Origin of the sequence: Pseudomonas sp. WS 5412, assembly GCF_012985615.1 — a bacterium.
Classification (GTDB): Bacteria; Pseudomonadota; Gammaproteobacteria; order Pseudomonadales; family Pseudomonadaceae; genus Aquipseudomonas; species Aquipseudomonas shahriarae.
In genome coordinates this window covers 114,118-171,788 of the sequence record NZ_JAARMB010000012.1, presented here as the reverse complement: position 1 = coordinate 171,788, position 57,671 = coordinate 114,118, and the positions used below count along the sequence as shown (strand labels likewise).

General features: G+C 63.5%; 34 protein-coding genes (2 of these 34 only partly in view). 11 read left to right on the top strand and 23 right to left on the bottom strand.

The features are described 5' to 3' along the window. A protein-coding gene (locus HBR94_RS17285; protein WP_170045265.1) for a TonB-dependent siderophore receptor crosses the window boundary here: on the top strand, positions 1-1,466 show its 3' portion. The gene continues 955 nt to the left of window position 1, outside the view; 1,466 of the gene's 2,421 nt are visible here — the last part of the coding sequence; the start codon falls outside the window, past its left edge; its stop codon occupies positions 1,464-1,466. Positions 1,467-1,948: 482 nt separating this feature from the next. On the opposite strand, the gene HBR94_RS17280 is transcribed toward HBR94_RS17285, so the two are convergent. The 15 genes from HBR94_RS17280 to HBR94_RS17210 form a co-directional block, all read right to left on the bottom strand. Beyond that, complete coding sequence (locus HBR94_RS17280; RefSeq protein WP_170045264.1) at positions 1,949-3,355, bottom strand: lipid II flippase MurJ; 1,407 nt, start codon at positions 3,353-3,355, stop codon at positions 1,949-1,951. Continuing rightward, complete coding sequence (locus tag HBR94_RS17275; protein ID WP_057959055.1) at positions 3,355-4,176, bottom strand: acyltransferase; 822 nt, start codon at positions 4,174-4,176, stop codon at positions 3,355-3,357. The genes HBR94_RS17280 and HBR94_RS17275 overlap by 1 nt, the downstream gene beginning before the upstream one ends. Next, on the bottom strand, positions 4,173-5,570 hold the full coding sequence (locus HBR94_RS17270; RefSeq protein ID WP_170045263.1) for an O-antigen ligase family protein: 1,398 nt from the start codon (positions 5,568-5,570) through the stop codon (positions 4,173-4,175). Before HBR94_RS17270 ends, HBR94_RS17275 begins: the two co-directional genes overlap by 4 nt. Next, on the bottom strand, positions 5,570-6,673 hold the full coding sequence (locus tag HBR94_RS17265) for a glycosyltransferase family 1 protein (RefSeq protein WP_057959057.1): 1,104 nt from the start codon (positions 6,671-6,673) through the stop codon (positions 5,570-5,572). Before HBR94_RS17265 ends, HBR94_RS17270 begins: the two co-directional genes overlap by 1 nt. Further along, the gene (locus HBR94_RS17260) at positions 6,664-7,878 is read right to left on the bottom strand and encodes a glycosyltransferase family 4 protein (protein WP_170045262.1); all 1,215 of its coding nucleotides are present in this window, start codon (positions 7,876-7,878) and stop codon (positions 6,664-6,666) included. The genes HBR94_RS17265 and HBR94_RS17260 overlap by 10 nt, the downstream gene beginning before the upstream one ends. A gap of 25 nt (positions 7,879-7,903) precedes the next feature. After that, positions 7,904-9,244 carry a beta-xylosidase gene (locus HBR94_RS17255; protein ID WP_170045261.1) on the bottom strand — a complete coding sequence of 447 codons (1,341 nt, stop codon included), beginning with the start codon at positions 9,242-9,244 and terminating at the stop codon, positions 7,904-7,906. Further along, on the bottom strand, positions 9,244-10,422 hold the full coding sequence (locus HBR94_RS17250) for a glycosyltransferase (protein ID WP_170045260.1): 1,179 nt from the start codon (positions 10,420-10,422) through the stop codon (positions 9,244-9,246). Before HBR94_RS17250 ends, HBR94_RS17255 begins: the two co-directional genes overlap by 1 nt. Then, positions 10,422-12,401 carry an exopolysaccharide transport family protein gene (locus HBR94_RS17245; protein ID WP_057439115.1) on the bottom strand — a complete coding sequence of 660 codons (1,980 nt, stop codon included), beginning with the start codon at positions 12,399-12,401 and terminating at the stop codon, positions 10,422-10,424. Before HBR94_RS17245 ends, HBR94_RS17250 begins: the two co-directional genes overlap by 1 nt. Before the next feature lie 76 nt (positions 12,402-12,477). After that, positions 12,478-13,299, bottom strand: a complete 822-nt coding sequence (locus HBR94_RS17240) for a polysaccharide biosynthesis/export family protein (protein WP_057439114.1) — start codon at positions 13,297-13,299, stop codon at positions 12,478-12,480. 6 nt (positions 13,300-13,305) lie between these two features. Then, the gene (locus HBR94_RS17235) at positions 13,306-14,217 is read right to left on the bottom strand and encodes a glycosyltransferase (RefSeq protein WP_170045259.1); all 912 of its coding nucleotides are present in this window, start codon (positions 14,215-14,217) and stop codon (positions 13,306-13,308) included. Next, the gene (locus tag HBR94_RS17230; protein WP_170045258.1) at positions 14,217-15,680 is read right to left on the bottom strand and encodes a mannose-1-phosphate guanylyltransferase/mannose-6-phosphate isomerase; all 1,464 of its coding nucleotides are present in this window, start codon (positions 15,678-15,680) and stop codon (positions 14,217-14,219) included. Before HBR94_RS17230 ends, HBR94_RS17235 begins: the two co-directional genes overlap by 1 nt. Beyond that, complete coding sequence (locus HBR94_RS17225) at positions 15,680-17,119, bottom strand: undecaprenyl-phosphate glucose phosphotransferase (RefSeq protein ID WP_170045257.1); 1,440 nt, start codon at positions 17,117-17,119, stop codon at positions 15,680-15,682. The genes HBR94_RS17230 and HBR94_RS17225 overlap by 1 nt, the downstream gene beginning before the upstream one ends. Positions 17,120-17,516: 397 nt before the next feature. Beyond that, a complete protein-coding gene (locus HBR94_RS17220) occupies positions 17,517-20,000 on the bottom strand; it encodes a TonB-dependent receptor (protein ID WP_057959061.1) in 2,484 nt (827 codons plus the stop codon). A gap of 98 nt (positions 20,001-20,098) precedes the next feature. Next, positions 20,099-21,067 carry a FecR domain-containing protein gene (locus HBR94_RS17215; RefSeq protein WP_057959062.1) on the bottom strand — a complete coding sequence of 323 codons (969 nt, stop codon included), beginning with the start codon at positions 21,065-21,067 and terminating at the stop codon, positions 20,099-20,101. Beyond that, positions 21,054-21,569, bottom strand: a complete 516-nt coding sequence (locus HBR94_RS17210) for a sigma-70 family RNA polymerase sigma factor (protein WP_057959063.1) — start codon at positions 21,567-21,569, stop codon at positions 21,054-21,056. The genes HBR94_RS17215 and HBR94_RS17210 overlap by 14 nt, the downstream gene beginning before the upstream one ends. Positions 21,570-21,728: 159 nt before the next feature. On the opposite strand from HBR94_RS17210, the gene HBR94_RS17205 reads away from it, so the two are divergent. Next, on the top strand, positions 21,729-22,358 hold the full coding sequence (locus HBR94_RS17205; protein ID WP_057959064.1) for a LysE family translocator: 630 nt from the start codon (positions 21,729-21,731) through the stop codon (positions 22,356-22,358). A gap of 263 nt (positions 22,359-22,621) precedes the next feature. On the opposite strand, the gene inhA is transcribed toward HBR94_RS17205, so the two are convergent. Then, the gene (gene inhA / locus HBR94_RS17200) at positions 22,622-23,302 is read right to left on the bottom strand and encodes an isonitrile hydratase (protein WP_170045256.1); all 681 of its coding nucleotides are present in this window, start codon (positions 23,300-23,302) and stop codon (positions 22,622-22,624) included. Between the two features lie 90 nt (positions 23,303-23,392). Between inhA and HBR94_RS17195 the strand changes: the two genes are divergently transcribed. Continuing rightward, positions 23,393-24,361, top strand: coding sequence for a DJ-1/PfpI family protein (locus HBR94_RS17195; protein WP_115127916.1), 969 nt, complete (start codon positions 23,393-23,395; stop codon positions 24,359-24,361). On the opposite strand, the gene HBR94_RS17190 is transcribed toward HBR94_RS17195, so the two are convergent. From HBR94_RS17190 to HBR94_RS17175, 4 genes are all read right to left on the bottom strand, one after another. Then, positions 24,331-25,263: an alpha/beta hydrolase gene (locus HBR94_RS17190; RefSeq protein WP_170045255.1), complete on the bottom strand. Its 933-nt coding sequence runs from the start codon at positions 25,261-25,263 to the stop codon at positions 24,331-24,333. The two genes, HBR94_RS17195 and HBR94_RS17190, sit on opposite strands and share 31 nt — an antisense overlap. A 37-nt stretch (positions 25,264-25,300) precedes the next feature. After that, positions 25,301-25,873 carry a GNAT family protein gene (locus tag HBR94_RS17185; protein WP_178112876.1) on the bottom strand — a complete coding sequence of 191 codons (573 nt, stop codon included), beginning with the start codon at positions 25,871-25,873 and terminating at the stop codon, positions 25,301-25,303. A gap of 207 nt (positions 25,874-26,080) precedes the next feature. Continuing rightward, entirely contained in the window at positions 26,081-27,907 is a 1,827-nt protein-coding gene (locus HBR94_RS17180) for a glycoside hydrolase family 15 protein (RefSeq protein ID WP_170045254.1), read from the bottom strand. Continuing rightward, a complete protein-coding gene (locus HBR94_RS17175) occupies positions 27,900-28,700 on the bottom strand; it encodes a glucose 1-dehydrogenase (protein WP_057439105.1) in 801 nt (266 codons plus the stop codon). Before HBR94_RS17175 ends, HBR94_RS17180 begins: the two co-directional genes overlap by 8 nt. A gap of 162 nt (positions 28,701-28,862) precedes the next feature. Between HBR94_RS17175 and HBR94_RS17170 the strand changes: the two genes are divergently transcribed. The 4 genes from HBR94_RS17170 (at position 28,863) to HBR94_RS17155 (ending at position 33,860) form a co-directional block, all read left to right on the top strand. Further along, positions 28,863-29,609 carry a helix-turn-helix transcriptional regulator gene (locus tag HBR94_RS17170; RefSeq protein ID WP_057439104.1) on the top strand — a complete coding sequence of 249 codons (747 nt, stop codon included), beginning with the start codon at positions 28,863-28,865 and terminating at the stop codon, positions 29,607-29,609. A 114-nt stretch (positions 29,610-29,723) separates the two neighbouring features. Continuing rightward, complete coding sequence (locus HBR94_RS17165) at positions 29,724-31,202, top strand: TolC family protein (protein ID WP_170045253.1); 1,479 nt, start codon at positions 29,724-29,726, stop codon at positions 31,200-31,202. Then, positions 31,199-32,350: an HlyD family secretion protein gene (locus HBR94_RS17160; RefSeq protein WP_170045252.1), complete on the top strand. Its 1,152-nt coding sequence runs from the start codon at positions 31,199-31,201 to the stop codon at positions 32,348-32,350. The genes HBR94_RS17165 and HBR94_RS17160 overlap by 4 nt, the downstream gene beginning before the upstream one ends. Continuing rightward, positions 32,340-33,860, top strand: a complete 1,521-nt coding sequence (locus HBR94_RS17155) for an MDR family MFS transporter (protein ID WP_170045251.1) — start codon at positions 32,340-32,342, stop codon at positions 33,858-33,860. Before HBR94_RS17160 ends, HBR94_RS17155 begins: the two co-directional genes overlap by 11 nt. Positions 33,861-33,893: 33 nt before the next feature. Here the strand turns inward: HBR94_RS17155 and HBR94_RS17150 are convergent, their stop codons facing one another. Continuing rightward, positions 33,894-34,478: a TetR/AcrR family transcriptional regulator gene (locus tag HBR94_RS17150; protein ID WP_170045250.1), complete on the bottom strand. Its 585-nt coding sequence runs from the start codon at positions 34,476-34,478 to the stop codon at positions 33,894-33,896. Positions 34,479-34,620: 142 nt separating this feature from the next. Here HBR94_RS17150 and HBR94_RS17145 point away from each other — a divergent pair, with 142 nt between their 5' ends. Then, on the top strand, positions 34,621-35,793 hold the full coding sequence (locus tag HBR94_RS17145) for an MFS transporter (RefSeq protein ID WP_115127923.1): 1,173 nt from the start codon (positions 34,621-34,623) through the stop codon (positions 35,791-35,793). Position 35,794: 1 nt separating this feature from the next. Here the strand turns inward: HBR94_RS17145 and HBR94_RS17140 are convergent, their stop codons facing one another. Further along, entirely contained in the window at positions 35,795-36,160 is a 366-nt protein-coding gene (locus HBR94_RS17140) for a type II toxin-antitoxin system HicB family antitoxin (RefSeq protein ID WP_057439100.1), read from the bottom strand. Beyond that, positions 36,157-36,408 carry a type II toxin-antitoxin system HicA family toxin gene (locus HBR94_RS17135; protein ID WP_057439099.1) on the bottom strand — a complete coding sequence of 84 codons (252 nt, stop codon included), beginning with the start codon at positions 36,406-36,408 and terminating at the stop codon, positions 36,157-36,159. Before HBR94_RS17135 ends, HBR94_RS17140 begins: the two co-directional genes overlap by 4 nt. A gap of 196 nt (positions 36,409-36,604) precedes the next feature. Between HBR94_RS17135 and HBR94_RS17130 the strand changes: the two genes are divergently transcribed. The 3 genes in view from HBR94_RS17130 to HBR94_RS17120 are tightly spaced (each overlapping or abutting the next) and all read left to right on the top strand, a layout consistent with a single transcriptional unit that may run on beyond the window. Beyond that, positions 36,605-48,898 carry a non-ribosomal peptide synthase/polyketide synthase gene (locus HBR94_RS17130; RefSeq protein WP_170045249.1) on the top strand — a complete coding sequence of 4,098 codons (12,294 nt, stop codon included), beginning with the start codon at positions 36,605-36,607 and terminating at the stop codon, positions 48,896-48,898. After that, complete coding sequence (locus HBR94_RS17125; RefSeq protein WP_262383401.1) at positions 48,891-54,641, top strand: non-ribosomal peptide synthetase; 5,751 nt, start codon at positions 48,891-48,893, stop codon at positions 54,639-54,641. Before HBR94_RS17130 ends, HBR94_RS17125 begins: the two co-directional genes overlap by 8 nt. After that, on the top strand, positions 54,638-57,671 hold the 5' portion of the coding sequence (locus HBR94_RS17120) for an amino acid adenylation domain-containing protein (RefSeq protein WP_170045247.1). 137 nt of this gene lie beyond the right edge of the window; 3,034 of the gene's 3,171 nt are visible here — the first part of the coding sequence; its start codon is at positions 54,638-54,640; its stop codon lies beyond the right edge, outside the window. The genes HBR94_RS17125 and HBR94_RS17120 overlap by 4 nt, the downstream gene beginning before the upstream one ends.

Genomic DNA, 57,671 nt, shown 5'->3' with positions numbered 1-57,671 from the left:
ACCGCTACAAGCAGCAGACCCAATTGCTGTACGGCATCACTGAATTCGACCTGACCGAAGACACCTTGTTGACCCTGGGCTTCAGCTACCTGCGTACCGACGTCGATGCCCCGGCGCGCTCCGGTTTGCCTACGCGCTTTACCGACGGTTCGCGCAGCAACCTCAGCCGCTCCCTGAATACCGCGCCGGCCTGGTCCTATAACGACCATGAGCAGACCAGCTTCTTTACCTCCATCGAGCAGAAGTTCGACAGCGGCTGGAGCGCCAAGGCCGAGTTCACCCATTCGCAAAACAAGTTCGATGAGGTGTTCAACTACGTCAACGGCAGCCTCAACAGCGATGGCAGCGGCACCACGCAGTTGCCGGTGCGCTTCTCCGGTACGCCGCGCCAGGACAACCTCGACCTGTACGCCACCGGGCCGTTCGACCTGCTGGGCCGCGAGCACGAGTTGATCGCCGGCGTGACTCTGTCCAAATACAAGGAAAACCTGCCCAGCCATGGGGGCTGGAACTACGCGTATTCCGGCTCCCCGGCGGGCGCCATCGACAACCTGTTCAACTGGGACGGGCACTCGGCCAAGCCGGACTTCCCGGTGACCGGCAAATCCTCGGTGGATGAAAGCCAATACGCCGCTTACCTGAGTACCCGCCTGCGCATGACCGACGACCTGAGCGTGATCCTCGGCAGCCGTGTCATCGACTGGAAGCGCGAAACCGCAGACAGCCCCTACGGCGGCGTCGCCACCCGCACCGATGAGTCGGAAACCGGCGTGTACATTCCCTATGCCGGCGTGGTCTATGACCTGACCGACAACTGGTCGGCCTATGCCAGCTACACCAAGATCTTCAATCCCCAGGCCAGTTGGGTGCGCGATATCAACAACAAGGCCCTGGAACCCATGGAAGGCAAGGGCTACGAGTTGGGATTGAAGGGCAGTTTCTTCGACGAAAAACTCAACACCAGCCTGGCGCTGTTCAAGCTGGAACAGGACAACCTCGCGATCTGGATCGACACCCCGGGCGGCAATACTTATCGCAACGAGAAGGGCACCACTACCGAGGGCGTCGAGCTGGAACTCAACGGTGAGTTGGCTGAAGGCTGGCAAGCCTCCGCGGGCTACGCCTATGCGGTCAGTACCGATGCCGACGACAAACGCATCGTCACCACCTTGCCGCGCCAGAGCCTGAAAACCTTCACCACTTACCGTCTGCCGGGGGCCTTGAACAAAGTGACGGTTGGCGGCGGGGTGAACTGGCAGAGCAAGGTTGGCGAAGACCTGCACACATTCAGCCAGGGCAGCTACGCCATCACCAACCTGCTGCTGCGCTACGACGTGACGCCGCAGTTGAGTACGTCGGTCAACCTCAACAACCTGTTTGACCGTGAGTATTTCAGCTATGCCGGTAACCATGGGATGTATGGTGCGCCGCGCAACCTGATGACCAGCGTCAAGTACGACTTCTAGACCTGCCCACTATCCCCGGTGGGAGCAAGCCAGCTCCCACATTCGCATTGTGGTATGGCCAAAACTCTATGCCCGGCAGAGCCCCTCCCTGTGGGAGCGGGCTTGCCCGCGATAGCGGTAGTTCAGGCACCATTTCTGCTAGCTCACACACCGCCATCGCAGGCAAGCCAGCTCCCACATTTGCATTGTGGTGCGGCCAAAACTCTATGCCCGGCAGAGCCCCCCCTGTGGGAGCGGGCTTGCCCGCGATAGCGGTAGTTCAGGCACCATTTCTGCTAGCTGACACACCACCATCGCAGTCAAGCCAGCTCCCACATTTGAACGGTGGTGTGGCCAAAACTCTATGCCCGGCAGAACCCCCCTGTGGGAGCGGGCTTGCCCGCGATAGCGGTGGTCCAGGCACTGTTTCTGCTAGCTGACACACCACCATCGCAGTCAGCACCTCCGCGCGCTGGCTTTTGCTATGCCTTTGCTTTCGCAGCTCAAGCCTTCCACGGCTTGAACCACAGCCCCAATCCCACCAGTACCCCGGCGCCCGCCAAGGTACTTAAGCCCAGCTGCCAGCCATCGTTATGCAGCGGGTGCAGCACCAGCGCCGCCATGCCCAGCAACACCACACTCAAGCCCCACTGCAACGGCCAGCCCAGTTGCCCGAGCAGGTGTTGGCGTTGCATCAGCAGCAGGTTGGTGACGATCACCCCACCCAGGGCCGCCAAGGCAATGCCTGGCAGGCCGAAGAAGTACGGCAGCAATACCAACAGGCCGGCGTTGACCAGGCTGCCCAGCAGTTCACATTTGAGTGGCAGGCGTGTGTCGCCGCTGGCGTAGGCATAGCGTGCGAGCATGGCGTTCCAGGCGCCGAACACCAGGGGTGTGGCGAACCAGGCGAGCAGGGCGGGCAGCGGGCCGTCGGCGCTTTGCGCGGGCATCAGCAGGTGAATCAGCACCGGGCTGGCGCCAATCAGGCCGAGGGCGGCGGGCAGGCTCAGCAGGGTGGCGGCGTCCAGGCCACGGCGCAGCAAGGCCAGGCGTTGTTGGCCTTGTTCACCGCTCATCATCCCCAGCAATACCTGGTTGAGGCTCATCAGCGCAATCAGCGGCAGGTTGATCAGCTTGCGCGCCAGGTTGACCCAGGTCACCGCACCTTCGCCCAGGTAGCTGGCGATCAGCCGTTCGAGCAAGGCCAGGCCCTGGCTGGCGAGATTGCTCGCCAACAGCGGGCCGATACGTCCCAGCAGTTCGCGGCCGGCCAGGGCATCACCCTTGACCTGCCAGGGGCGCCAGCCGAACGACCAGACCGGTGCCAGCAAGGGCAGGCACATCAACACACTGCCGGCAAAAAAACACATTGCCAGTTCCGCGCTGTCGCTGGCCGTGCCGCGGATAAACAGGTACAGCACCGGCGGCAGGTTGAACAGCAGCGAGCCCAGCCCCGGCAGCACAAAGCGCTGGCGCGCCTGCAACGGAATACTGAACAGGCCATGCATCACCAGCCCCGGCGCACAGGCGGCCAGCCAGCGCAGATTGGCGGCGGCCTGGTCGTGGGCGGCGGCGTCCAGCCCCGGGCCGATCAGGCGTACCCACAGCGGCGCGCCCAGGGCCAGCAGGGCGAACAGGCCCAGGCCGACGCCGAGCAGGCGCGGCGACAGGCTGGCCAACCAGGCTTGCTGGCGTTGCGCATCCCGTTGTTGATAGAGGGGCAGGGCCGCAGCGGCGAGCAAACCGGCGGCCAGGGTCATGCGCAGCGCCTCGGGTAAAAACACCGCCACCAGAAACCCGTCGCTACGGCTGCCCGCGCCCCAGGCTGCGACCAGCAGCCATTCCCGGGCAAAGCCGGCCACCAGCCCGGCGAGGGTCGCCAGGGTCAGCCACAGGGTGCTGCCAAACATCAGTGGAACAGGGTGAACAGGCCCTTGCCACCCACCTTGTAGTTGAGCCCCCGAACGCGTTCGCCCATGACTTTGGCACCGGTGCCGCCGACAATTTTGTACGGCGCGACGGTTTTCGCCACCACGGTATTGGCAGTCACCACCGAGCCTTCGCACAGGTGGGTGCCGAAACCGATCAGCGCACGGCTGCCGATCCACACATAGTCGTCGATATAAATCGCCCCGGAAATCGACCAGAACTCCGGCGCCTGCAAGTCGTGGCTGCCGGCGATGATCAGCACATGGGAGGCAATCGCCACATGGTTGCCGATTACCAGCCCAGAGCGTGCATCCACCTGGCAATGCCAGCCGATCACCGTGTCGTCGCCGACCCTCAGGTTGTGGATGCCCAGCACCTCAGTGTTGCGCCACAGGCTCGACCCCTTGCCGATCTTCGCGCCGCCCAGGCGCAGCCAGCCGATGCGTATGTGGTGGCTGGGGATCTTGTTGATCAGGATGTTGTAGGCCATGTCCCAGGCACTGCGCCAGCGGTCCTTGAGGGTTGCCCAGTTCTTGCCATAAATCGGCAGGAACTGCGCCGGGACATCCTGTTTCATGCGATGGAACAGCCGACGTGCCACCGGATGCTCGATAGTCGGTTCCACATCGAAAGAGGTCATCCAGAAGCGCTTGTTCTCGCCTTCGCCCTCTTCAAAAACCACCTCGTTGGCCAGGCACCAGGCCAGGCCGTCCTGCAAGTCTTCCAGGCTTGCACCAAGTTCGCTGGCCAGGGCGGGCAGGCGGTCACGCAGGTCGGGGGAGTGAATAGTGCGATGTTTCATGGTCGGTCATCCTTTGGCACGGAAACAGGAGCAGTAATGGTCGGGCTCAGGCGCACCTGTTGCAGGCTGATGCCCATCAACAGCCAGAACAGCGCGATCAATACAAAGGTGAAGCTGAAGTAGTGGTCGAAAATCCCGGTCAGCAGCGCCGCCAGCACGCCGCACACGCAACCCAGCCACAGGGCGTTGTCGGCGGTGACCTTGCGCACCATGCCCAGCGGTCGCACTTCACGCCACCACAATACGGTGATGGCGATGAACAACAGCATCCCCGGAATACCAATCTTGTAGATGAAGTTCAGCCACAGGTTGGAAATTCCCAACAAGTTGCTGCCCGGCACCGGTGGGTCGATCTTGAAACCGATCCCCAACGGGTACTTGGCCATTACATCGGGGAACCCGGCGTACTCGTCGAAACGGATCTCGGTACTGGCGTTGGTGGTCGAGAACATCGTCATCAAACGGTCCTGCAGCGGCGGATAGAACAGCACCAGGGCGATCACAAAAGCCGCGCCGATACCGATGATCCGCCCGCTGTGAGGCACGCGCTTGTAGGTCAGCCAGATCAGGATCAGCGCCAGTGCCACAATCGCGCCCCGGGAGATACTCAGCAGCAGGCCGGCGCAACCCAGTACCGCCACCGCCAGGCCCAGGGCGCGGCGCCAGCCGGTGCGGGTCCAGCCGTAGAACAGCGCCAGCGGGATAAACAGCACCAGCACGCCACCGGTCAGGTTCGGGTGAACCCAGGGCGAGGCCATGCGCTTGTAGTTGGCCGAGAAGATGTCCTTCACCGCCTCCGGGTGGGCGTACTTGAGGTCGGTGAGAATGTCGATCATCGACATCGCGTTGCGCGTCTTGAGGAACATGAAAATCGACAGCAACAGCATCGCCAGGTTGCCCAGCAGCAGGGCGACCACCACCTTGTCGCGGTCGGCATCGGTGCGCAGCAGCAACGGCACGATAAACAGCAGCGACAGGTTCATCAGCCAGCGCACCCAGTTCACCGGGCCGTTGCCCTCGGCGTGGATGATGATCATGCCCCAGATAAACGGGATGGTGCTGAACAGCATCAGCCACATTAACGCCCGTTCCGTGGGGCGCCAGACCATGAAACCGCGGGTCTTGCCGATAAACGATTGCCAGAACACCCCGGCCCAGGTCAGGCCCAGCACCGCCTCGCTGATGGTGGTGCGGATCCCCAGTTGCAAGGTGGTGTAGGGAATGCTGGTGGCCAAGACGGCAAAAATCAGCAAGCCCCACAGCGGTTTGCGGATCAGGGTCAGCGCCACGCCCAGGCCGACCACGATCATAAAGACCTTCATCGGCGGCAGTGCCAACAGCAGGCCGCCGAAGACCAGGCCCAGGAGCAGACTAACGAGTTTTCCTGGCAGCATTAGCGGTTCAATTCCTTGAGCAGTTTATCCAGGCGCAGGCGATAGGCCGGTTCGGCAAATTGCCGGGCCCATGTGCGTTGCAGTTCGGGGTCGACCGTGCCCCCCGGTGCAGCCAGTGACACCATCAACGTTTGCAGTTGACCGGCGTCGTCGGGGGCAAAACGCTGTGCGGTGGGCGGCGCCACTTCATCCAGGGCCGAGCCACGGGCAACCGCGACCGGCGTGCCGACACTCAGCGCTTCCACCACCGGCAAACCAAACCCCTCGGCATAGGACGGCTGCCACAGGTACGCGGCATGCCGGTACAGCGCCTGCAACTGGCCGTCGGACAAGCCACTGCGCCAATGCAGGCCGGGCAACTCGCCCAGGGACGCCGGCACATCGCTGGCGTGGCCGACCAGTACCAGGTCGGGCACGTTCGGGTCCTGGGCGCGGCTGGCCTGCCATTGCGCCAGGAAAAACGCCATGTTTTTGCGCGGCTCACGGGTACCCACCACCAGCCAGTAGCGCGGCGGAATGCCTTCGGGCAACGGCTCGGGGGCCTCGGTGAACTCCGGCACCAGGTTATTCAACACGCGGAACTTGGCCCGCGCCCAGGGAAACAGGCGCGCAGCCTCATCGCACGAGAACTGCGACGGGCACCACACCCGGTCGGCTTGCCACACCGACCAGGCAATCGACGCGCCGTCGATCAGGCGGTAGGCCAGGGCCTTGAGGCGGGAGCGATGGAAGTTGCGGTGGGTTAGTTGAAACAGATCATGCAGCACCAGCACATAGCGGGTGCCGGCGGGTTTGCGGCACAAGGGCAGGCCCATGTTGGCCGTGGCGATGTACAGGTCGATCTGCTGTTGGTGGATTTCCCGGGGCAGGAAGCCGCGCTCGAAGCGCCAGCGCACCTGAGGCCGTTGCAGGCCCTCCAGGGGGCTGGCCCAGGCCGGGCAAACCGCCGTGTCGCGCTGGGGATGATCAAGCGGCGCTTCGGTAAACAGCACCACTTCAGTGTTGTCCCGGGCGCGCAAGGCGTGTTCCAGGGCCAGCACCTGGCGGGCGATGCCCGACGAAGGCGCGACCGTGGCCGGGCGGTAATCCAGGGCTACGCGCATGCTTGAGGCTCCTGTTGGGTGGGCAAGGTGCGGTAGATCTGCTCCAGTTCATTACCGGCCACCGCCCAGTCGTGATGGTTGCGCGCATAGTCGCGCGCAGCCTGCGCCAGTTGCCGGGCCAGCGTCGGTTCGTCCAGCAGGCGCACAATCCCATCGGCCAGGGCCTCGGCGCTTTCGCCGGCCAGGTAATGCACCTGCGGCTCAACCGCCAGCCCGGACACACCCTGGGCGGTGCTCACCAGCGGCAGGCCGGCGGCCATTGCCTCCAGCACTTTGAGTTTGGAGCCGCCGCCATGGCGCAGCGCGGCGACAAACCCTGCACAGCGGCGCTGCAACGCGGTGAGGTCGGGAACAAAACCCTGCCATTCAATACGATCGTCCGCCCAGCGCTCGCGCCAGTGTGCGGGCAAGCCGAAGCCGGCCACCGCCAGGCGGGCGCTGGGGCATTGCAACCAGACCCGCGGGAAGATGTCGTCGAGCAGCCACTGCACCGCGTCCAGGTTCGGCGCGTATTCGTAGTTGCCGACAAACAACAGGCGCTGGCTCTGCGGGTCGGCGCTGACGTCGCTGAAGGCCCGGCTGTCGACCCCATTGACCACCACGCTCACCGGGGTCGTGGTCAGTTGCCCGATAGCCTGGGCATCGGCCTGGGTCACGGCAACCACATGGCACGCCGCGTCAAACGCCTTGCGCTCCCACTGCTGGCAGCGCCACTGGTCGTAGCGCACGAACGGCGCGGCCCATTTTGGAAAGCGGTCATAGGTGGCGCCGCCCAGGCTCGATTCCAGGTTGTGCTCGGTGAGCACGAAATCCCGCGCTTGCTGCTGCAAGAGGGTGAAGTACGGTTGCAGGCTGTAGCTGTGCTCGACCTGGATCACATCCCAGGTTTCCTTCAGCAGTTCGCTAAAGCGCGCCTGCAACACCGGCGACAGGCCGTTGACCGTGGTCAGCAGCGGCCAGGGCGCAAACACCCCGGCGAGCAGGGTCATGGGGTGTTTCAGGGCCCGGCGCGGCACCACGATCAGGCGCTCGAGCAAGGGCTCCAGGGCCGCGTGCACAGCCGCATCGGCCGGCGTCTTCGATTGCACCAGCAAGGTGATGCGATGCCCGCGCTCACTCAAGGTACGCAGCAAATGGTACTGCCGGGTCTTGCCGCCGCTGGTCATCGGCCACGGCAGATAGGGCACAATCCACAGGATTCTCACGTGCAGCTCTCCATGCCTGGGCGTGCTACCACACCAATATCTGCAACGACGGTTTCACCGCGGGGCGAATGCCGTTGTAATCGTTAAGGGTCTGCCTGGCGCCCGTCAGCGGGTCCAGCAGTTCGGCGTGCTGCACTTTGGGCAAGGTGATGCGGGTGCCTTCCGCGCTCCAGTACATCAACAGGTGTTTGCCGTCTTCGCGGGTCCAGGCCACGCTGTAAAAAGTCTTGGGTACGTCCTCGAGCACGGGGGTGACCCCCGGCTTGAGCGTCGGCCCGGTGATCTCCAGGAAGCGGGCGAGGGCGCTGTAGACCGGCTTCGGTTCACCGTTGAGGTCCAGCAGGCCATAGTGCTGGTCACGTACGGAGGCGCGTTCATCCAGGTCGGACAGGGCAAACAGGAAAATCTTCTGGTAATCCTGGGACGCCATCAGCGCCAGGCGGCGCAAGGTGAAATCGGCCTGGCCGTCGACGCCGATCAGGTCCTGCATCTCCTTGGGCCCGGCATAGCTGGACCAGCCCCACTCGGTGGCCCACACATCCTTGACTCCGGCACCGTGCAGCACGGCGTTGAGTTGGTCGCCGCGCAGCAGCACTTCATTCTTGCCCGGTTCGTCGGTTTCCGGGGTCATCGAGTACGGGTGATACGCCGCGACCATGCCCAGGGTTTGCACGCCCAGCGCGCCGAGGGCTTCAAACATCAGGGTTTTGCCGCGCGGGGGCATCTGGCTGTAGTAGGCCATGCCGCCCATCACCTGGATCTTGTCTGGTGCGGCGATATTCAGTGCCTGGTGACTGGCCAGCAGCAAGCGCGCGTATTCCTCGGCATTCACTTGCGGGCGCCAGTTGTTCGGCAGGTTCTGCTCGTTCCACACCTGCCAGGCGTTGATATTCGGGTAGCGCTTGGCCAACAGGGCCAGACGCAGGGCGTACACACTGGCGTCTCGCGGGCGGTATTGGTCCTGGAATTCTGCGCCTTTGGGGGCGGTGGTGATAAACGGCGCCGAACCCACCAGGTAGAACACCGAGCGGATTTTCTCGGCAGTCAGGGTGCGGTCCAATTCATCGAAGGTGCTCAGTTGATAATCTTCTTCCTTGGGCTCCAGGCGGTCCCAGTGCAGGTCGACGCGCACCCAGTCCAGCCCCAGTTTCTGGTATTGGCGGATCTGCTTCTGGTACTGCTCGGGCTTGAACCACAGAAAATGCGCGTTCACCCCGAGGAACTCGCGCCACTCCACAGTGCGCTGGGGCGCCAGGTTCACGGGCTCCGCGTCGACGTTTTCACTGAGCAGCAGTGCGCCGCCCACGGCCATTGCAATGACCAGTGGCAGGTAGCGCCACATCCGGCGAGTTGACGAAACATTCATCACAAAGGCTCCTTGACTGCGGCCTGGAACAACTCGGCAAAGCGTTGGGCGGTGCTGGACCACTGGCGCTGCCGGCCGATGTCGGCGGCGTGGTCGGCCCATTGGCGGGCCTGTTGCGGGTCGAGGATCAGGCGGTTCAGGGCATCGCTCAACGAGGCGATATCCCCCTGTTGATAGGTGATGCCATTGCCACCGGCGACTTCTTCGGCGAAGGCGCGGGCATTGGAGGTAATCACCCCGCGCCCGCAGGCGTTGGCCCAGGACAGTGCGCCACTGGTGCCGCGCATCTGGCCGAGGAAACCGAGTTTTTTCGATTCACGATACGGCAGCACCATCACATGGTGGGCCTGGATGGTATGGGGAATGTCGGCTGAAGGCAGGTCCAGTTGCCAGTCCACCACATCGCCCAGGTGCAGGGTGGTGATCAGTTGGCGCAGGCCCTCAAGGTAATTGCCGGCGGGGTCGAAGGTCATCTCCGGCGCGGTGCCACCGGCCAGGGTCAGGCGCACCTGGCCACGGCATTGCGGGTGGGCGCTCAGGGAGCGGGCCAGGGCCTGCAGCAGATCTTCGATGCCCTTGCCGCGGTAGATAAAGCCGAAATACAGCAGGCGCAACGGTTGCAACGGCGGCAAGGCCACAGGGGCAATGGGCAGGTTGCCGTGGGCAATCACCGCCACTTGCTCAGGTTTTAGCCCCATGCGCTGGCGCAAGCAATCGCCACCCAGGCGGGTGAGGGTGATCAGGCGGCGCATGCTTTTGGCCAGGCGCCGTTCTTCGTAAAGGGTCAATGGATCGGCGAGCAACGCCGCCGCCTGGGGCAGCGGGTGGGGCAGGTGTTCGAGCAGGGTCAGCGGGAAAAACAGCTTGGCCCGGCGCCAGATCAGGCGCTCCGGATCATGCACAGTGGCGGTCAGCGGCAATTGCGGCTGGGCCCGGCGCAAGTAGTCCAGGGCCTGGAACTCGGCAAAGCGTCCGCCGCCCAGTTCGGCATGCACCAGGTCCACACTGCGCCAGTCAAAGGCCTGCAGGCGCCGCAATTGTTCAGCCAGGTCCAGGCAACCTTCCAGAGGCGTCAGCACCTCCAGGCCCCGTTCGCGCAACGCGCTGCGCAAGTGCGCAGCGTAGTCGGCGATCCCGGTCTGCTCCGGTGGCAGTGGCGCCAGCAACGCAATGCGCATCAGGCCGCACCGCGCCAGCTGTTGAGCCGTGCCAGAACATTGGCCGGCACTTCAAAACGGCGGCGGTTGAGGATCATCCCATCCACTTTGCCGAACGCAGTGGTCAGCAGCGACAGGGCGTTCTCGATGGTCGGCACGGTGCTGGTGCGGGCTTCGATCACCAGCACAATCTGCTCGGCGCGGCGCAGGGTGAGGAACGCCTGCGGGTTGGACGACAAGGCCGAGGCGTCCAGCAGCAACACTTCACCCGGCTTTGCCGCTTCAGTGCCGTTGACCGAGACCCGGTGGCCACGCTCTTCGAGCAGGCGCTTGAGTTGCTCGATGATAAAACTCACGCCTTCGCCGTGCCGTGCCGAGGTCAGGCCCAGGGCAAAGCCCTCGCTGGCGATGCGCTCGGCGGGTAGCAGGCTGTACAAGCGATAGATGCTGGCGGTGAGGGCGGCCGGTGTCGCGTGCTGCACATCGGGGATGCTGCTCCACAGCGGTACACCGAACACTTCCTGCAAGCGCGCGCCGTCGTGGATGCGCTGGTCCAGCAGGTACAGCACGTAGATGGTCAGCAAACCGACGGCCAGGCCGGCAGGAATGGTGAACAGCAGAATCAGCAGGCTCTTGGGAAACACGCGCGCCGGGTTGAGGGTGGCGTGTTCGATCAGGGCGATGTTGCTGATCTGGCTGCTGTCCAGTGCGTGGTCGATGCGCGCCTGTTCGAGGTTTTCCGAGTACAACGCGTAGCTTTTCTCTGCGGTGCGCAGTTGCTGGGTCAGCTTGTTCAGCTCAGGTTCATCGGTCATCGCCTGGTCACGCTGGGCGCGCAGTTCGGCGAGGGTCTTGTCGTAGTTCTCGATTTCCCCGGCCAGTTTGCGCTCCTGCAACTGGGCGTCGATGATCTGCTGCTTGACGTTGATCACCAGGCTGTTGGGCGCGGTGTTTTGCGAGCGTTCCAGGCGTGTCGCTTCCTGGGCGCTGAGGGCTTCCATGTCGCGGATGTTCTGCTCGATCTGATTGACCTGCGGTGTGTTCGGCAGATAGGTGCGCAGCAGGCGCGCCCGTTCTACTTGCAGGGCATTGAGCTGGCGCTTGAGGTCCAACTGGGTCGGGTTGAGGCTGGTTTCCCGGCCAGTGACCACTTCGGCCGGCTGGTTCTTGATCTGCTGGCTGGCGTTGGCCAGGAAGCTGCGGATCCCCGCGATCTGGTTTTGCGCGGTGACTTTGGCGTCGGTGACACGGTCGATCTGGTTGGTCAGGTTTTTCAGGCGCGCGTCCACGCTGATCGAGTCGATCTGCTTCAAGCGGCCCTGCAGTTCATCCTTGAGCCCCTGGATGTTGGTCGCGACCTTGCTGCGTTCGGTTTCATAGAAGGTATGCAGGCTCTTGCGCCCGAGAATCCGCGCGCGTTCTTCCAGGTAGGCATCGACCCAGGTCTCGACGACTTTCTGCGCGATGGCCGGATCGTCCCAGGTGAAGGAAATTTCGATCACCGAGGAGCCCGGTTCGTGGCCGGCTTCGAAGTTCTTCTCCAGCTTGGTCGCCAGGCGTTCCAGCGGGCTTTGCTTCTCGGCCAGGCCGACGAATTGCAGGACGCTGCGCACCGCATCCAGTACTTCACCGGCGGCTTTCTTGACGTAGAACTTGGTGACTTTCCAGAAGCCCTGTGGCGGCTCGGACGTCATTGCCAGGTAGCGCTCGGCAACGATGTGCACGATGGGCCGGCCGGTGAGCATCTTCTCCTCATCGACGATCGGGTCGTGCTGGGTGCTAGGCGCAATCAGCGTCTGGCGGTTGGCGGCTTCGATCGGCAACGTGGTGTTGTCCCGTCCCGGCTTGACCAGCAAGCGCGCGTCGGACTCGTAGCGAGCCGGCAACAGGAAGGCACCCAACACGGCCACCACAATCGTGGTGATCACGGCCAGTTTGAACTCGCGGCGGAAGATGAAAAACAACCGCAAGAGGTCGCGTAGAGAGCGGATTTCGATCACAGGATCACTCCATTGAATATGTGGTGTACGCCAGACGGGAACAGTCGGTTCGAGTGATACGAAGCCTGGTCCATAATCATTGGCCTGCGTTGATGACTGGGTTGTTGTAGATGGTGTTGCCGCTGTTCTTCACGCCACTGTCGTTGAGGTCGTAGTTCAGGCCCACACCAATGCCCTTGTTGATCGGGAACAGGCGGGTGAAGTACATATCCACGGCTTCCACAGTGGCGCCGATACCCGACTGCGGCACATAGATCAGGTCGCCACGCTGCAGGGCCACCCGTGGGTGATTGGGATCGGTCAGCATGTTGTTCAAGCTGATGAAGTAGGTCTTGTACTTGCCATCCGGACCCGTACGCATCAGGGCCACGTTGGAGGCATCCGCCGAGGACAACACCCCCCCGGAACTAAGCAACGCCTGCTCCACACTGACATTCCCCGCCAGGTCGAAAAACGCCGGGTTCGGCACCGCACCACCGATAAACACCTTGTTGCTCGGGGCGCTGGCGATGTTCACCGTCACTGCCGGCTCGCGGTAGATGCGCTTGTACTTGTCGGTGATTTCCTTGCCGAGGTCTTCCGGCGTGCGCAATGCCGCCTTGACCCGACCGATGTTGGGGATGGAGATCACGCCGTCGGGGCGTACGACGAACACTGTCATGTCGTCGGCCGCCGCCGGCTCCTGGGCATCGCGCACGATGCGCAACAGGTCGCCACTCTGGATCAGCACCTGCGGGGGCGGCAGGTCGGCCAAGGTCAGCGCCGCCTGGTGGCCGGCCTTGAGCGTGTTGTTGTCAGGAAGCGGCACCCGCGCAGGGGTCGAACAACCAGCCAGCCAGATCGAGGCACTCAACAGGCTGAACAGGGTAAGACGGGAACGTCGGTTGGTAGTCTTCATGACGGCTCAAGTCCAGTAGGTGGAAAACATGCCCAGGCGCTGCTTGAGCGATTTGGGCAGGTAGCGTTCAAGGTGGCCGAGGCGATAGCCCAGCAATTTAAAGGCACTGCGCACCACCACTTCGGGGGCGCGGTGCGAGGCGTTGGCCTTGCGCAAGGCACGTAATTCGGCCAGTACATAGCGTTTACCTTCACCGCCGGCGTCGCCAAACGCCTGGCGGATCCACGGCTCGCGGCCGTAGAACACCCCAATGTCGAAGTAGCGGTGAAACTCATCCATGAGTCGGTAATCGTGGGAGTGATAGACCTGGGCGCTGGCGGCGTACTGCACCTTCCAGCCCGCCAGTAGCATGCGTGCGGCGACGTAGGCGTCCTCGCTGCCGATCACATCGGCGGGGAAGCCGCCCACGGCCTCCAGGGCGCTGCGCCGGTACACGGAAAACGAGTCAGAGCTGAAGCAGGTCTTGATCCCCAGCTGCGGTGCATCGGCCAGGCTTTTGCTGCGGCTGTGGGCCGGGTAATTGAAGTGGCGCGACTGCGCACCCAACACCCCCGCACCGGGATGCGGCAGTTGGCGGCCATAGGCGACACCGTTGAGTGGGTCCTGTTGCAGCTCGGCGAGCAGCTTGGCAAAGGTCTCGGGCTCGGCCGGGATCGCGTCCTGGGTCATCACGATCAGGGCGTCGCCGCCCACTTGCTCGCTGGCCCAGCGACGGGTGCCGCCGTGGTTGAAGTCGCGGGCGGCGATCACTTCGACACGCGCACCGAACTCGCGAAAGCGCGCCACCGTGGCATCGCTCGATGCGCTGTCCACGACCAGCATCTCGTCGGGTTGCAGGGTCTGCATGCGCAGCGCCGGCAGCAGCCGGTCGAGGTGGCTGGCGGCGTTGCGGGTCGGAATGATCAGTGAAGTCCGCATCAGGGCTTGGGCTCGCTGGCGGGCGTGCGGCCGTAGATATCGTCGAAGCGCACGATGTCGTCTTCACCCAGGTATTCGCCGCTCTGCACCTCGATCATCACCAGGTCGATGATGCCGGGGTTGGTCAGGCGGTGTTTGTGCCCGGCGGGAATATAGGTGGACTCGTTCATGTTGAGCAGGATCTCGCGCTCGCCATTGGTGATCATTGCCGCGCCGCTGACCACCACCCAGTGTTCGCTGCGGTGGTGGTGCATTTGCAAAGACAACGAACCCTTGGGCTTGACCACGATGCGCTTGATCTTGAAGCGGGTGCTTTCCTCCAACACCGTGTAGGTGCCCCAGGGCCGTGTGACGGTGCGGTGCAGGCTGAACGCGGGATGGTTCTGGCGCTTGAGCTCGGCGACGATATGGCGCACATCCTGGCTGCGGTTGGCGTCGGCGATCAGGATCGCGTCGGGGGTGTCGACGATGATCAGGTCACGCACCCCGACCGCACCGAGTACGCGCTTGGGCGAGTCGATATAGCAGTTGTGCACGTCGTGCAGGATCGCTTCGCCATTGATCTGGTTGCCGTTGCCGTCACTGGGGGTCAGCTGGCGCAGGGCTTCCCAGGAGCCGATATCGCTCCAGCCGATATCGCAGGGCACTACGGCGACCTGGGCGGATTTTTCCATCAGGGCCACGTCGATGGAGATGTCCGGCGCGGTGCCAAAGCCTTGCGGGTTCAGTTCGCGCTGGCGGCTGCTGCTGTTCTGCAGGCTGGTGCTGTGCTCCAGCGCCGCCTTGGCCGCGTCCAGTACGGCCGGGGCGTGGGTCGCCAGCTCGTCGAGCACGGTGGCGGCCTTGAAGCAGAACATTCCGGCATTCCACAGGTGCTTGCCGCCGTCCAAGTAGCCTTGGGCGGTGGCCAGGTCGGGTTTTTCGACGAAACGCTGGACACGGAAGCCTTGGGCCAGCGCCGCGCCTTGTTCGATATAGCCAAAGCCGGTCTCGGGGCGATCGGGCTGGATGCCGAAGGTCACCAGATAGCCGGCGTCGGCCAATTCGCGGGCCTGGGCCACGGCCTGGGCGAAGGCGCTTTCATCGAGGATCAGGTGGTCGGCCGGCATCACCAGCAACTGCGCATCGCCGCCGAAAAACTCCTGCACATGCAGCGCGGCGACCGCGATGGCCGCTGCGGTGTTGCGGCCAAACGGTTCGAGCAGCAAGTCCAGGCCCAGTTGGCCGGTGTTGACCGCGCGGTAATCGTCGAGGGTGCGAAACAGCAGGTCGCGGTTGGTCACCGTCAGCACGCTGTCGACCCCCGGCAGGTGGCTGGCGCGCAGGAAAGTTTTCTGCAACAGGCTCTGGTCGTCGTGCATGCGCATGAACGGCTTGGGCATGTTCTGCCGCGAAACCGGCCACAGCCGCGTGCCCGAGCCACCGGAAATGATGCAGGGAATCAATCCGTTGAGAGGGTTCATCAATAGACTTCCTTGGTGGAAAGGACGGCCGGGACCGTCATGAAAACGATGTACAGGTCAAACCACACCGACCATTTGGCGATGTATTCCAGGTCGTATTCGACCCGTTTCTGAATCTTGAACAGGGTGTCGGTTTCACCCCGGTAGCCATTGATCTGCGCCCACCCGGTGATGCCCGGTTTGACCCGGTGCCGCGAGCTGTACTCGCTGACCGCTTCCTCGAACGGAATCCCGGCGGCCTTGGTGGCGGTGGCATGGGGGCGCGGGCCGACCATCGACATGTTGCCCAGCAACACATTGAACAGTTGCGGCAGCTCGTCGATGCTGGTCTTGCGGATAATCCGCCCGACGCGGGTGATGCGCGGGTCGCTGCGGGTGGTCTGGCACTCGGCGTTGAAGTCGGTCTGGTCGACGTACATCGAGCGGAACTTGAACACCCGGATCAGGTTGTCGTTGTAGCCGTAGCGCTTCTGGCGAAACAGCACCGGGCCTTTGGAGTCGAGCTTGATGGCAATGGCGGTCACCAACATGATCGGTGACAACAGCAGCAGGCCGGCACCGGCCAGCAGCAGGTCTTCACAGCGCTTGATAAACGGTGACCAACCGCGCAGCGGCAGTTGCGAGGTATTGAACATCAAGATGCCGCCGACATCGGTAATGCGGTTGTGGCCATAACGCAGGGCGGCCATATCCGGCACCAGCATGACGTTGACCGACATCTGCCGCAGGCGCTTGACCAGCCCGTTGACGCGCTGCTCGGCGGCCCAGGGCAGGGTGATCATCACTTGGTTGACCTGTTCGGACCTGATCAGCTTTTCCAGGTCGCGGGTGTTGCCCAGCAACGGCAGGCTGCTCAGTTCCTTGGGAATGCGTTCGGTGCGGTCGTCGATAAAACCGATCAGGCCGGAGCGGATATCACTGTTGCGCGACAGGTGTTCGGCCACATGGATGGCGGTGTCGGTAAAGCCGAGGATCACCGTGCGCTGCAGGAACTTGCCGTTCTTCATCAGGTTGCGGTACAGGCGCAGCATCAGGATGCGCTCCACACCAAACAGCACCAGGCTCAGGCTGAACCAGAACATCAGGTTGCGCGGGCTCAACTGCGGGAACAGGAGCAGGATCTGGTACATGAACAGCAGGATGCAAAACGCCGAGATCCACGCGACCAGCATCACGCGAAAACGCAGGCGGTTGCTGAACAAGTCCTCGGAGTACACCCCCAGGGCCTGGAACAGAATAATGGTCAGGATCGCAAAAAACAGCAGCAGGCCCAGGTAGTGGCCACGCATTTGCGGGTCGACTGGATCCGGGTAGAACAACAGGATCATCGCCGGCAGGACCGCTGTCAGGCCGTGGATTAACTTGACGAAAACCACAAAGAATTCAACAAAACCGGTACGAGTCAGAAACAGGCTATCGACTGACGACTTCTCACGCATAAATCATCCCTCAATGCACCACCAGGACTTCCTGTTCGTTCGCTCATCCATAAGGCAGTTGCTTATAAGTGGCGCAATGCGAACGACTGCTTTCGCTGGGTAACGCGCAATGACTTGTCTAGGTGCAGGTGCTTTGCTAAATAGTGGCTAAATAATGGCTTCTTATGGGTGCTATGTCAAGGTTTTGACATTTCGCAAGGGTTTCGCCGTCGAGTGTCATAAGATACTCTTGTCGTGACGGTTTGTTGACATTTGTTGTTGGTTTTTCAGATTTATTGAGAATGAGTGATGGCTTTTTGCAGTGTAGGAACAAAAACGCCAATTATCCTGCCGGGCGGGCAAAGCTTTTTTGACGGGGATAGGAGCCGGCTGGCCGGCCCCTACCGGGGGATGGGGATCAGAAGTCGCCTTTGAGGCTCACGGTGACGTTACGCGGCTCGCCGTAGAAGTTACCCCAGGACGCGGTCCCCACGGTCTGGTAGTAGTTTTTGTCGAACAGGTTGTTGCCGTTCAACGCCACGGTCCAGGTGTTATCGACCCGATACGCCAGGCGCGCGCTCCACAAGGCGTAACCGGGTTGTTCCAGCTTGATGGTCTGGACCCGATAGTTGCTGCTTTGGGCGCTGACGCCGCTGCCCACTGTCCATTTCGACAGGGCACCATCCAATTGGTAATCGCCCCACAGCCGGAACATATGGCGTGGCACGTAGCTGGTGGAGGCCCGGCCCTCGGCCTGGCTGTCGATATTGTTCAGGGTCTTGGTCTGGGTGTAGGTATAGCCGCCGAAGACTTGCAAGCGTTCAAGCAGTTCGCCGCTGATCTCGGCCTCGACGCCCTGGGCGCGGACCTTGCCGGTGTCGCTGTAGCAGAAGCCGTCGGCCGAGGTGCCGCAGTGGGCGATGTAGTCGGTCTCGGCAGCGTTTTTCTCGATCGCGCGGAACAGTGCCAGGGAGCTGTTGAGGCGCCCGTCGAACCATTCGCCCTTGATCCCCAGCTCGTAGTTCTCACCGATCTTCGGCTTCAGGGCCGCGCCGCTGACGGTGGCGTAGGAGCTTTGTGGCTGGAAGATATCGGCGTAGCTGGTATAGATCGAGAGGTTGTCGTTGAGGTCATAGATCAGCGCGGCAAAGGGTGTGACTTCACCGGTTTCCTTGGTGCGCGCATCCTGCACGCTCCACTCGCCCCAGGCCAGGTTGTTGGACTGGCGGCGGTTTTCAAACCAACTGACGCGGCTGCCGACCACCAGCAGCAACGGCTCGGCCAGCCGCAGGCGCAGGGTGGCGTAGGTGCCGTACTGGGTGGCGGTCTCCTTGACCGTGCCGCCGCGGTACATATTCGGCCAGAACGTGTCGTCGGCCGGCTCCGGGAAGTGATGGTTGGGCTGGTAGATGGTCTGGCGCTGGGGCAGGTTGCGGATCGCGTACACATCGTCCTGGCTGCCACGGCTGCCGTTGGCGCCAAGGATCAGCTCATGCTCCAGGCCAAAGGCTTCGAACTTGCCGTCGATGTAGGCGTCCAGGCCATAGTCCTTGTGATCGTAGTCAAACAGGGCGGCGTAGCTGTTGGCCGTGGGGGCCGGATCGCCATAGGCCACGGTGCCTTCGCTGGCGGCGTATTTGATGTCTTGCAGGTTGCGGCTGTGGACGGCGCTGACCTTGAGTTTCCAGTCGTCATTGAAGTGGTGGGTCAGGTCGGCGAACAGCGTGGTGCGCCGGCTTTGCCAGTCGTTCCAGGACTGGCCCAGGCAGGTGGAGCGGCTCAGGCCGATGCTCTTGCCGTCGCTGTAGCGCGGGATGCCGCCCCAGCACGGCGTGGCGTCGACGTCTTCGTAGCTGGCGCCGAAACCGAGGGTGGTGTCGGGGCTGATATCCATGTCCAGGGCGGTGTAGATGGCCTGGTCCTGGCGCTTGGCAATATCCATGTACGAACCGCGATTCTGCTGGCTGACCACTGCCCGGCCGCGCACGGTGCCGCTGTCGTTCAGCGGGCCGCCGGTATCCACTTCGGCGCGGTAGTTGTCCCAGGTGCCGGCCGACAGCGTGAGGCTGGTGGTGGGCTTGTCCTGGGGCCGCTTGCGCACGAAATTCACCGCGCCACTGGCGGTGCCGGCACCCTTGAGCATGCCGGCGGCGCCCTTGAGCACTTCCACCCGGTCATACAGCGCCATGTTTGCGGTGAAGCTGTCGGCCTGGACATAGTCCTTGCCCATATCCAGCGGCACGCCGTCGTACTGGTACTGCCCGAGCATCTTGAAGCCGCGGGAATAGAAATACTTGCCGCCCATGGGCGATTCGTAGGTGGTGATCCCCGGCGTGCGCTCCAGCAATTGGTCGATGGTGTGGATGTTCTGGTCATCCATCAACTTGCGGGTCATCACACTCACCGATTGCGGGGTTTCCCGCAGGCTGTGCTGGCCCTTGCCGATGGTCACCGCGCCGGTGGTGTAGGAACCGCTGCCTTCGGTGGTGGCCCCCAGGCGTTCGCCGGTGACGGTGGTGGCGCCAAGGTTCAGCGCGCCGGATTCACCCACCGACGGGAGCAGCAACCAGCTGTTGTCGCTTTGGCGCTGGGCTTGCAGGCCTTGGTCCTGGAGCAGTTGGCCGAGGGCCTGCTCGCTGTCGAGTGCGCCGTTGAGGCCCGCGCTGTGCTTGCCGGCCACGCTGTTGGCGTCAAAAGACAGGCTGATGCCGGCCTGACGGGCGAATTGATCCAGGGCGCTGGACAGTGGGCCAGGGGCAATGTTCCAGGCGCGGGTCTGGCTGTCGCGTGCCGGCTCCTGGGCCAGGGCGCCGCCGGGCAGGGCACTTGCCAGGCAGGCACCCAGCAGGGCGGCATTGACGGCTTGGCGCAGGGGGGATTTTTTTGAGGGGAACGCTTGCATGACCGCGGGTTGCTCCTGAAGGAAGTGGACAGAACGGGCCTGTTGATCGGCCTTTCCTTACAGGTCGAACGGCAATGAGAATTCACCTCATTTATTTTTCAGGAGCGGGCGGTGCGCGGGGTGACCGTGACCCAATAGCGGCTGCGGTAAGTGACACTGACCGGTAATGCCTGGGCCACCAACGCCAGCACCTGATCGGTGTCGCCCACCTGATAAGTGCCGGACACACGCAGGCCGGCGACGGCCTCGCTGCAACGCAACACGCCGTGGCGGTAGCGACCCAGTTCGCTGAGGAAGTCATCCAGGCGCATATTGCGCGCGCTGATCACGCCGTCGCTCCAGGCCCAGGGGTCGAGGCCAGTGGCGGGTGGCGGATAAATTGCGAGGCGGTTGAACAACACCTGTTCGCCGGACGCGACGACTTGCCGGGCAGCGCCCGATGCGTGCCCGGCAAACACCGCGACCTGGCCCTGTTGCACCGCGAGCAGCGTGCCCTGGGGTTCTTCGCGGACCATAAAGCGCGTACCGAGGGCCCGCAGATAACCGTTGTGGGTCTGTACCCAGAAGGGTCGGGGCGAACGACCATCGCTGCCGGTATCAATCAGCATCTCGCCCTGGCGTAGCTGCACCAGGCGCCGTTCGCGGTTGAACGCAGTGTCGATGGCGCTCGCGCTGTTGAGTTGGATACGGCTGCCGTCATCCAGGCTGATCCAGCGCTGCTCTCCGGTGGCCGTGCGGTACTCGGCCAGCAGCCCCGGCAGCGGCGTGTAGTCGCGGCCCAGCCAGGTCAATCCGGCGGCCCCGGCCACCAGGCCCAGCAGCTTCAAACCCTCGCGGCGGCTGATTCGTCGGCGCGCGCTGTCCAGGGTCTGGCGACCGAGTTGGGCGGGCAGATGGCGAAAATCATCATTCATCGTCGCGACCCGCTGCCAGGCCAGTTGGTGTTCGGCGCTGCTGGCCAGCCAGCGTTCAAACGCGGCGGTGCTGGCGTCATCGGTGGTGTTGAAACGCAGCTTGATCATCCATTGGATGGCCTGGTCCACCAGGCGCGGGTCAGCAGTCGGCATAGCGCAACCGATAACAGGCGTGCAGGGCCTTGGCCAGGTCGCGCTCCACGGTGGCCTTGGACACGCCCAGGCGTTGGGCGATCTGCGGGCAGGTCAGGCCGTCCAGTTGCGCCAGCAAAAAGGCTTCGCGCACCCGTGGCTTGAGTTGGTCGAGCAGGCGGTCAATGCGCTCCAGGCTGTCGAGGATCAGCAGGCGGGTTTCTGGCGAAGGGGCTTGGTGTTCGGGGAAATGGGCCAGGCTGTCGAGGTAGGCGCGTTCCAGTTCGCGCCGCCGATACTGGTCGATCATCAGGCTGCGGGCAATGCTGCTCAGGTAGGCCCGGGGTTGCAGCAAACTGTGCTGCTTGCGGCTATTGAGCAGGCGGACGAAGGTTTCCTGGGCCAGGTCGGCGGCATGCTCGCGACAACCGGTGCGCCGCTTCAACCAGCCATGCAACCAGGAATGGTGGGCCTGGTAGAGCTGGCCGATTGCCGCATGATCCGCTGGGTATTCGCTCGACATAGTCGTCCTGGCGCAGGCGTCTTAATTGATAACGGTTCGCATTCTAGACGTGGCCCGTGGCATTGGGCAATCACCTATCTTCAGGTGTTGTGCCTGGAGGCTGGTCGCGGGGGGCGCGGTGAGACTAATCTTGGGTTTTCCCTGGCGGATGAGTTGAGCATGATCGATCTCGCAACCCTGGCGGTTTTCTCTGGTTCCGTGCTGCTGTTGCTGCTGTCGCCCGGGCCGAACATGGCCTTTGTCATCAGTCATGGCGTGAGTTATGGCTGGCGGGGTGGAGTGGCGGCCGGCCTGGGGATCGGGGTGGCGGACCTGCTGCTGACTGCCTTGACCGCCACTGGCGTCACCGCCCTGGTGGCCAGTTGGCCGCCGGCCTTTGACCTGATTCGCTATGCCGGCGTGGTCTACCTGCTGTGGCTGGCGTTCAAGACCCTGCAAAAAAAGCCATCCCTGGACACCGCCCAGGTTGTGCGGGTACGCCTGGGCGGGGTGTTTATGCGCGCCATGCTCAATAGCCTGCTCAACCCCAAGGCGCTGCTGTTTTTCATGGTGTTCCTGCCGCAGTTCGTCAAGCCCGAGGCCGGGCCCATTGCCCTGCAATTGGTGCAGTTGGGCCTGGTCCTGACGCTGATTGCCGGTGTGTTTCATGCCGTGCTCGGGGTTTTTGGCGGGGCGATCAGCCGGTTTTTCGCCGGCAGTAAAAGAACCGCCGGCTTGCAGAAATGGGGGTTGGCCACGGTGCTGACAGTATTGGCCGTGCGCCTGGCGCTGATGCCACGCACCTTGTAGACGGCAGGTGCCTCTCCTTGTGGGAGCGGGCTTGCCCGCGATAGCGGCGGTTCAGCCACTATTTTTGGCGGCTGGTATACCGTCATCGCAGGCAAGCCAGCTCCCACCTCTGATTTGTGGTGTGGCCCAAGCTTCTGCTCCGACGCACATCCCCTGTGGGAGCGGGCTTGCTCGCGAAAGCAGTGGGTCAGTCAACATCAATGTTTGCTGGGCGGACGTTTTCGCGAGCAAGCCCGCTCCCACAGGGGAAAATAGTTCGGCCTTCAGCCCAGCCGCGCCGCCGCCCGTGCGGCAATTTCGCCCCGGGTCTTGCGTGATTCAGCGGTGCGCTTATTCGCCTCGTCCAGTACCTGCCGTGGCGCAGTGTCCGGGCGGCCGGCATTGAAAGGCGGGGCCGGCGCATATTCAAGCTGCAACTGCACCAACTGCGCCGCCGCCTCGCTGTACAGCTCGGCGGCCAGGGTCAGGGCAAAGTCGATCCCCGCAGTGATGCCTCCCCCGGTAAACAGGTTGCCGTCGCGCACCACGCGCTCCTGCACCGGCGTGGCGCCGAGGGTGGCCAGCATGTCGTGGTAGGCCCAATGCGTGGTGGCCCGCCGCCCGCGCAGCAAACCCGCAGCGCCCAGCACCAGCGAGCCGGTACACACCGACGTCACATAACGTGCGGTCTGGGATTGCGCCCGCAGAAAGTCCAGGGTCGGCTCATCTTCCATCAATGGCCCAACCCCCGAGCCGCCCGGCACGCAGATCACATCCAGGGTAGGGCAGTCGTCGTAGGTGGTGGTCGGCGACAGCACCAACCCGCTGCTGGAAGTGATCGGCGCCAGGTCTTTCCAAATCAGATGCAGTCGCACCTCCGGCAACGACGCCAGCACGTCGTAAGGGCCGGTGAGGTCCAGTTGCTGAATACCGGGGAACAACACAAAGCCGATCTGCAAGGTCATGGTCAAACTCCAGGAAGAGGGATGGACGGCTTCACTCTAGTGGCCTAGGCTTTGGCGTATACGCCATTGAGCCCACTAATCACGCCAATCATGCCGAAAATCATCCATGTGCTCGCCTTCGCCAATGTGCAGGTGCTCGACGTCACCGGACCGTTGCAAGTGTTTGCCTCGGCCAACGACCTGGCGCGCCAGCAAGGCTTGCCGTTGCCCTATGCGGTCAACGTGATTGCCGCCCAGGCCGAGCCGGTGATGACCTCCGCCGGCCTGGCCCTGGTGGCCGAGCCGTTGCCTGGCGCCGACACGCCCTGCGACACCCTGGTGATTGCTGGCGGCTGGGGCGTGTATGGGGCGGCCGAGGATCCGCAACTGGTGGAGTGGGTCCGGCAAAAAGCCAGGCACTCGCGGCGCATGACTTCGGTGTGTACCGGCGCCTTTCTGCTGGCCGCCAGTGGCCTGCTCGATGGCTGTCGGGTCGCCACCCACTGGACGCGCTGCGAGGAACTGGCGCGCAAATACCCCAGGTTGCAGGTCGAGGCCAACCCGATCTTTATCCAGCAGGGCTCGCTCTGGACCTCGGCGGGCGTCACGGCCGGCATCGACTTGTGCCTGGCCCTGGTGGAACAGGACCTGGGCCGCGCGGTGGCCCTGGAAGTGGCGCGGCACCTGGTGGTGTTTCTCAAGCGCCCCGGTGGCCAGTCGCAGTTCAGCGTCACCCTGTCCCTGCAAAAGGGCGGTAGCCGCTTCAGCGAATTGCATGGGTGGATTGCCGAGCACCTGCACCTGGACTTGAACATCGCGACCCTGGCGGCCGCGTGCGGCATGAGCGAACGCAGCTTCGTACGCCATTACCGCGCCGAAACCGGCCAGACCCCGGCCCGGGCGGTGGAACTGATCCGCGTGGAAACCGCACGCCGGCAACTGGCCGACAGCGCCGTGGCAATCAAACGCATCGCCGCGCAATGTGGCTTTGGCAGCGAAGAAACCATGCGCCGCAGTTTTATCCGCGCCTTGTCGATCACCCCGCAGCTTTATCGCGAGCGGTTTTCGGCGCCGGCCTGAGTCTGTTCAAGCAGTTCAAACAGTGCATCGAGCGTGGCCTGCGGTGCTTCCTGGGGAATATTGTGGCCCACCCCGGCGAGCACCCGGCGCCGATAGAATCCGCTGAAATTACCCACGTCGTCATCCACCTCGGGAGCCGGGCCGACACCGTCGTCGGCACCGCACAGCGAAATGGTGGGCACCGAAATCGGCGGTGGTTGCACCAGCGCCTGTTCAATCACTTCCAGCGCCGGATCACCCTCGGCATACATGAAGCGATGGCGATAGGAGTGGATTACCACCTCCACAAAGTCCGGGTTATCAAACGAGGGTGCCGTCTGCGGGTAAAGGCTCGGCCCCGCAGCCCAGGAGGGCGACCAGAGCGACCACAACAGTTCGCACAACTCGCGGCGGTTGGCGGTCAGGCCATCGATACCCCGTTGGGTGTGGAAGTAGAACTGGTACCACAACCGATGCTCGGTGACTGGCGCGCGGGGCTGGATGGACTTTGCGATGTCCTGGATGTTGTAACCGTCGCCGGTGACCAGGCAGCGCACGCGCTCGGGCCAAAGCGCCGCGACAATGCACGCGGCGCGCCCACCCCAGTCATAACCGGCGAGGGCGGCCTGGTCGATGGCCAGGGCATCCATGAAGTCCAGCAGATCCTTGGCCAGCGCCGCCTGTTGGCCGGAGCGCATCACCTGGGCGTGCACAAACCGGGTCGGGCCGTAGCCGCGCAGGTAAGGCACCAGCACGCGATAACCGGCCTCGGCCAACACCGGCGCGATGGCATCGTAGCCGCGAGGGTCATAGGGAAAACCGTGCAGCAGAATCACCACTTCACCGTCGGCCGGGCCATGGGCTTCGTAGGCGATATCGAGCATGGGAGTGCGGATATACAGCAGCGCGATCGAGGGGCTCATTGGGACTCCGTTCGGGTCACAGCAGGGAGCCTGGACTTTAGCGCGAAACCTTTACGTGTTCATGGGCCAGCAGCGAAAACACGTGCAGATCCTGATAGCCACCGGCCCAAAACCCGGCCTCGCGCAGCACGCCTTCGCGGGTAAAGCCCAGCCGGCCCAGCAGTGCCTGGGACGGCAGGTTACGCGGATGGACCAGCGCTTCGACACGGTGCAGTTGCATCTGCGCAAAGCCCCAGTCGAGCACGCTGCGCAAAGCCTCGCTCATCAAACCGCTGCCCCTGGCTGACGGCGCCAGTTCGCAGGCGAGGGCGCAGCTGTTCCACTGGCGATTCCATTTGAACAGCCCGCAGGTGCCCATCAACTCGCCGGCGTATTCCAGGCCCCAGCGCGTGCCCGGATTGGCCTGGGTTCGCCAGTGGGCGAAGGTGGCGATCAGGGCGTGGGCCTGGGATATGTCGGTCATGGGGTCGATGCCAAACCAAGGCATGGCCTCGGCATCGCGATAGATCGCAAACAGCGCCGGGGCGTCGTGGGGGGTCAACTCCCTGAGCCGCAAGCGTTCGGTGTGCAGGGTGGGGAAAATATCCACGTGGTGTGGTGCGGTTGGCATAGGTATCGACTGAACATTTTCGGGCGCCAGGGGCGGGTTCATATTCGTTCCTTGAATACAGGAGGAGGCAGGCAGATAGCTCGCTCAAGGTCGCAAAGATCAAAGGTGGGAGCTGTCGAGCGTTAGCGAGGCTGCGATGACGTCAGTACAGCCAATGTTGAAGTTGCCTGATAGCGCCTACAAGGGTTTCACTTCGCTGCTCGATTCTCAAGGTTGCCACACGGTTTTCTCCCCGCTCAACTTGCGATCCAGAAACGTCGCCGCGCTGATCAAGGCCAAATGGCTCAATGCCTGCGGTGTATTCCCCAGATGTCGCGCCTGGCTGTCGAATTCCTCGGCATACAGCCCCAGCGGGTTGGCATAGCGCAGCAGTTGCTCGAATTCCAGATGGGCCTTTTCCACTTGCCCCGCGCGGGCCAGGCATTCGACGTACCAGAATGAACAGGCGGTAAACGCCCCCTCTGTGCCTTGCAAACCGTCAATTTGACTGTCGTCATTGCGGTAGCGGTAGACCATGCCGTCGCGCACCAGGCTTTTCTGGATGGCGTCCAGGGTCGATAACCAGCGCGGATCGGTGGCCGCCACAAAACGCACCAGCGGCATCAACAGCATCGAACCATCCAGGGCAGTGCTGCCGATGTGCTGCACGAAATGCCCGCGTTCTGCGTTCCAGAAGTTGCTCCAGATATCTTCATAAATCGCCTGGCGGGTCTGGTCCCAGCGGGCGAACGGTGCCGGCAGCGAGCGCTTGGAGGCCAGGCGGATCGCGCGGTCGAGTGCCACCCAGCACATCAGCCGCGAATGCAGGAAGTGATGTTGCTCGCCACGCATTTCCCAGATGCCGACGTCTTTCTGGTTCCAGGTTTCGCACACTTGGTCCACCACTTCCAGGGTGTGTTTCCAGCCCTCATGGGAGATGGCTTCGCCGTACTTGTTGACCAGGTACACCGCGTCCATCAGTTCGCCAAAAATATCCAGCTGCACCTGGTCAAAGGCCTCGTTGCCAATGCGCACCGGTTGCGCGCCGCCGTGGCCGCTGAGGTGGCTCAGCTCGGTTTCCGGCAATTGCTGGCGGCCGTCGATGCCATACAGAATGTTGATTTTCATCGGCTGCCCGCAACAGTCGCTGACGCGCCCGCGCAACCAGCGCATGTAGTCATTGGCTTCCTGGACAAAACCCAGACGCATAAAGGCGTAGACGGTGAACGAGGCGTCGCGGATCCAGGTGTAGCGGTAATCCCAATTGCGTTCGCCGCCGGGGGCTTCCGGCAGGCCGAAGGTGGCCGCTGCGAGGATCGCGCCGTGTTTGCGCGAGGTCAGCAGCTTCAGGGCCAGGGCCGAGCGATTGACCATTTCCCGCCAGCGGCCGCGGTAGTTGGACTGGGCCAGCCAGCCGCGCCAGAATTTCAGGGTGTGCTGCAGGTGCAGGTCGGTACCGTCGCTGGCCACGCGTATGTCTTCCCGGCCGCCAAGGACAAATTCGGCCCCCTGGTCCTGGTCCAGGGTAAAGCAGGCGACGGCGGCGTCATCTGCGATCTGCAACGGCACGCTGCTGGCCAGGCGCAACCCAGGCAGGCCCGGCGCCTCGAAGCACACATCAGCGTTATCGGCGGTGGCCCGAGTGGGTGCCCGGGCATAGTCATGGCGCACCGCGCAGCGCAGGTGCAGGGTGGCCTTGCCGCTCACCACGCGCACCCGGCGGATCAGCAGGGGCAGGTCATCAACGTCATCGCTGATACTCAGCAGGTCGGTGATTTCCACCACGGCGTCATCACTCAGCCAGCGGGTTTGCAGGACATTGGTATCCGGCAGGTAGATCTGTTCCCGGCGCGCCTGGGGCAGGTCCGGGGTCAACTGGAAAATCCCGGCGGCGGGGGAGTCCAGGAGCGAGCAGAAGATCGACGGGCTGTCGAATTCCGGCCAGCAGAAAAAGTCGATGCTGCCCTGGTCGTTGATCAGCGCCGCACTGCGCATGTCACCGATAATGCCGTGGGCGTCGATGGCGCTTTGCGCTTCGTTTTTCAGATCAACCATTGTCTTTGAACTCCGGGTAGAGACTCATGCCGCCGTCGATAAACAAGGTGCTGCCCACCACATAGTCGGAGGCATCACTGGCCAGCCAGACCACGGCGTTGGCCACATCTTCGACGTCGCCGACGCGGCCATAGGGGATCAATTTCAGCAACTGCTGTTCGGCGTCGCCCTCGGTGGCGGCGCGGTTGATGGCGGTGCGGATCGCCCCCGGCGCGATGCCGTTGATGCGGATCCGTTGGTGGCTGACTTCCTGGGCGAGGCTGCGCATCAGCATCTCGACGCCGCCCTTGGAGGCCGCGTAATTGACGTGGCCGGCCCAGGGGATCAACTGGTGCACCGAACTCATATGGATGATCTTGCCGGCGGCCCGGGATACGCCGGCTCGCACGCCCTGGCGGTTAAAAATACGCAGGGCAGCGCGGGCGCAGAGGAACTGGCCGGTGAGGTTGACGCCAATCACCGCGTTCCACTCCTCAAGGGTCATGTCGCTGATGGCGGCGTCTTTTTGCAGGCCCGAGTTGGCCACCAGGATGTCGAGGTGGCCGAAGGCGTCGAGGGTCTGCGCGAACAGGCGTTCGACATCGGCTTCCCTGGACACATCGGCGCCGATCGCCAGGGCCCGGCCACCGGCCTGGTTGATCTGCGCGGCCAGGGCCTGGGCGGGTTCTGCCTGGCTGTTGTAGTTCACCACGACTGCCGCGCCGGCCGCAGCCAGCGCCCTGGCGGCCCCCGCGCCAATGCCGGAGCTGGCGCCGGTGACTACGGCGACTTGTTGTTCCAACGAGATGCGCATTGTCCATCCAGCCTTTATTCCAGAAGTCCATTCAGCTGACTGACGGCGCGGGGCACAAGTTCAGTGGCCTGTCTGGAATGCGACGATGGCTGTCTATATCTATCGTTTTCGCCAACGGGCTTTTAGTTAGAATCAGTGGCTTAACGACGTGAGACGCAGCCCATGACAACTGTGCACCGGCCTTGGCTTGAGGCTTATGCCGACAACTACCGCAACGACGAAGTGGTCCATCCCCATTGTCATACCCAGGCGCAATTGATCCACGGCGTCACCGGGGTGATGGTGGTCAGTACGGCCCAGGGCAGTTGGCTGGTGCCGTCCGGGCATGCGTTGTGGGTACCCGCCGGGACGCCCCACGAGATTCGCATGGCCGGCGAAGTGCATATGCGCACCCTGTTCCTGATGCCCGAGGTCGAGCCGAGCCTGGGCCGCACCTGCCAGGTGATCGAGGTCTCGGCACTGCTGCGCGAGCTGATCGTGGCGGCGACGCTGATCGCCGGTGAAGTCAACAGCCCACGCTTGCAGGCCATGGTGGAAGTGATCCGTATGGAGCTGCTGGCCGCGCCGGTGGTGGCCATGCATGTGCCGGTGCCTGGCGAAGCCCGCCTGGCCAGGTTGTGTACCCGGTTTATCCGCAACCCGGCCGATGACAGCAGCCTGGAATCCTGGGCCGACACCCTGAACATGAGTGCGCGCACCCTGAGCCGGATTTTCCAGCGGGAACTGGGCATGAGCTTTGGCGAATGGCGCAAGCGTGCGCGTCTGGCCCTGAGCCTGAAGCTGCTGGCCCAGGGCGCCTCGATCCTGGAGGTGGCGCTGGAACATGGTTATCAGAGCCCGAGTGCGTTCAGCGCGATGTTTCGCCGCTCACTGGGTTATCCGCCGAGTCATTTTCGTCCCCAGGCCTGATGTTGCTTCATGTAACCCAATTGTCCGTTTGGCGACGATACATGGCCCTGGCGCGGGCGAATCCGCCAGGGCGCATGCCTAATCTGCAAAGCTCATTCTTCAGCGAGCTTTGTGATGCCCAGCCTTGTCGTTCATCCCTCCACCAGCAGTCGCCCCCCGGCAGTTCTGACCCTGCTTTTGCTGGGTGCGCTAGCCGGATGCCGTGGCCTGCCCGACGAGCCCGCAGCGCAGCTGACGGCCCGGGCGGCGCCGCAATTGTCCAGCGGGTCAGCGGTCCAACCGCTGCCCGAGCGCTGGTGGCAGCTTTACCGTGACCCGCAATTGGACCGGCTTGTAGCGCAGGCCCTGAACCATAACCAGGACCTTGCCGCCGCCGCCGCCCATGTCGACGCGCTATTGGCGCGCCTGGAGCAGGTAGATGGCGAACGCCAACCCTCGACTCTTCTGACCTACGGCGTCGGCTACGGCCGCAGCCGAGACGACCAGACCCTGGCCCAGGCCCGCGATGAGCAGGCCGAGGCCCAGTGGAGCCACGCCCCTGGATTCTCCCTGAGCTACACCCTCGACCTCTGGGGCGAGGTGCGTTATCGCCTGGCCGCCGCCCGTGCCGATGCGGATGCGGCGCGGGCGCTGGAAGACGAATGGCGGGTGACCGTGGCCGCGCAGACCACCCGGGCCTATGGCCAGGCCTGTGTCTATGCGTTCAGCCGCCAGGTGCAGCGTCATTCGGTGCAGGTGTTGGAGCGCAGTGTCGACGTCACTCGCAGACTGCAGAAGGCCGGTGCGGCGACGGCGCTGGACCTGGCGCGCCTCAATGGCCTGCTGGAAGAAACCCGTGCGCCGCTGCCGATGTTGACCGCGCGCTATCAGGCGGCCCTGTATGAGCTGGCGGTGCTCAGTGGCGTGCCGCCCCTGGAGGTGGCCCGGCAAACCTGTGCCCGGCGCCCACAATTGCAGGCGCCGCTGCCGGTGGGCGATGGCTGGGCGCTGGTGCAGCGGCGGGCCGATATCCGCCGTGCCGAGCGCCAACTGCAAGCGGCCACGCTGGCCATCGGTGTCGCTCGCGCCGAGTTGTATCCACGGGTGACCTTCGGGGCCGCGCTGGAGTCCTCCGCGAGCGGCCTGGGCAAGTTGGGGGCCAGTGAAGCGCTGGTGTATTCCGTGGGGCCGTTGCTGTCCTGGCGCTTTCCCCAGCGCGGCGTTGCCCAGGCTCAAGTGAGCCAGCGCCGGGCCCAGGCGCGCGAGGCCCAGGCGCGTTTCGACGGCACGGTACTGCGTGCCTTGAAACAAGTCGAACAAGCCCTGGCGCTGTACCAGGGCGAACAACAGCGCCGCCAAGCCCTGCAGGCCGCGCTGGACAACAGCCAGCAGGCCCATGAGCTGGCCACCCGCAGTTATCGGGCCGGAGCCCTTGATGCCCTGCAACTGCTGGACAGCGAGCGCAACCTGGTCAACCTCCAGGCCCGCGTGGCCCAGGCCGACCTGCGCTTGATCAACCGCCAGATCGACCTGTTCCAGGCGCTCGGTGGTGGCTGGCAACGCAATGATCAACCTCAACCCTTACCCCTTGCTGCCCTTGGAGCCAAGCCATGAACCAGGCTGTTGAACCCGCGATCCTGCCATCCACTCCCAGCTTGATGCAGCGCCATCGCCGCGCCCTGCTGACGGGCGCATCACTGGTGACGCTGTTGGGGGCGGGGCTGTTTGCCGCGTATTGGTGGCAGTTGGGGCGATTTCTGGAAGAGACCGACGACGCCTACGTGCGCGCCGATTGGGTCGCCGTCAGCCCGCGGATTGCCGGCTACGTGGCCCAGGTGCTGGTGGAGGACAACCAGCCGGTCAAGGCCGGGGATGTGCTGGTGCGCCTGGGTGAGCGTGATTTTGTCGAGCAGCTGCGCAGCACCCAGGCGCGGTTGCAGCAAGCCCGGGCGGCGGCGAATGCCCGCCAGTCCAGCCTGACCACCCTCGACGCACGGCTCGACGAGCAGCAGCAACGTATCGCCCAGGCCCAGGCTGCCCTGCATAGCAGCGAGGCCGAGGCCCATCGTGCGCGCCTGGACTTCCAGCGCTACCGCGATCTGGTGGATCAACAGATCGCCACCCGCGAGCGCCTGGAAACCGCCAGCGCCGGGCGGGCCAAGGCATTGGCAGCGGTGACCGAAGCCCGTGCCCAAGTGGCCCGGCAGCAAGCCCAGTGCCAGGTGCTGCAGGCGCGCCGCCAGCAGGCGAAGGCGCGGATCGCCGAATCCCAGGCCCGGGTGGGCGAGGCCCAGGCCAACCTGGCCCTGGCCCAGAATGCCTTGAATGACACAGCGATCCGCGCGCCGTTCGACGGCGTAGTGGGCCAGCGCAAGGTCCGCCGCCAGCAGTATGTGATGCCGGGTCTGCCTTTGTTGGCGGTGGTGCCGGTGGCACAGGCCTATGTGATCGCCAACTACAAGGAAACCCAGTTGCAGCACATGGCGCCGGGGCAGGCGGTCGATATCGCGGTGGACAGTTTTTCCGGCCAGCACTGGCGCGGCCAGATCGAAAGCATCGCCCCCGGTTCCGGTGCGGTGTTCGCCTTGTTGCCCCCGGACAACGCCACCGGCAATTTCACCAAGATCGTGCAGCGCTTTGCGGTGAAGATCCGCCTGGTGGCCGACGAGACGAATGCACCCGTGATCTTGCCGGGGATGTCCGTGATCGCCACGGTGGACACCCGCCCGGCCAGCCAGCAGGACGGTTCCCATGGAGGCTGATGGGCGCACCTCGAACGTTTCGTTTCGCGCCTGGGTCGCGGTGATCGGTGGTTTGTTCGGCTGCTTCATGGCCGGCATGAATGTGCATGTCACCAGCGCCGCCCTGCCGGAAATCGAAGGTGCGCTGGGGGCCACGTTCGAGGAGGGCTCGTGGATTTCCACGGCCTATCTGGTGGCGGAAATCATCATGATCCCGCTCACCGCGTGGCTGGTGCAGGTGTTCTCGTTGCGGCGGGTGATGCTGTGGGGCTCCGGGGTATTCCTGGTGGCCTCGGTGGCCTGTTCGATGGCGCCGAACCTGCCGGTGATGATCGTCATCCGGGTCATTCAGGGGGCGGCGGGGGCGGTGCTGATTCCGTTGTCGTTCCAGTTGATCATCACTGAACTGCCCGCCAGCAAGATCCCCCTGGGCATGGCCCTGTTCAGCCTGGCCAACAGTGTGGCCCAGGCCGCAGGGCCGTCCATTGGTGGCTGGCTGACCGATGTGTATTCGTGGCGCTGGATCTTCTACCTGCAACTGTTTCCCGGTATCGCGCTGTTGGCGGCAGTGGCCTGGTCCATTGATCGCCAGCCGATGAACCTTGGGCTGTTGCGCCAGGGCGACTGGTTGGGCATCGCCTGCATGGTCCTGGGCCTGGGCGCGTTGCAGATCGTGCTGGAGGAGGGCGGGCGCAAGGATTGGTTCGGTTCGGCGTTTATCGGCTGGATGAGCCTGGCGGCGGCGGTGGGCCTGGTGGGCTTTGTCGGCCGACAATTGTGGGGCCGCAAAAGCTTTATCAACCTGCGGCTGTTGGTGCACTACAACTTTGGCGTGGCCAGTGTGGCGATGTTTATCTTCGGTGCCAGCACGTACGGCCTGGTATTCCTGGTGCCCAATTACCTGTCACAGATGCAGGGCTACAACGCCAGTGAAATTGGCGTCAGCCTGATTGCCTATGGCCTGGTGCAACTGGTGCTGGCGCCGTTCCTGCCACGACTGATGAAGTGGTTGAGCGCAAAAATTCTCGTGGCCTCCGGTTTTGCGATCATGGCCCTGGGCTGCTGGATGGGCGCGCACTTGTCGGCAGACAGCGCCAGCAACGTGATCATCCCCTCGATCGTGGTGCGCGGCATTGGCCAGCCGCTGATCATGGTGGCGCTGTCGGTGCTGGCGGTGCATGGGCTGGCCAAGGCACAGTCCGGCTCGGCTTCGGCGGTGTTCTCGATGTTGCGCAACCTGGGCGGCGCGGTGGGCACGGCCCTGCTGGCGCAACTGGTGGTGGTGCGCGAGCAGGTGCATTCGGCGCGTATTGGTGAGTCGCTGAGCATTTTCGAACCGGCTTTACAGCAATATTTGCCGAACGGCGGCTTGTTGCAGGAGCAATGGCCGGAGCAGCAGCAAGTGCTGGGGTTGCTCGACCAGAGCGTGCGGCACCAGGCATTTTTGATGGCTTACAGCGACGCGTTCTACCTGGCGTGTGTGGCGCTGACCTTGTGTGCGGTGGCGGCGTTGCTGCTTCGTCGCACTTGATGGCTGTCGCGGGTTCGTGTTGTGGCGAGCAATTCAGCGATGGGGTTTCAGCCCCCGCAGCAGCAACTCCAGGCCTTGCAGCGCTTGCTCCAGGCATTCGTCCGGGCGTTCGGCATGGGCAATCCATTGCGCCGTATCCACCAGGCTGCCATTGATCAACCGGGCCAGTGCCAGGCTGGGGGCATGTTCGATAAGCCCGGCCTGCATCAATTCATCCAGCAGCCGACGCAATGATTCGATGCAGTGCTGCTGGGCCCCCAGGTCTGCCCCCAGCACCGCCGGTGCATCTTGCAGCACGATCCGCTGGATCTCGGGATCCTGGGCCATGTGCAGGTAGGCGCGGCAGCGCTCGCAAAAACCGTCCCAGGGGTTGTTGGCCTGAGTGCTGATTTGTTGCAGACGGTCATCCATTTCGCTGTCGAGTTGCGCGACCACCGCGGCCAGCAGTCCTTTCTTGTCGCCAAAGTGGTGGTACAGCGCCCCACGGGTAAGGCCGGCGCGGGCGGTGAAATCATCCATCGAGGTATTGGCAAAGCCTTGGGTGGCAAAGGCATGGCGGGCGCTGGCCAACAGGCGGGCGCGGGTTTCTTCAATCATCTCGGCGCGGGCTCGGCTCATGGAAAACGCTCGCTACTTGCGGGTGAGTGGTTGACATACGCCGCGTATGTTACTCATGATTTGTCACATACGCACCGTATATCTTTTCCCCGGATTGCATTGAATGGCAAGCTCCAGGGTTCCCAGCAAGAGGTCACGCACCATGGCAAACCCCTACGCCGAGCTGTTCCAGGCGCCAGGTTCCAGGGCTTTTGTATCGGCCGGCATGCTCGCTCGCATGCCGATATCCATGACCGGTATCGGGCTGATCACCATGTTGTCCCAACTGCGTGGCGGTTATGGGTTGGCGGGCGCGGTGGCGGCAACATTTGCCCTGGCCACGGCCTTTTGCGCACCGCAGGTTTCGCGACTGGTAGACCGTTATGGCCAGGGCCGCGTCTTGCCGGTGGCAGCCATGATCGGCGGTGGGGCGTTGTTGCTGCTGTTGCTGTGTACCCGTTTGCAGGCGCCGGACTGGACCCTGTTTATCTTTGCCGCCCTGGCCGGTTGCATGCCCAACATGTCGGCCATGGTCCGGGCGCGCTGGACCGAGATCTACCGTGGCCAGCCACGTTTGCAAACAGCCTTTGCCCTGGAATCGGTGCTCGACGAGGTGTGCTTTATCCTCGGCCCGCCGCTGTCGGTGGGATTGTGTGTGCTGCTGTTTCCCGAGGCGGGGCCGCTGGTGGGGGCGATCCTGTTGGCGGTTGGTGTGACCGCCTTTGTCCTGCAAAAACAGACCGAGCCTGCGATTCACGCGCAGCTTGAGCACCAGGGCAGTTGGTTGATCACCCAGCCGTCGGTGCTGGTGTTGATAATCCTACTGATGGCCATGGGCACCATTGTCGGGGTGGTAGACGTGGTCAGCGTGGCGTTCGCCCAGCACCAGGGCCAGCCGGCTGCCGCGAGTATCGTGCTGTCGGTGTATGCCATCGGCTCGTGCCTGGCGGGGCTGGCCTTCGGTGCGCTGAAGCTGAACATGCCCTTGCCCCGGCAGTTCCTGCTCTGTGGCCTGGCCACTGCCCTGACAACCCTGCCACTGCTGTGGGTGGGGGATATCCTCGGGCTGGCATTGGCGGTGTTTGTGTCCGGGCTGTTTTTTGCCCCGACCTTGATTGTGTCCATGGCGCTGGTGGAGCAGGTCGTGCCACCCAGCCGCCTGACCGAAGGCATGACCTGGCTGATCACCGGCTTGAGTATCGGCGTGGCCATCGGTGCCGCGAGTTCCGGCTGGATGATCGACCACTTTGGCGCCGCCAGCGGGTTCTGGGTGGCGCTGATGGCCGGGGCAGTGGTGCTGGTGTCCGCTTTATTGGGCTACCGCCGCCTGGGATGAGTCACCCCAGGGCGGGGTGGCTGTCTGTACGGTGATGGCGCAGGAACTCGTTCAGCGCCTGGCGTGTCAGGTCGTTGAGCGTGACCTTTTTCTGCGTCGCCGCCAGGGCCGCAGCCAGGTGCAGATCATGGCCGACCCGTACATTGAAGGAGCCTTTGCAGGGCTTTTCCGGTGCCTGGCCCAGGGTCTGGCAAGTAGCCAGATAATCCTCCACGGCCTCGCGAAAGGCGGCCTCCAATTGGGCCACGGTCTGCCCTTCGTAACTGACCAGGGAGCGGATAAACAGCAGCTTGCCGAACAGGCAATTGTCCTCGACGCTGGCTTCTATGGAGCCGATGTAACCTTTGTGTTTCAACTGGTTGCTCACTGAATCAAGCCTCCTGATTCCAACTGTTCAATGATCTGGCGCCGAATGTAGTACTTCAGTTCATTGCCAGGGTGGGGCTTGTGCAAGGTGATCATTGCACTCGGGTCGCCTATGTCGAACTTGACGCGGCTCCCAGCCCCTTCGATTTGTCGGTAACCCAGCCAGCCTAACAATGTCACGAGCTCAGGCCAGGTAAATGCCATCTGCAGGTTAAGCAGTTTGGCGAGCAGCTTTTCATTTTTGGACACGGCGTTCCCTGCGTGTAACTAAATGTAGTTGCAAATACAGTGCTCCGTCAATGATAGGGCCGCTTCGCGGACTTCTCCCGGGTTTGATGTAACGCCCGATGACTGCAATCGCCTGCGCTAATTTTTCCCGCCTGGATTCGTTTTATAGGGACGACGTGCCTTTGTGCTTCCTGCCTATTGCTCCGGATCCCAAGAAATGAACGCTGAAGACTCCTTGAAACTTGCTCGCCAGTTTATCGGGTTGCCCCTGGAAAAACGCCAGTTGTTCCTCCAGGCGCTGCAAAAGGAAGGGATCGACTTCTCGCGTTTTCCGATTCCGGCCCAGGTCGATGCCGAGGATCGCCAGGCGTTGTCCTACGCCCAGCAGCGTATGTGGTTTCTCTGGCAACTGGATCCTGCCAGCGCAGCCTATAACCTGCCGGGAGCGGTGCGTCTAAAGGGCACCTTGAGCCTGCCGGCCATCGAGCAGGCGTTTGCCAGCCTGATCGCGCGGCATGAAACCCTGCGCACAGTGTTCCAGCGCCAGGCCGATGAGCGCCTGGTGCAAGTGCCCTGCCAGCCTGCGTTAGCGATTGAACCACTGGATCTTGGCAACTTGCCGCCGGTTGAGCGTGAACAGGCGGTGATGGCTGCCGCCACCGCGCAATCGCTGCAGCCCTTCGACCTGGCCAATGGCCCCTTGTTGCGCGTGCAATTGCTCAAACTCGCCGAGCAAGAGCATGTGTTGCTGCTGACCCTGCATCACATCGTCTCGGACGGCTGGTCGATGAACGTGCTGATCGACGAGTTCATCCGATGCTATGACGCCTTTGAACGCAACCAGTCGCCGCAACTGCCAGACCTGCCGATCCAGTACAGCGACTACGCCTTGTGGCAGCGCCGCTGGCTGGAGGCGGGGGAGCAGGCGCGGCAGCTGGATTACTGGCGCGAACAGTTGGGCGATGAACACCCGGTGCTGGAGTTGCCAACGGACTTTGCACGCCCAGCCGTGGCCAGCCATCAGGGCCAGCGCTATGAGTTCGCCTTGCCGGCAGCCTTGGCCGACGGTGCGCGGTTGTTGGCTCGCCAGCAGAACGTATCGTTGTTCACCGTGCTGCTGGCAGCGTTCAAGATCCTGCTGTTTCGCTACACCGGCCAGACTGACCTGCGGGTAGGCGTGCCGATTGCCAACCGGCATCGCGGTGAAACCGAGGGCCTGATCGGGCTGTTCGTCAACACTCAAGTCATGGCTGCCCACGTTGATGGGCAGGCGCGGGTCAGCGACCTGTTGCAGGTGCTCAAGGATGTGGTCAATGGCGCCCAGGCCCACCAGGACCTGCCGTTCGAGCGCCTGGTCGAGGCGCTCAAGCCGGAGCGCAGCCTGAGCCACACGCCACTGTTCCAGGTGCTCTACAACCACCAGCCACAAGTGGCAGACCTAGAAGCGCTGGTGCTGGAATCCGGACTCTCCCTGAGCCTGGTCGAGTGGCAGAGCCGCACCACTCAGTTCGACCTCAGCCTCGACACCTGGGAAAAGGGCGGCACCCTGCGCGCTGCATTGACCTTCGCCACCGACCTGTTCACGCCCGCCACCATCGAGCGTATGGCCCGCCACTGGAGCCACCTGCTCGGCGGCATGATCGACAACGTACAGCAGCGCGTGGCTGAGTTGCCGATGCTCGACGCCAGCGACTATCAGCAGCAAATTCATGGCTGGAACGCCACCGCCTCTGAGTACCCGCAAGCGCGCAGCATCCATCGACTGATCGCCGAGCAGGTGGAGCGCCAGCCCGACGCTCTGGCCCTGACCTTTGGCAGCAAGACTCTGAGTTATCGCCAATTGGACGGCCAGGCCAATCAACTGGCGCACAAGCTGATCGAGCTGGGCGTTGGCCCCGAAGTGCGCGTTGGCGTGGCCATGCAGCGCACCGACGCCTTGATCGTTGCCTTGCTTGGCGTGCTCAAGGCCGGCGGCGCCTATGTGCCGCTGGACCCGGATTACCCGGCTGACCGCGTCGCCTACATGCTGCAAGACAGTCGCGCTCAGGTGCTGCTGACCGAGGCCGAGCTGCTCGCCGACTTGCCTCAGACCCAGGCCCAGGTGTTGCAGATGGATCAACTGGCTGGCTACCCGTTGAGCGCACCGGTCACCCAGGTTGCGCCCAACAACCTGGCCTACGTGATCTACACCTCCGGCTCCACCGGCAAGCCCAAGGGCGTAGCCATTGCCCATGGCAACGTACTGGCACTGATCCACTGGTCGCAGCAGGTCTACAGTCGCGAAGATATCCAGGGTGTGCTGGCTTCCACTTCGGTGTGTTTCGACCTCTCGGTGTGGGAGATTTTCGTCACCCTGGCCAACGGCGGCTCGCTGATTCTTGCCCGCAATGCCCTGGAACTGCCCGAGCTGCCGGCCCGTGACCAGGTGCGTCTGATCAACACCGTACCCTCGGCCATCAATGCCTTGCAGCGTGCCGGGCAGATCCCTGAGAGTGTGCGCATCATCAACCTGGCCGGCGAGCCGCTCAAGCAATCCCTGGTGGACCGCCTCTATCAGCAACCGTCGATCAAACAGGTCTTTGATCTGTACGGCCCGTCCGAAGACACCACCTATTCCACCTGGACCCCTCGCGAAGCCTTGGGCCAGCCGTCCATTGGCCGGCCGTTGAGTAACACCCAGGGTTATATCCTCGATGCCGACCTGCAACCGGTGCCTACCGGGGTCGCTGCCGAGCTGCACCTGGCCGGCGCCGGGCTCACCCGGGGCTATCTGGGCCGGGCCGCGATGACTGCCGAAAAATACGTACCCAACCCGTTCTCCAGTACTGGCGAACGGCTGTACCGCACTGGCGACCTGACCCGCTATCGCGCCGATGGTGTGATCGAGTACGTCGGGCGGATCGACCATCAAGTGAAGATCCGTGGCCTGCGGATTGAGCTGGGGGAGATCGAAGCGCGCCTGCTCAGTCACCCGCAAATCAAGGAAGCACTGGTGATCGCCCAGGATGGACGCTTGCTGGTGGCCTACGTGGTGCCGACAGCAATGCCCCAGGATCACGAGGTATTCACGCAAACGTTGCATGCGTACCTGGCCGAAACTTTGCCTGAATACATGCTGCCAACGGTGACCATGGCCTTGGCACAGTTTCCCTCGACCCCCAATGGCAAGTTGGACCGCAAGGCGCTGCCGCGGGCCGGTGAGGCCAAGGTGCAGGCGTTCAGTGCGCCGCAGGATCCACGGCAACTGCTGCTTGCCGGGATCTGGCAAGACATTCTTGGGCAGTCGCAGATTGGCCTGGATGACAACTTTTTCGAACTGGGCGGCGACTCCATCGTGTCGATCCAGGTGGTCAGCCGTGCCCGCCAGGCCGGTTTGCAACTGGCGCCCAGCGACCTGTTCCGTCACCAGACCCTACGCAGCCTGGCCGCTGCCGCGCGTGAAGTGTCGGCGCTGGCCATCGAGCAAGGCCCGGTCCAGGGGCCGGTGCTGTTGACCCCGGTGCAGCAATGGTTCTTTGCCGAGGATATTCCCACACGCCAGCACTGGAACCAGTCGCTGCTGCTGACTCCGCGTCAGCCGGTAGACGTCACAGCACTGGCTGGCGCGTTGCAGGCGCTGGTGGCGCAACACGATGCCTTGCGCCTGCGCTTTGTCGAGCGCGGGGAGGGCTGGGAACAGACTCATGCCCCGTCGGCAACTGTGGGGTTGTGGCAGCGCCAGGCCGCCAGCGTCGAGGAATTGCGTGAGCACTGTGATCTCGCCCAGGCCAGCCTCGACCTGGAGCACGGCCCGTTGATGCGGGCCTTGCTCGTGGACATGGCCGACGGCAGCCAGCGCCTGTTGCTGGTGCTGCATCACCTCGTGGTGGATGGGGTGTCCTGGCGTGTGTTGCTGGAAGACTTGCAGCGCGGCTATGGCCAAGGCGTGGCCGGCCAACCGCTGACCACGGCGCACAAGACCAGCGCCTACCAGCAGTGGGCAGTAAGCTTGGACGACTACAGCCGCAGCCCGGCGCTGCTGGCTGAGTTGGCGTACTGGCGCGAACAATTGCAGGGCGTGGCAAACGACTTGCCCCGGGATAACCCGCAGGGCCGGCAAACCCAGGCAGTGGCTGAACATATCCGCTGGCGCCTGGACCGCGAGCAAACCCGTCAACTGCTGCAACAGGCGCCAGCGGCGTACCGTACTCAGGTCAACGACCTGTTGCTGGCGGCCCTGGCGCGCACGATTTGTCAATGGACCGGACACCCTTCGGCGCTGATCCAGCTGGAAGGCCACGGTCGTGAAGAGCTTTTCGATGACATCGACCTGACTCGCACCGTGGGCTGGTTCACCAGCCTCTACCCGTTGCGCCTGACGCCAAGCGTCGAGCTGGGTGCCACCCTCAAGGCGATCAAGGAACAGTTGCGCCAGGTGCCCAACAAGGGCATAGGCTATGGTGTGTTGCGCTACGGCGCGGCGGCCAATGAACTGGCGGTCTTGGCCCAGCCAAGGATTACCTTTAATTACCTGGGGCAGTTCGACCAGCAATTTGGTGAGGATGCGTTGTTCGTACCGGCCAGCGAAGGCGGCGGCCAGGCCCAGAGCCTGGGCGCACCCTTGGCTAACTGGCTGAGTGTGGAAGGGCGGGTCTACGCCGGTGAACTGGAACTGGACTGGAGCTTCAGTGGCGAAGTCTTTCGTCGGGACACCATCCAGGCCCTGGTGGACAGCTGCGCGCGCACCTTGCACGAACTGATTGAACACTGCCTCGATCCACAACAGGGCGGCGCGACGCCTTCGGACTTCCCGCTGGTCAGCCTCGACCAGGCACAACTGGAAGGCCTGGGCCTGCCATTGGCGCAGATCGAGGACCTCTATCCGCTGTCGCCGATGCAGCAGGGCATGCTGTTCCACAGCGCCTACGATGCCGAGCCCGGCGCCTACATCAATCAACTGCGCCTGACCATTGAAGGCCTGGACGTGGCGCGGTTTGCCCAGTGCTGGGAGGCGGTGCTGGAGCGCCATGAAGTGCTTCGCGCACGATGTGTCTGGGAAGGCCAGGCGCAGGCGATGCAAGCGATCCAGCGCTCGGTGCAATTGCCGCTGACAGTGCTGGAGAGCGCTCCTGACGACCTCGATCGTTTGGCCCTTGAACAGCGCGAACAAGGCTTCGACCTGCACCAGGCGCCGTTGTTGCGCCTGGTGCTAGTACCGCTGGCGGCCCGGCGTTATGAGCTGATCTACACCAGCCACCACATCCTGATGGATGGCTGGAGCAATGCCCAACTGCTGGGGGAGGTCTTGCAGCGGTACGCCGGACAAGTGCCGCCACCGGCCACCGGGCGTTATGCCGACTATGTGGGCTGGCTGCTGGCGCAGGACGCCGGCGCCAGCGAGCAATTCTGGCGCGTGCAACTGCAAGCGCTGCCCGCGCCGACCTTGCTTGGCAACGCCTTGCCGGCGTCGCGCGAGGGCAGTGGCCATGCCAGTCACCACGTACTGCTGGACGCAACCACCACCGCGCGCCTGGGTGAGTTTGCCCGGCACAACAAGGTCACCTTCAATACCCTGTTGCAAGCGGCATGGGCGGTTTTGCTGCAACGTTATTGCGGCCAGTCGAGCGTGGCCTTTGGCGCCACAGTGGCCGGGCGTCCGGCTCATTTAGCCGGGATCGAGCAGCAGGTCGGGTTGTTTATCAATACCTTGCCGATCATTTGCAGCCCGGATGCTACCCATAGCGTCGCCAACTGGCTGCAGCACGTGCAGGCGCACAGTGTGCTCCTGCGTGAGCATGAGCACACACCGCTGTACGACATTCAACGCTGGGCCGGGCAGCCTGGTAGTGCGCTGTTCGACACCTTACTGGTGTTTGAAAACTATCCGGTGTCCCAGGCGCTGCAAGCCGGTGCGCCGGCCGGCTTGAGCTTCAGCGGGCTGCACAACCATGAACAGACCAGCTATCCGCTGACCCTGGGCATCGAGTTGGGTGAAACCCTGAGCCTGGGCTTCAGCTACGCCCGGGCCGATTTCAGCCCGCAGCAGATACGCGTTATCGGCACAAGCCTGCTGCAACTGCTTGCGCAGTTTGTTGAGGATAACCAGCAAGCACTGGGCAACCTGAGCCTGCGCGAGCCAACCCTGGAGCAAACCGCAGTACAGCCGGCACTCGACCCGCTGCTGGCGCACCAGCGTATCGAACGCCGCGCGGCAGCGACCCCGGATGCCCTGGCCTTGATCAGCGGTGACGAGCGCTGGACCTATGCCGAGCTCAACGAGCGCGCCAACTGCCTGGCCCATCGCTTGCGTGAGCAGGGCGTAATGCCCGGCCAGCGCGTCGGGCTGGCGGTGCGTCGCGGTGGGGCGATGATTGCCAGCCTGTTGGCGATCCTCAAGGCAGGCGCCGCCTACGTGCCACTGGACCCCGATTACCCAGCCCAGCGCCTGGCCTACATGATTGATGACAGCGCAATGGACCTGCTGCTGCGCCAACCCGGCGTACTCGACGACGTCCTGGCCGATGCACGCGTGCCGTGCCTGCTGCTCGACGGTTCGGAGCGCGACTACCCACGCACCAACCTGGCCAACCTGGCGCAGGCCGAGCATCTGGCCTATGTGATCTACACCTCCGGTTCCACCGGGCAGCCCAAGGGCGTGTCCATCGCCCATGGCGCGCTGCGCGAATTCTGCACGATAGCCGCCGAGTACTCACAGCTCACGCCCCAGGATCGGGTACTGCAATTTGCAACATTCAGCTTCGACGGTTTTGTCGAACAGTGCTTCCCGCCGCTGTGCGAAGGCGCCTGCCTGGTGCTGCGCGGCGATGAAACCTGGGACACGGCGACCTTGTACGAGCAGATCATCGAACACGGCGTGACCTTGGCCGATTTGCCGGCAGCCTATTGGTTCCTGCTGGCCCAGGACTGGGCGGCGGACCTGCAGCGCAGTCGCGGGCGACTGCGCCAGGTGCACGTGGGGGGTGAGGCGATGTCGGTGGAGGGGCTCAAGCTCTGGCACGCCGCAGGCCTTGGCGGCGTGCGCTTGCTCAATACCTACGGCCCGACCGAAGCCACGGTAGTGTCCAGCACCCACTTGTGCCAGCTCGAGGATGTCGATGAAGCCAATGGCGTACCGATTGGTCGTGCCTTACCGGGGCGAGCGCTGTATGTGCTCGACCGCGACGCCAACCCGGTGCCCGATGACGTGGTGGGTGAGTTGTGTCTCGCTGCCTGTGAAGGTTTGGCCCAGGGTTATCACCAGCGTCCGGCACTGACCGCCGAGCGTTTTATTCCCGATCCTTTAGCCGCCGTGGCCGGCAGCCGCGTGTATCGCACTGGCGATCTTGCACGCCGCGACGCAGCGGGCGTGGTGCATTACTGCGGGCGGATCGACCATCAGGTGAAGATCCGTGGTTTTCGCATCGAGCTGGGCGAAATCGAATCGCGCCTGTTGCAACAATCCGGTGTGCGTGACGCGGTGGTCCTGGCCCATCAAGGCGCAAGCACCCAGCAACTGGTGGCCTATATCGTGCCGGCGCAGGCCGAGCGCTCGTTGTGCGAGCGCCTCAAGGCCAGTCTCAAGGCGAGCATGCCGGACTACATGGTGCCGACCCATTGGATGGTGCTCGACCACTTGCCACTGACCTCCAACGGCAAACTCGACCGCAAGGCCCTGCCGGCACCGGACGCCAGCCTGTTGCAACAGGACTACGTGGCACCGGTCACGGCACTGCAACAGCAACTGGCCGATATCTGGCAAACAGTGTTGAACCTGCCGCGCGTGGGTTTGAACGACAACTTCTTCGAGCTGGGAGGCGATTCGATCCTGTCGATGCAGGTGGTCAGCCGCGCCCGTCAGGCGGGGCTGCACTTCACTGCCAAAGCGTTGTTCGAGCAGCAAACGATTCAAGGTTTGGCCAGCGTAACGCGCAGCGGTGAAGGCGTGCCGACCATCGACCAAGGGCCGGTGGCCGGCGTCATGCCGTTGCTGGCGGTGCAGCAGGCGTTCTTCGAGGAGGATGTTCCCCAGCGCCATCACTGGAACCAATCCGTGCTGCTTGCGCCCCAGCACCCCCTGGACGGCGCACGACTCGCCCAGGCCTTGCAGGCGCTGGTCGGCCATCACGATGCCTTGCGCCTGAATTTCTACCGCGACGGCGAGCAGTGGGTCGCCAGCCATGGCGAGGCGTCGAACCCTGAGCTGCTGTGGCAGCATCGGGTCAACGATGAAACCCAGCTCCAGGCGGTGGCCGATCAGGCCCAGGCCAGCCTGGACCTGCAACAAGGCCCGCTGCTGCGCGCGGTGTTGTTTGAGCGTGCCGATGGCAGCCAGCGCTTACTGGTGGCGATTCACCACCTGGTAGTCGACGGCGTGTCATGGCGCATCCTCTTGCAAGATCTGCAGGACGCTTACCGTCAGCCCGCCCTGGGATTACCGGCCAAGACCACCGCGTTCAAAACTTGGGCCGAGCAACTGCAAGGTCTTGCCCGCAGTCCCGCGCTGCAAGCCGAGATTTCGTTTTGGCAATCACTGGGCGCAACCGACAACCATCTGCCGGGCGCCAAGCCGGATGCCAGCTTGCGCAGTCGCGACGGCGTCACGCTTGATACACGCCTGAATGCCGAGCTGACCCGGCGCCTGTTGCAGGATGCGCCAGCGGCCTACCGCACCCAGGTCAACGATCTGCTGCTGACCGCGCTGGCGCGAGTCATCACGCGCTGGACGGGACGCAGCGAGGTGCTGATCCAGCTCGAAGGCCATGGCCGTGAAGAGCTGTTCGACAATCAGGACCTGACCCGCACCGTGGGTTGGTTCACCAGCCTGTTCCCGGTGCGTCTGGCGCCTGCCGAGGCGCTGGGAGATTCAATCAAGCAGGTCAAGGAACAACTGCGCGCCATTCCCAACCGGGGCGCAGGCTTTGGCGCCTTGCGTTACCTGGGTGACGCTGCCGTGCAGCAAACCCTGGCGGCACTGCCGGCGCCGCGTATCACCTTCAACTATCTGGGCCAATTCGACAGCACCGTTGAAGGCGAGCAAACGGCGTTGTTTGTGCCCAGTGGCGAGCATGCCGGGGTTGAGCAGCATCCGGACGCACCACTGGGTAACTGGTTGACCCTCAACGGCCAGGTATTTGAAGGCCAATTGTGCCTGGGCTGGACGTTCAGCCAGCAGATGTTCGACGCAGCGACCATCCAGCCACTGGCCGACGCCCTGGCTGTAGAGCTCAAGGCTGTGATCGAGCACTGCACCACAACCGGTCATCACGGCGTGACACCATCGGACTTCCCGCTGGCGGCGTTGACACAGGCCCACGTGGATGTGCTTGCCGGCGCGCCTGAAGCCATCGAAGACATCTACCCGCTCTCGGCCATGCAGCAAGGCATGTTGTTCCACAGCTTGCTGGAGCAAAGCGGCGGCGATTACGTCAATCAGATGCAAGTATCGGTGGACGGCCTGGACCCAGAACGCTTTCGCGCAGCGTGGCAGGCGGTGGTCGATGGGCACGCCATTCTGCGCACGGCCTTTGCCTGGCAGGGCGGTTTGCCGCAGCCGATGCAGGTGGTGCACAAGCAGCTTGATGTGCCCTTTACCGTGCTCGACTGGCGCGCGCGCGACGATCAATCAGTTGCGCTGCAAGCGCTGGCTGCTGCCGAACTGGCCCAGGGTTTTGACTTGAACCGGCCTGGGCTATTACGCCTGGTACTGGTGCGCCTGGATGACCGTCGTTGCGAACTGCTTTACACCAACCATCACATCCTGATGGACGGCTGGAGCAACTCCCAACTCCTGGGTGAGGTGCTGCAGCGTTATGACGGCCAGGCGCCGGGGCCGTCCGTTGGGCGCTATCGCGATTACATCGCCTGGCTGCAACGCCAGGATCAACAGGCCAGTGAACAATTCTGGAGCGCCAACCTGACGGCACTGGAGGAGCCGACCCTGCTGGCACAGACGGTCAGTGGCCAGGGGCAGGCCGCCGCCGGTCACGGCGACCATCACTTGATGTTGGATGGGGAGCAAACCCGCCGCCTGAGCGAGTTTGCCCGCCAGCAAAAAGTCACCTCCAACACCTTGGTGCAGGCCGCGTGGCTGTTGCTGTTGCAGCGCTACACTGGGCAGGACTGCGTGGCGTTTGGTGCCACGGTCGCCGGTCGCCCGGCTGACTTGCCGGGTATCGAGCAGCAGGTTGGGCTGTTCATCAATACCTTGCCGGTGGTTGCCAGCCCGCGCGCCGAGCAAACCGTCAGCCAATGGTTACAGGTCGTGCAGGGACAAAACCTGGCCCTGCGCGAGCATGAGCACACGCCGTTGTTCGATATCCAGCGTTGGGCCGGGCAGAGCGGTGACGCACTGTTCGACAGCCTGCTGGTATTTGAAAACTACCCGGTGGCCGAAACCCTCAAGCGCGGCGCGCCGCAAGGTTTGGTGTTCGGCGAAGTGCAGAGTCATGAACAGACCCATTATCCGTTGAGCCTGTCGGTCAGTCTGGGGCAGACCCTGAGTGTGCATTACCGCTATAGCCATGGGCACTTTAGCGCCGACACCATCAGCGAGCTCAGCGGGCATTTCAGCCACGTGCTGCTGGGTATGCTCGATCAGCCCGAGCTGGCGCTGGGTGATTTGTCGATGCAAGGCGCTGCGCGGCAACAACAGATGGTCGCGCAATGGAACCCGGCGGCGGTCGATTACCCGCGCGGGCAATGCATCCACCAACTGTTCGAGGCCCAGGCTGAGCGCGCTCCCGATGCCGTCGCCCTGGTGTTCGGCCAGCAGTCGCTGACCTATCGCGAGCTCAACGAACAGGCCAACCAACTGGCGCATCGGTTGCTGGCCGAAGGTGTCGGGCCGGATCGTCTGGTGGGGATCGCGGTGGAGCGCGGCTTGCCGATGATCATCAGCCTGCTGGCGATCCTCAAGGCCGGTGGCGCCTATGTGCCGCTGGACCCGGCATACCCGGCTGATCGCCTGGCGTACATGATGCAAGACAGCGGCCTGAGGTTGCTGATTACCCAGGCGCCGCTGCTGGGGGCGCTGCCAATTCCAGGCGGTGTCCAGGCGCTGGTGCTGGACGGTGAGGCGGGCTGGTTCGCGGGCTATCCGAGCCACAACCCGCAGCCATCGGCCGGGCCGGGCAACCTCGCCTATGCAATCTACACCTCCGGTTCAACCGGCAAGCCCAAAGGGGTAATGGTGCCCCATGGCGCCCTGGGCAACTTCATTGCGAGCATGGCCCGCCAGCCGGGGCTTGCGGTGGGAGAGCGGATCCTGTCTCTGACCACCTTCTCGTTCGATATCTTCGGCCTGGAGATCTACCTGCCGCTGACCGTTGGCGCCTGTGCGGTGTTGGTGGACAAAGACACCACCCTCGATCCGGACGCGATCCTCACCACCGTGGCTATCCAGCGTGTCAACACCCTGCAAGCCACGCCCTCGACCTGGCGCATGTTGCTCGACAGCCCGCAGGTGGCGGCGTTGCAGGGCTGCACCTTGCTCTGCGGTGGCGAAGCCCTGGCCGATGAACTGGCGGCACGCATGCTCGCCCTCGGTGGAGCGGTATGGAACCTCTATGGGCCAACCGAAACCACCATTTGGTCAGCCGCCCATCGTCTCGACGGCCAGCCATGGCTGGGGCGGCCGATCGACAACACCGGCCTGTACATCGTCAGCCAGGACGGTGCCTTGGCCCCGGTCGGCGTGCCCGGCGAGCTGTTGATCGGCGGTGATGGCCTGGCGCGCGGCTACTTCCAGCGCCCAGGCCTGACTGCCGAACGTTTCCTGCCCGACCCGTTCGGTGCGCCCGGCCAGCGCTTGTACCGCACCGGCGACCTGGCGCGCTATCGCGCTGAAGGGGTGATCGAATACCTCGGGCGCTTGGACCACCAGGTGAAAATTCGCGGCTTCCGGATCGAACTGGGGGAAATCGAAGCGCGCATCCAGGCCCAGGATGCTGTGCGCGAAGCGGCCGTGGTGGCCCTCGATGGACCCAGCGGCCCGCAACTGGTGGGTTACGTAGTGCTCGCCGAATCGACGGACAGCACCGAGCAACATACGGCGTTGCGCGAGTCGATCAAGGCCGGGCTCAAGCAGCATCTGGCCGACTACATGATCCCTGCGCACCTGGTATTCGTCGCGCAGATGCCCTTGACCCCCAACGGCAAACTGGACCGCAAGGCCTTGCCGGCACCGGATGTCAGCCAGACGCAAAAAGCCTATGTGGCGCCGGTTTCGGAACTTGAGCAGCAACTGGCCGGGATCTGGCAAGAGGTGCTCAAGGTCGAGCGCGTGGGGCTTGGCGACAACTTCTTCGACCTGGGCGGGCACTCCCTGCAAGTGGTGGTGATGCTGTCCCGTGTGCGGGCAGTGCTTGGGGTAGACGTGGCCGTGAAGGACTTTTACGCGCAGGACAGCCTCGGGGCCTTGGCCCAATCGCTGGTCGATGCGACCCGGGACGATGGCCTGGATGATGACTTTGACCTGATCTTCGATGCCCTTGATGAGCTGGAGCAGGAAAACCTGGAGGAAACCAATGCTTAAGCAAGGCGGGGCCAAAACCGCAGAACTGGTGGCGCGTATCAAGGACTTGAGCGCACCCAAGCGTGCGCAACTGTTCCGCAAGCTGGAGCAGCAGGGCGTCAACGTCGCGCGTTTCCCGATTGTGCCGGCTAGCGAAACCGGGCCCCAGCAACTGTCGTATGCCCAGCAGCGGCAATGGTTTCTCTGGCAGTTCGACCCAACGGGCAGTGCCTACAACATCTGTACGGCGCTGCATTTGAAGGGGGAGCTGGATGTCGAGGCGCTGCAACGCAGCCTGTCGCAGGTGCTGGCGCGCCATGAAGGGCTGCGCGCCGGATTTGTGCAGCAAGGCGAGCAGGTGCGATGCATCATGCGGCCCATCGAAGCCGTGGAGCTGGCGGTGCAGGCTGCCCCGGCAGGCGATCCCGAGTCCGTAATCAAGGCGTTTGTCCAGGTGCAGAGCAGCCAGCCGTTCGATCTGGAACACGATCTGCTGCTGCGCGCCGCAGTGTTGCGTCTGGCGGACGATGAGCACGTGTTGGTACTGACGTTGCACCACATCATCACCGATGGCTGGTCGATGCAGATCATGATCGATGAGCTGCTGGCGCTGTACATTGCCCAGGTCACGGGCACGCCTTGCGCGTTGCCGGCACCGATCATTCAATACGCTGACTATGCCGCCTGGCAACGGCAATGGCTGGAGGCCGGGGAAGGGCGCCGGCAACTGGATTACTGGCGCGGTAAATTGGGCAGCGAGCACGTCTTGCTTGAACTACCGGTGGATCGCCCACGCCTGGGGCCACCGGACCAGCGTGGGGCGACGCTGCCGCTGGCGTTGGATCGTGCCTTGAGCGACGGCCTCAAGGGCCTGGCGCAGCAGCAAGGGGTGAGCCCGTTCATGTTGTTGCTGGCGTCGTTCCAGGTGCTGTTGCACCGCTACAGCGGCCAGTCTGACATTCGCGTCGGCGTACCCACCGCCAACCGCAACCGGGCCGAGACCGAGCGGGTCATCGGCTTTTTCGTCAATACCCAGGTGATGCAGGCCACGCTCGACAGCCAGCAGCCCTTTGCGGACTTTGTGCAGACGGTCAAGGCGGCGGCCCACGAGGCCCAGACCTGGCAAGACCTGCCGTTCGAGCAGTTGGTGGAGGCGCTGCAGCCCGAGCGCAACAGCCTGCACACGCCGCTGTTCCAGGTGATGTTCAACCATCAGATGGAAACTGGCCGGTTTGCCGATGGCCAACCCCTGGGCGGATTGCTGTGCACGCCAGTCGACTCGGAGAACCTCAGTGCGCCGTTTGACCTGACCCTCAATACCTTCGACGGCCCTGATGGCCTGTCGGCGGTCCTCACCTATGCCACCGATATCTTTGACGCCTCGACCGTCGAACGCATGGCGCGGCATTGGCAGAGATTGTTGCAGGGCATGGTCGATGATCCACGGCAGCGCATCGGTCAACTGCCGATGCTCAACGCCACTGAACAGCGCCTGGCGTTGCAAACCTGGAACGCCAGCACTGCCGACTACCCTCGCGACAGCGCCATCCACCACCTGATCGAAGCCCAGGCCGCCCGCACCCCGGATGCCGTAGCATTGGTCTTCGACACACAGTCATTGACCTTTGCCCGACTCAACCAGCAGGCCAACCGCCTGGCCCATCGCCTGATCGCGGCCGGTGTCGGCCCGGATGTACTGGTGGGGATTGCGGTGCAACGCAGCGTTGACCTGGTGGTCGGGCTGCTGGCGATTCTCAAGGCCGGTGGCGCCTATGTGCCGCTGGACCCGGCGTACCCCGAGGAACGCCTGGCCTACATGATGCAAGACAGCGGCCTGGCCCTGCTGCTGACCCAGGCACCGTTGCTGGCGCGCTTGCCGATCCCGGCCGGGGTCAGTGCCCTGGCCCTGGACCAACCGGATGCGTGGCTCGATGGCTACAGCTGCGAAAACCCGCTGCCGCGCACCACGGCCGAACACCTGGCCTACGTGATCTACACCTCCGGCTCCACCGGCAAGCCCAAAGGCGTGATGGTGCGCCATGGCGCCCTGACCAACTTTGTGTGCAGCATGGCCCGCCAGCCGGGCCTGGATGCCAATGACCGGCTGCTGTCGCTGACCACCTTTTCGTTCGATATTTTCGGCCTGGAAATCTATGGGCCACTGTTGGCTGGCGCAACCCTGGTGCTGACCGGGCAGGACATCAACCTCGACCCGCAAGCCTTGCTTGCCCTGGTCAAACAGCAGCGCATCAGCGTGTTGCAGGCCACGCCCTCGACCTGGCGCATGCTGCTCGATCACCCGCAGGCCGATGAGCTCAAGGGCTGCAAACTGCTGTGCGGCGGTGAGGCGCTGCCCCTGGAACTGGCGACCCGCCTTTTGGCGCTTTCGCCCCAGGTGTGGAACCTCTACGGGCCGACCGAGACCACCATCTGGTCGGCGCAGTACCCGCTCACGCCAACTCAGCCGCAGCCGTGGCTGGGCGGGCCGATTGCCAATACCAGCCTGTATATCCTCGACGATAACCTGGCGCCGGTGCCGGTCGGGGTGGCGGGTGAATTGTTGATTGGCGGCGATGGCCTGGCGCGGGGTTATTTCCAGCGCCCGGCACTCACCGCCGAACGCTTCCTGCCTGACCCATTTGGTGCGCCCGGCGCGCGCCTGTATCGCACCGGCGACCTGGCGCGCTACCGCGCGGACGGGGTGATCGAGTACATCGGCCGCGTGGATCACCAGGTAAAAATCCGTGGGTTGCGGATCGAACTAGGGGAAATCGAAGCGCGCTTGCTGGAACAGCCGCAGGTGCGTGAAGCCGCCGTGGTCGCTCGCGATGTCGCCGGTCATCCGCAGTTGGTGGCGTATGTGGTCGCAGCGCAAGAGGTGAGCGATGAGCAAGTTCTACGTGATGCGTTTAAGCGTCAGCTCAAGGGCGACCTGCCGGAGTACATGGTGCCCAGCCATTGGGTCTTCCTCGACAGCCTGCCGCTGACTCCCAACGGCAAGCTCGATCGCAAGGCGTTGCCCGCGCCGGATGCCAGTGCCTTGCAGCAGCACTATATCGCGCCGCGCAATGTCTTGGAGCAGCAGATTGCCGAGGTCTGGCAACAGGTGCTGGGTCTGGCGCAGGTGGGGGTGAGCGACAACTTCTTCGAACTGGGCGGGCACTCGCTGCTGGCCACCCAGGTGATTGCGCGGCTCAAGCAAACCCTGGCCAGCAACCCTGGCTTGCGGGACCTGTTCAATGCTCCGGTGTTGGAAGACTTTGCCGCCGTGTTGGCGGGCCGCTCGGCCGCGCAACCGGCGCAGATCGCCTTGCGCGCCCATGGGCCGCGCAGCACTGCGCCCTTGTCCCTGGCCCAGCGCCGCTTGTGGGTGGCCGAACAGTTCTCGGCCGGCAACGGCGCGTACGGCATGCCGCTGGCGTTGCGCTTGCGTGGCGAAGTCTCGGTGCCGTTGCTGATCGAAAGCCTCAAGTGCGTGGTGCAGCGTCATGAAGTGCTGCGCACCGCCTATGTCGCAGACGATGACGGCGATCCATTGGCGGTGATTTCGCCAGAGGTGGCACTGGACTTCGCCCTGGTCGACCTGTCGCACCTGGACCGTATCGAACAGGAAGCCCAGGTCGCCCAGGCCACGCTGGACAACACCCGACACCCGATCAACCTGGCACAAGCGCCGCTGTTGCGTGGGCAGATCCTGCGCCTGGGTGCCCATGAGCATGTGCTGCTGTATTCGATGCACCACATCATTTCCGATGGTTGGTCGATGGCGGTGCTGGTGGGTGAACTGGTGCAACACTACGCCGCGCTCAAGCACGGCCGTGGCATCGACTTGCCGCCGCTGCCGGTGCAGTACAGCGACTATGCCCAATGGCAACTGGCGCTGGAGCAGGCCGGGGTCTTGCAGCAACAGGCCCGCTACTGGAAGGACGCCCTGGCCGGTCATCCCGGCCAACTCCTGTTACCCACTGATTTTCCACGGCCGCCAGTACCGTCTTTTGAAGGCTCCAGCGAGTCGTTCAGCGTGCCGCCGGTATTGGGCGAGGCACTCAAAGGCTTGTCCGGCCGCCACGGCGTCACGCCTTACACCACCTTGCTGGCGGCATTCCAGGTGTTACTGCATCGCCTGGGCACCAGCGACGACTTGCTGGTGGGCGCTGATGTCGCGGGGCGCCAGCATGCCGAGCTGGAAGGCTTGATTGGTTTCTTCGTGAATATCCTGCCCCTGCGTTCGCGCTTCGACGCAAAGGCCCGGTTCAGTGATTTCCTCGCTGCTGCGCGGGAAACCTCCCTCACGGCATTCGAGCATCAGGACCTGCCCCTGGACATGATCGCCGAAGCCAGCAACGTGCCCCGGCACAGGGGCTTCAACCCCTTGGTGCAAGTGCTGTTTGTGATGAACAACCTGCCGGTGCACAGCGCTGGCCTGGCGGACATTGCCGTGGAGGTGGTGCCCAGCCTGGGCGGCTATTCCAAGTTCGACATGGCGTTGTTCATCGACGAAGAAGCCGGGCAGTGGCAAGGCACCTGGCAGTACGCCAATGACTTATTCAAACAAGAGCGCATTACCGAGCTTGTGAGCGCCTGGATGGGAATTCTTCAACAGATTGTCATGGATCCAGACATCCGATTAGGGGACATCATCATGCCGTCGAATACCGCTGTTGCTCCTGCCGCACCTGTTAGCCCGAAGGCCGACAAACTGGGCAAGTTCCTCAAGAAACCGTCGAGCCCGGTGGCCAGGGCCCCGCTGCCGGCGATGCGTGAATCGCTGTTGAACGCCGACCAGGTGTTCCCGTTGCTGATGGAGCCCAATGATCCGGGGCTCGACCTGGTGACGTGGGTCCAGGCCAATCGCGCCTTGGTCGAGGAGAAGTTGGCGCGGCATGCGGGGATCCTGTTCCGAGGCTTTGCCATGCGTGATATCCACGACTTCGAGGCCTTTGCCGAAGCGGTCCAGCCGGGCCTGTACGGCCAGTACGGCGACTTGCCGAAGAAAGAGGGCGGCAAGAACACCTACCGCTCTACGCCGTACCCGGAAAAGAAAATGATCCTGTTCCACAACGAGAGCTCGCATCAGGATCGCTGGCCGCGCAAGCAACTGTTCTTCTGCGAGCAACCGTCGCCCGTGGGCGGTGCCACGCCGGTGGTCGATTGCCGGCAGATGTACCTGCGTTTGCCGCAAGCGTTGCGCGATACATTCGAAAGCAAGGGCCTGCTGTATGTGCGCACCTTCGCCGATAAGCTCGACGTGTCCTGGCAGCATTTTTTCAAGACCGAAGACCGCGCCCAGGTCGAGCAGCGCTGCGCGCTGGCTGGCATTCAATGGACCTGGCTGGACAACGACGAACTGCAAATCCGCACCCCATGCCCGGCGATCATCACCCACCCGGCCACGGGCGAGAAAACCTTCTTCAACCAGGTGCAACTGCACCACATCTACTGCCTGGACCCTGACGTGCGCGACGACCTGCTGGGCCTGTTCGGTCCCGAGCGGATGCCGCGCCACGTGTACTACGGTGATGGCAGCCCGATTGAAGACGCGGTGATGCAACTCCTGGGCGAACTCTACGAGGCCTGTGCGGTGCGTTTTGACTGGCGCAAGGGCGATGTGATCCTGCTGGACAACATGCTTGCCGCCCACGCCCGCGACCCCTTTGAAGGCCCACGCAAAATCGTCGTGGCCATGGGTGAAATGATCGAGCGGCGCGACCTGGAAACGATAACGCCCTCTACACGTATGCAAACTGAAGGGACTGAGGCATGAGTACGCTTAACGATGCAGGCCTGGCGCTGCTCCCGGAACAACAACAGCGGGTGCTGGACGCACAGGACGGTGCGAGCTGGGGTGATATCGCGCACCTGTTGCATATCCAGATCAAGGGCGCGCTCGACGTTTCACGCCTGCAAGCGGCTTTAAACGGTTTGAGCCAGCGTCACACCGCGCTGCTCGCCCGATTGGCGACGGCGCCCGGTTATCGTGGCCTGCGGCAGTTCTTTGAGGCCGGTGCGGCGAATGTGGCATTGGCGGTGGATGAGTCCAGCGACACCGCGCAGGTCTTGGTGCAGTGGTGCCAACGCCCGGTGAGCCTGGCGTCCGGGGTGTTTTTCGAGGGGCTGTTGCAGCGTATCGACGCGCAACACTGGCAATTGACCCTGGGCTTGGCGGGTTTTGTGGGGGATCAGGCGAGCCTGGGGATTCTTTATCAAGACCTGTGTACGGCGTATGAGCAGGGCAGTTGCGCCGTGGATGAGGAGCTGGGGCAGTTTGCCCAGTACCTGGAGTGGCATGCCGAAGTAGTGCTCGACGAAGATGCCGATACTGCCAAGGCCTATTGGCAAGCCTGCCTGCCGAGCACTGGGGTGCTGGCACCGGAGTTGCCGGTGCGCTACGCGGACACTGCGCCGGGCAAGGCCGGTGGGCAGACACTGACTGCCGCCCTCGACCCACGTGTGCTGGAGCGCCTGAGCCAACTGGCAGCCCAGCACAACACGCCGGTGACCACGCTATTGCAAGCAGCCTGGTGGGTGCTGCTGGCGCGCGTCAGTGGGCGCGAAGGTTTTGTCGCGGGCCTGCGGCATGACGCGCGCCAGGACTATGAGTTCTTCGCACCCACCGTGGGCCTGCTGGAAAGAACCCTGCCGTTGAACCTGAACCTGGCGCCGACAGCATCGTTCACGCGTGTGTTGGCTGAGCTGACCGGTGTGCTGGAGACCCATGGCACCTGGCAAGAATATGCGCCGCTCGACGCCGGCCTGCCGCTGACCCATGGCTTTGGTGTGCGCCAGCAACCGGCAGCGCGCACAGTGGGGGCATGCACCTGGAGCGGCGCCTACAGTGCTGATCTTCAGCCGCTGTTTGAACTGGCGCTGAATGTCGATATGGAGGAGGGCGGCGCTGTCTCCGGCCTGTCGCTGGACTATGCCGCTGCCGTTTATAGCCAGGCCGCGATGCAGACGCTGCTGGCGCAGTATCAAGTGCTATTGGGCAGTCTGCTGGAGCAGCCGGACGCGGCCATCGCAACCCTGAGCCTGTTGGGTGAGGCGGAACGCCAACGCCTGCTGGCGTTCAATCCCGCGCCGCAAGTGCTGGAAGAGCGGGTGCTGTTGCCTGAGCATATTCTCAATTGGGCCGAAATCACCCCGGACGCGTTGGCATTGGTCGCGGGGCAGCAGTCGCTGACCTACGCCGAGTTGGATGCCGGCGTGCGTCAATTATCCAGCCGTCTGCGTCAAAAAGGTGTAGCCCCCGGCAGCATCGTCGCCCTGGCCTTGCCGCGCGGCGTGGCCCAGGTGCTGACCATTCTTGCGGCCTGGCGCACAGGCGCTGCCTATCTGCCGCTGGACCCGAGCTGGCCAGTGGCGCGCCAGGCCCAACTGGTGGAGCAGGCCGGTGCGCAACTACTGGTCACCCAGGGTGTGGCTTTGGATGCAGTCGGTTGCGCAGTACTGGACCTCGATCAAAAGGTGCAGCAACCGCTGGCGCAAGGACCTAGTGCAACCCTGCAAGGCCAGGACGCCGCTTATGTACTGTTTACCTCCGGCACCACCGGGGTGCCCAAGGGCGTGGTGGTCGAGCATCGGCAATTGCTCAATTACGTCGCGGGTGTCAGCAGTGAACTGGAGCTGGCTGCTTGCCGGCACTTCGCCCAAGGCTCCACTGTCGCGGCGGACCTGGGTAACACCAGCCTGTTTGGTGCGCTGTACAACGGCGCCACCTTGCATATCGCTGACGAGGTGACGATGCAGGATCCCGAAGCCTTCGCAGCCTTCATCGACACCCAGGGCATTGATTGCCTGAAAATCGTGCCGTCCCATCTTGCCGCCTTGCTCGAAGCACCGCAGCCGAAGGTGCCGGCCACCCTGATCCTCGGCGGCGAAGCCATCGGTCAGGGGACGGTTGCGCGCATCTTCAACCTGCGCGCCGATTGCCGTCTGTTCAATCACTACGGGCCCACCGAAACCACCGTTGGCGTCGCCGTGCATACAATCAGCCCGGACGACTTGCAAGACCTGGCCATTCCCCTGACTCGGGTATTGCCCAACAACCAGTTGTTCGTCCTCAACGAGGGCCTGCAACTGGTGGCCTGCGGCGAACTGGGTGAGCTGTATATCGGCGGCCAGCAATTGTGCCGTGGCTACCTGAATGACCCGGCGCAGACCGATGCAGCGTTTATCAACAGTCCGTTTAACCCTGGCGAACGGTTGTACCGCAGCGGCGACCTGGCCCGCTACCTGCCACAAGGCGGTATCGCGCTGTATGGCCGGCGTGACCATCAGGTTAAGGTGCGCGGGTTCCGTATCGAACTGGCAGAAATCGAACAACAACTGCTGCGCGTGCCAGGCGTGAGCGAAGCCGTGGTGCTGCTGGCGCACGATGAGCCGGTCGCCTTTGTACTGCCGAGCCAGGACGCGCCTGCGGATTGGCTGCAAAACCTCAAGCAGCAAATGGCTGAGCGCTTGCCGGCGGTGATGGTGCCGCACCAGTACCAGGTGGTGCAGCACATGCCGCGCCTGGGCAACGGCAAAGTCGACCGCCAGGCCTTGCAGAATCTGGAGTTGGTCGAAGAAGACGACACCTTCATCGAGCCCCTGGACGCCCTTGAAACCTTGCTGGCCAGTCGCATGGCCCAGTTGCTGGGGCGCGAGCGCTTGAGCCGCGACCGCGACTTCTTCGCCGCCGGTGGCCATTCGCTGCTGGTGATCAAGCTGGTCGCCGGGATTCGCAAACTGCTGCACTGCGAAGTCCACCCCGGCATCGTGTTCGATCACCCAAGTCCCGGCGCACTGGCCCAGG

Bases quoted from the DNA above. Each gene is read 5' to 3' on its own strand.
- HBR94_RS17185 (WP_178112876.1), bottom strand. From the start codon at position 25,873: ATGCCAACCGCACCACACCACGTGGATATTTTCCCCACCCTGCACACC.
- HBR94_RS17165 (WP_170045253.1), top strand. From the start codon at position 29,724: ATGCCCAGCCTTGTCGTTCATCCCTCCACCAGCAGTCGCCCCCCGGCA.
- HBR94_RS17175 (WP_057439105.1), bottom strand. From the start codon at position 28,700: ATGCGCATCTCGTTGGAACAACAAGTCGCCGTAGTCACCGGCGCCAGC.
- HBR94_RS17210 (WP_057959063.1), bottom strand. From the start codon at position 21,569: ATGTCGAGCGAATACCCAGCGGATCATGCGGCAATCGGCCAGCTCTAC.
- HBR94_RS17235 (WP_170045259.1), bottom strand. From the start codon at position 14,217: ATGCGGACTTCACTGATCATTCCGACCCGCAACGCCGCCAGCCACCTC.
- HBR94_RS17155 (WP_170045251.1), top strand. From the start codon at position 32,340: ATGGAGGCTGATGGGCGCACCTCGAACGTTTCGTTTCGCGCCTGGGTC.
- HBR94_RS17270 (WP_170045263.1), bottom strand. From the start codon at position 5,570: ATGCTGCCAGGAAAACTCGTTAGTCTGCTCCTGGGCCTGGTCTTCGGC.
- HBR94_RS17280 (WP_170045264.1), bottom strand. From the start codon at position 3,355: ATGTTTGGCAGCACCCTGTGGCTGACCCTGGCGACCCTCGCCGGGCTG.
- HBR94_RS17205 (WP_057959064.1), top strand. From the start codon at position 21,729: ATGATCGATCTCGCAACCCTGGCGGTTTTCTCTGGTTCCGTGCTGCTG.
- inhA (WP_170045256.1), bottom strand. From the start codon at position 23,302: ATGACCTTGCAGATCGGCTTTGTGTTGTTCCCCGGTATTCAGCAACTG.
- HBR94_RS17220 (WP_057959061.1), bottom strand. From the start codon at position 20,000: ATGCAAGCGTTCCCCTCAAAAAAATCCCCCCTGCGCCAAGCCGTCAAT.
- HBR94_RS17130 (WP_170045249.1), top strand. From the start codon at position 36,605: ATGAACGCTGAAGACTCCTTGAAACTTGCTCGCCAGTTTATCGGGTTG.
- HBR94_RS17195 (WP_115127916.1), top strand. From the start codon at position 23,393: ATGCCGAAAATCATCCATGTGCTCGCCTTCGCCAATGTGCAGGTGCTC.
- HBR94_RS17215 (WP_057959062.1), bottom strand. From the start codon at position 21,067: ATGCCGACTGCTGACCCGCGCCTGGTGGACCAGGCCATCCAATGGATG.
- HBR94_RS17230 (WP_170045258.1), bottom strand. From the start codon at position 15,680: ATGAACCCTCTCAACGGATTGATTCCCTGCATCATTTCCGGTGGCTCG.
- HBR94_RS17255 (WP_170045261.1), bottom strand. From the start codon at position 9,244: ATGAATGTTTCGTCAACTCGCCGGATGTGGCGCTACCTGCCACTGGTC.
- HBR94_RS17225 (WP_170045257.1), bottom strand. From the start codon at position 17,119: ATGCGTGAGAAGTCGTCAGTCGATAGCCTGTTTCTGACTCGTACCGGT.
- HBR94_RS17275 (WP_057959055.1), bottom strand. From the start codon at position 4,176: ATGAAACATCGCACTATTCACTCCCCCGACCTGCGTGACCGCCTGCCC.
- HBR94_RS17160 (WP_170045252.1), top strand. From the start codon at position 31,199: ATGAACCAGGCTGTTGAACCCGCGATCCTGCCATCCACTCCCAGCTTG.
- HBR94_RS17240 (WP_057439114.1), bottom strand. From the start codon at position 13,299: ATGAAGACTACCAACCGACGTTCCCGTCTTACCCTGTTCAGCCTGTTG.
- HBR94_RS17265 (WP_057959057.1), bottom strand. From the start codon at position 6,673: ATGCGCGTAGCCCTGGATTACCGCCCGGCCACGGTCGCGCCTTCGTCG.
- HBR94_RS17145 (WP_115127923.1), top strand. From the start codon at position 34,621: ATGGCAAACCCCTACGCCGAGCTGTTCCAGGCGCCAGGTTCCAGGGCT.
- HBR94_RS17170 (WP_057439104.1), top strand. From the start codon at position 28,863: ATGACAACTGTGCACCGGCCTTGGCTTGAGGCTTATGCCGACAACTAC.
- HBR94_RS17125 (WP_262383401.1), top strand. From the start codon at position 48,891: ATGCTTAAGCAAGGCGGGGCCAAAACCGCAGAACTGGTGGCGCGTATC.
- HBR94_RS17150 (WP_170045250.1), bottom strand. From the start codon at position 34,478: ATGAGCCGAGCCCGCGCCGAGATGATTGAAGAAACCCGCGCCCGCCTG.
- HBR94_RS17180 (WP_170045254.1), bottom strand. From the start codon at position 27,907: ATGGTTGATCTGAAAAACGAAGCGCAAAGCGCCATCGACGCCCACGGC.
- HBR94_RS17190 (WP_170045255.1), bottom strand. From the start codon at position 25,263: ATGAGCCCCTCGATCGCGCTGCTGTATATCCGCACTCCCATGCTCGAT.
- HBR94_RS17250 (WP_170045260.1), bottom strand. From the start codon at position 10,422: ATGCGCATTGCGTTGCTGGCGCCACTGCCACCGGAGCAGACCGGGATC.